44 protein-coding genes are annotated in these 44,419 nt (G+C 48.7%); 24 read left to right on the top strand and 20 right to left on the bottom strand.

The features are described 5' to 3' along the window. Positions 1 to 156: 156 nt before the first annotated feature. From greA to J3L11_RS14150, 6 genes are all read right to left on the bottom strand, one after another. Positions 157 to 633: a transcription elongation factor GreA gene (greA, locus tag J3L11_RS14175; RefSeq protein ID WP_133039741.1), complete on the bottom strand. Its 477-nt coding sequence runs from the start codon at positions 631 to 633 to the stop codon at positions 157 to 159. Between the two features lie 456 nt (positions 634 to 1,089). Continuing rightward, the gene (carB, locus tag J3L11_RS14170; RefSeq protein ID WP_207571416.1) at positions 1,090 to 4,314 is read right to left on the bottom strand and encodes a carbamoyl-phosphate synthase large subunit; all 3,225 of its coding nucleotides are present in this window, start codon (positions 4,312 to 4,314) and stop codon (positions 1,090 to 1,092) included. A 21-nt stretch (positions 4,315 to 4,335) separates the two neighbouring features. Further along, on the bottom strand, positions 4,336 to 5,508 hold the full coding sequence (carA, locus tag J3L11_RS14165; RefSeq protein ID WP_207571415.1) for a glutamine-hydrolyzing carbamoyl-phosphate synthase small subunit: 1,173 nt from the start codon (positions 5,506 to 5,508) through the stop codon (positions 4,336 to 4,338). Between the two features lie 154 nt (positions 5,509 to 5,662). Beyond that, positions 5,663 to 6,481 (bottom strand): 4-hydroxy-tetrahydrodipicolinate reductase, encoded by an 819-nt coding sequence (gene dapB / locus J3L11_RS14160; protein ID WP_189617179.1) that lies wholly within the window; start codon positions 6,479 to 6,481, stop codon positions 5,663 to 5,665. Positions 6,482 to 6,537: 56 nt separating this feature from the next. Then, positions 6,538 to 7,155, bottom strand: coding sequence for an FKBP-type peptidyl-prolyl cis-trans isomerase (locus J3L11_RS14155; RefSeq protein ID WP_189617180.1), 618 nt, complete (start codon positions 7,153 to 7,155; stop codon positions 6,538 to 6,540). Positions 7,156 to 7,257: 102 nt separating this feature from the next. Then, on the bottom strand, positions 7,258 to 7,401 hold the full coding sequence (locus J3L11_RS14150) for a hypothetical protein (protein ID WP_189617181.1): 144 nt from the start codon (positions 7,399 to 7,401) through the stop codon (positions 7,258 to 7,260). Between the two features lie 391 nt (positions 7,402 to 7,792). Between J3L11_RS14150 and J3L11_RS14145 the strand changes: the two genes are divergently transcribed. The 3 genes from J3L11_RS14145 to J3L11_RS14135 are packed head-to-tail and all read left to right on the top strand — an operon-like array spanning position 7,793 to position 10,932. Beyond that, on the top strand, positions 7,793 to 7,993 hold the full coding sequence (locus tag J3L11_RS14145; protein ID WP_133039735.1) for a DUF1656 domain-containing protein: 201 nt from the start codon (positions 7,793 to 7,795) through the stop codon (positions 7,991 to 7,993). An 8-nt stretch (positions 7,994 to 8,001) separates the two neighbouring features. Continuing rightward, entirely contained in the window at positions 8,002 to 8,862 is an 861-nt protein-coding gene (locus J3L11_RS14140; protein WP_189617182.1) for an HlyD family secretion protein, read from the top strand. A 3-nt stretch (positions 8,863 to 8,865) separates the two neighbouring features. Next, positions 8,866 to 10,932, top strand: a complete 2,067-nt coding sequence (locus tag J3L11_RS14135; protein WP_207571414.1) for an FUSC family protein — start codon at positions 8,866 to 8,868, stop codon at positions 10,930 to 10,932. On the opposite strand, the gene J3L11_RS14130 is transcribed toward J3L11_RS14135, so the two are convergent. Then, positions 10,919 to 11,113 carry a hypothetical protein gene (locus tag J3L11_RS14130; RefSeq protein WP_207571413.1) on the bottom strand — a complete coding sequence of 65 codons (195 nt, stop codon included), beginning with the start codon at positions 11,111 to 11,113 and terminating at the stop codon, positions 10,919 to 10,921. The two genes, J3L11_RS14135 and J3L11_RS14130, sit on opposite strands and share 14 nt — an antisense overlap. A gap of 15 nt (positions 11,114 to 11,128) precedes the next feature. On the opposite strand from J3L11_RS14130, the gene J3L11_RS14125 reads away from it, so the two are divergent. The 12 genes from J3L11_RS14125 (at position 11,129) to J3L11_RS14070 (ending at position 23,815) form a co-directional block, all read left to right on the top strand. Then, positions 11,129 to 11,476, top strand: a complete 348-nt coding sequence (locus J3L11_RS14125) for a YciI family protein (RefSeq protein WP_207571412.1) — start codon at positions 11,129 to 11,131, stop codon at positions 11,474 to 11,476. A 161-nt stretch (positions 11,477 to 11,637) separates the two neighbouring features. Continuing rightward, entirely contained in the window at positions 11,638 to 13,605 is a 1,968-nt protein-coding gene (locus J3L11_RS14120) for a M1 family metallopeptidase (RefSeq protein WP_207571411.1), read from the top strand. Positions 13,606 to 13,729: 124 nt separating this feature from the next. Next, positions 13,730 to 14,491 (top strand): hypothetical protein, encoded by a 762-nt coding sequence (locus J3L11_RS14115; protein ID WP_207571410.1) that lies wholly within the window; start codon positions 13,730 to 13,732, stop codon positions 14,489 to 14,491. 325 nt (positions 14,492 to 14,816) lie between these two features. Continuing rightward, a complete protein-coding gene (locus tag J3L11_RS14110; protein WP_207571409.1) occupies positions 14,817 to 14,954 on the top strand; it encodes a hypothetical protein in 138 nt (45 codons plus the stop codon). Between the two features lie 96 nt (positions 14,955 to 15,050). Continuing rightward, a complete protein-coding gene (locus J3L11_RS14105) occupies positions 15,051 to 15,401 on the top strand; it encodes a hypothetical protein (RefSeq protein WP_207571408.1) in 351 nt (116 codons plus the stop codon). An 89-nt stretch (positions 15,402 to 15,490) separates the two neighbouring features. After that, positions 15,491 to 16,921: an ATP-binding cassette domain-containing protein gene (locus tag J3L11_RS14100; protein ID WP_207571417.1), complete on the top strand. Its 1,431-nt coding sequence runs from the start codon at positions 15,491 to 15,493 to the stop codon at positions 16,919 to 16,921. A 14-nt stretch (positions 16,922 to 16,935) separates the two neighbouring features. Continuing rightward, a complete protein-coding gene (locus J3L11_RS14095) occupies positions 16,936 to 17,109 on the top strand; it encodes a hypothetical protein (protein WP_207571407.1) in 174 nt (57 codons plus the stop codon). A gap of 179 nt (positions 17,110 to 17,288) precedes the next feature. After that, positions 17,289 to 17,753: a DNA polymerase III subunit chi gene (locus J3L11_RS14090; RefSeq protein WP_207571406.1), complete on the top strand. Its 465-nt coding sequence runs from the start codon at positions 17,289 to 17,291 to the stop codon at positions 17,751 to 17,753. Between the two features lie 14 nt (positions 17,754 to 17,767). Next, positions 17,768 to 20,623 (top strand): valine--tRNA ligase, encoded by a 2,856-nt coding sequence (locus tag J3L11_RS14085; RefSeq protein ID WP_207571405.1) that lies wholly within the window; start codon positions 17,768 to 17,770, stop codon positions 20,621 to 20,623. Between the two features lie 309 nt (positions 20,624 to 20,932). Then, on the top strand, positions 20,933 to 21,781 hold the full coding sequence (locus tag J3L11_RS14080; protein WP_207571404.1) for an SAM-dependent methyltransferase: 849 nt from the start codon (positions 20,933 to 20,935) through the stop codon (positions 21,779 to 21,781). Then, entirely contained in the window at positions 21,778 to 22,035 is a 258-nt protein-coding gene (locus J3L11_RS14075; protein WP_189617193.1) for a hypothetical protein, read from the top strand. The genes J3L11_RS14080 and J3L11_RS14075 overlap by 4 nt, the downstream gene beginning before the upstream one ends. After that, positions 21,977 to 23,815, top strand: a complete 1,839-nt coding sequence (locus J3L11_RS14070; protein ID WP_207571403.1) for a GGDEF domain-containing protein — start codon at positions 21,977 to 21,979, stop codon at positions 23,813 to 23,815. Before J3L11_RS14075 ends, J3L11_RS14070 begins: the two co-directional genes overlap by 59 nt. Before the next feature lie 6 nt (positions 23,816 to 23,821). On the opposite strand, the gene J3L11_RS14065 is transcribed toward J3L11_RS14070, so the two are convergent. Next, positions 23,822 to 24,133 carry a DUF1289 domain-containing protein gene (locus J3L11_RS14065; protein WP_207571402.1) on the bottom strand — a complete coding sequence of 104 codons (312 nt, stop codon included), beginning with the start codon at positions 24,131 to 24,133 and terminating at the stop codon, positions 23,822 to 23,824. Positions 24,134 to 24,386: 253 nt separating this feature from the next. Here J3L11_RS14065 and purT point away from each other — a divergent pair, with 253 nt between their 5' ends. Further along, positions 24,387 to 25,565 (top strand): formate-dependent phosphoribosylglycinamide formyltransferase, encoded by a 1,179-nt coding sequence (gene purT, locus J3L11_RS14060; RefSeq protein WP_207571401.1) that lies wholly within the window; start codon positions 24,387 to 24,389, stop codon positions 25,563 to 25,565. A gap of 49 nt (positions 25,566 to 25,614) precedes the next feature. Here the strand turns inward: purT and J3L11_RS14055 are convergent, their stop codons facing one another. Genes J3L11_RS14055 through J3L11_RS14035 form a run of 5 tightly spaced genes read right to left on the bottom strand, consistent with a single transcriptional unit; the run spans position 25,615 to position 29,754 of the window. Then, positions 25,615 to 26,577 (bottom strand): D-2-hydroxyacid dehydrogenase, encoded by a 963-nt coding sequence (locus J3L11_RS14055; protein ID WP_207571400.1) that lies wholly within the window; start codon positions 26,575 to 26,577, stop codon positions 25,615 to 25,617. 18 nt (positions 26,578 to 26,595) lie between these two features. Beyond that, a complete protein-coding gene (locus tag J3L11_RS14050; protein WP_189617198.1) occupies positions 26,596 to 27,207 on the bottom strand; it encodes an outer membrane beta-barrel protein in 612 nt (203 codons plus the stop codon). A 49-nt stretch (positions 27,208 to 27,256) separates the two neighbouring features. Continuing rightward, positions 27,257 to 28,021, bottom strand: coding sequence for a co-chaperone DjlA (djlA, locus tag J3L11_RS14045; RefSeq protein ID WP_133040361.1), 765 nt, complete (start codon positions 28,019 to 28,021; stop codon positions 27,257 to 27,259). A gap of 57 nt (positions 28,022 to 28,078) precedes the next feature. Further along, the gene (murU, locus tag J3L11_RS14040) at positions 28,079 to 28,750 is read right to left on the bottom strand and encodes an N-acetylmuramate alpha-1-phosphate uridylyltransferase MurU (RefSeq protein WP_207571399.1); all 672 of its coding nucleotides are present in this window, start codon (positions 28,748 to 28,750) and stop codon (positions 28,079 to 28,081) included. After that, on the bottom strand, positions 28,750 to 29,754 hold the full coding sequence (locus J3L11_RS14035; RefSeq protein WP_207571398.1) for a phosphotransferase: 1,005 nt from the start codon (positions 29,752 to 29,754) through the stop codon (positions 28,750 to 28,752). Before J3L11_RS14035 ends, murU begins: the two co-directional genes overlap by 1 nt. A 162-nt stretch (positions 29,755 to 29,916) precedes the next feature. Between J3L11_RS14035 and lptD the strand changes: the two genes are divergently transcribed. From lptD to J3L11_RS14000, 7 genes are all read left to right on the top strand, one after another. After that, positions 29,917 to 32,211 (top strand): LPS assembly protein LptD, encoded by a 2,295-nt coding sequence (gene lptD, locus J3L11_RS14030; RefSeq protein ID WP_189617201.1) that lies wholly within the window; start codon positions 29,917 to 29,919, stop codon positions 32,209 to 32,211. Between the two features lie 112 nt (positions 32,212 to 32,323). Then, positions 32,324 to 33,628, top strand: coding sequence for a peptidylprolyl isomerase SurA (gene surA / locus J3L11_RS14025; protein WP_133040342.1), 1,305 nt, complete (start codon positions 32,324 to 32,326; stop codon positions 33,626 to 33,628). Between the two features lie 5 nt (positions 33,629 to 33,633). After that, positions 33,634 to 34,617: a 4-hydroxythreonine-4-phosphate dehydrogenase PdxA gene (gene pdxA, locus J3L11_RS14020; RefSeq protein ID WP_189617202.1), complete on the top strand. Its 984-nt coding sequence runs from the start codon at positions 33,634 to 33,636 to the stop codon at positions 34,615 to 34,617. A 16-nt stretch (positions 34,618 to 34,633) separates the two neighbouring features. Further along, positions 34,634 to 35,440: a 16S rRNA (adenine(1518)-N(6)/adenine(1519)-N(6))-dimethyltransferase RsmA gene (rsmA, locus tag J3L11_RS14015; protein WP_207571397.1), complete on the top strand. Its 807-nt coding sequence runs from the start codon at positions 34,634 to 34,636 to the stop codon at positions 35,438 to 35,440. 62 nt (positions 35,441 to 35,502) lie between these two features. Continuing rightward, complete coding sequence (gene apaG, locus J3L11_RS14010; RefSeq protein WP_133040345.1) at positions 35,503 to 35,880, top strand: Co2+/Mg2+ efflux protein ApaG; 378 nt, start codon at positions 35,503 to 35,505, stop codon at positions 35,878 to 35,880. A 13-nt stretch (positions 35,881 to 35,893) separates the two neighbouring features. Next, positions 35,894 to 36,715: a symmetrical bis(5'-nucleosyl)-tetraphosphatase gene (locus J3L11_RS14005; RefSeq protein ID WP_189617204.1), complete on the top strand. Its 822-nt coding sequence runs from the start codon at positions 35,894 to 35,896 to the stop codon at positions 36,713 to 36,715. A gap of 84 nt (positions 36,716 to 36,799) precedes the next feature. Next, positions 36,800 to 38,821 (top strand): methyl-accepting chemotaxis protein, encoded by a 2,022-nt coding sequence (locus J3L11_RS14000; RefSeq protein WP_207571396.1) that lies wholly within the window; start codon positions 36,800 to 36,802, stop codon positions 38,819 to 38,821. Positions 38,822 to 38,884: 63 nt separating this feature from the next. Here the strand turns inward: J3L11_RS14000 and J3L11_RS13995 are convergent, their stop codons facing one another. From J3L11_RS13995 to rplU, 7 genes are all read right to left on the bottom strand, one after another. Further along, on the bottom strand, positions 38,885 to 39,298 hold the full coding sequence (locus tag J3L11_RS13995) for a DUF3718 domain-containing protein (RefSeq protein ID WP_189617224.1): 414 nt from the start codon (positions 39,296 to 39,298) through the stop codon (positions 38,885 to 38,887). Positions 39,299 to 39,378: 80 nt separating this feature from the next. After that, the gene (locus J3L11_RS13990; protein WP_207571395.1) at positions 39,379 to 39,861 is read right to left on the bottom strand and encodes a dihydrofolate reductase; all 483 of its coding nucleotides are present in this window, start codon (positions 39,859 to 39,861) and stop codon (positions 39,379 to 39,381) included. A gap of 21 nt (positions 39,862 to 39,882) precedes the next feature. Further along, entirely contained in the window at positions 39,883 to 40,356 is a 474-nt protein-coding gene (locus tag J3L11_RS13985; RefSeq protein ID WP_189617207.1) for a threonine/serine exporter family protein, read from the bottom strand. Beyond that, positions 40,353 to 41,114 (bottom strand): threonine/serine exporter family protein, encoded by a 762-nt coding sequence (locus tag J3L11_RS13980; protein WP_207571394.1) that lies wholly within the window; start codon positions 41,112 to 41,114, stop codon positions 40,353 to 40,355. Before J3L11_RS13980 ends, J3L11_RS13985 begins: the two co-directional genes overlap by 4 nt. Positions 41,115 to 41,141: 27 nt before the next feature. Next, positions 41,142 to 42,308 (bottom strand): Obg family GTPase CgtA, encoded by a 1,167-nt coding sequence (gene cgtA / locus J3L11_RS13975; protein ID WP_133040351.1) that lies wholly within the window; start codon positions 42,306 to 42,308, stop codon positions 41,142 to 41,144. 121 nt (positions 42,309 to 42,429) lie between these two features. Further along, complete coding sequence (gene rpmA / locus J3L11_RS13970; RefSeq protein ID WP_133040352.1) at positions 42,430 to 42,684, bottom strand: 50S ribosomal protein L27; 255 nt, start codon at positions 42,682 to 42,684, stop codon at positions 42,430 to 42,432. Positions 42,685 to 42,699: 15 nt separating this feature from the next. After that, positions 42,700 to 43,011 carry a 50S ribosomal protein L21 gene (gene rplU, locus J3L11_RS13965; RefSeq protein ID WP_133040353.1) on the bottom strand — a complete coding sequence of 104 codons (312 nt, stop codon included), beginning with the start codon at positions 43,009 to 43,011 and terminating at the stop codon, positions 42,700 to 42,702. A 260-nt stretch (positions 43,012 to 43,271) separates the two neighbouring features. On the opposite strand from rplU, the gene ispB reads away from it, so the two are divergent. Further along, positions 43,272 to 44,243, top strand: a complete 972-nt coding sequence (gene ispB, locus J3L11_RS13960) for an octaprenyl diphosphate synthase (RefSeq protein WP_133040354.1) — start codon at positions 43,272 to 43,274, stop codon at positions 44,241 to 44,243. Positions 44,244 to 44,419 lie beyond the last annotated feature (176 nt).

Here is a 44,419-nt window from a genome sequence, read left to right as displayed (position 1 = left end):
ATAGCCATTAGCCAGTGCAAGCGCGGTAGTGAGTTGCATAAAAAAATCCGATGACGAGTGGTCATCGGATTTTGATCTTTTCAATGAGATCGTCAAGCGATCTGGCTTAACTGATCAGCATTAGCCATTTAGGCGGTTTTATTACTCACAGCTCACTCAAATGTAATCGACGGCAACAATTTCGACGTCAGTGCGACCACCTGGCGTTTGAATACCAACCTCATCACCTAAGTTTTTACCAATCAGGCCGCGGGCGATGGGAGAATTTACAGAAATCAGATTCTCTTTGATATTCGCCTCATCATCACCCACGATGCGATAAGTCATTTCAACATCGGTATCAAGATTTAAGATAGTCACAGTGGCACCAAATATTACCCGGCCGTTATTGGGCATTTTGGTGACATCGATGATCTGTGCATTCGAAAGCTTGCCTTCGATATCACGAATACGCGCTTCACAAATCCCCTGCTCTTCACGAGCAGCATGATATTCAGCGTTTTCTTTTAAATCGCCCAGTTCACGGGCGGTGGCAATGGCTTCACTCAGTGCTGGACGTCTTTCAAACTTTAGCATTTCCAGCTCTTTACGTAACTGTTCCGCGCCAGTCAGCGTCATAGGAACCTTATTCATGTCTCTGTCGTCTCCTGTAAAACAAAAGCGACCTATGCTGGCCCGAAAAGGGCCTGCACAGTCTCAATGGGGTGAACGGGCGCTCGTAACATCAGATACTGTCGGCGCCAAAGATGTTTTTTGCCAGACAACCACGGCGAACACCGGGTTGGTATCACTTCACCATAATGCAAGCTTACCTAAGCTGCGGCGGCCTTGCCAGTGATGCACCGAAAATTTATGAGTTGTAACAGTCTGGCTCGTAGATTTTTTAAGAATCCTTGCGGATATCAAAGGCCTTACAGTAGCGTGAAACGCGCATCCAACGACACTTGTCAACATGAGTGCTCACAACACATGATGCATATTTGGTCGGAAAACACCCGCAGGCACCTTAAAATACAAAACGCCCGATGAACTTCATCAGGCGTTTTAGGTGGAAATAAGTGTTAACTTATTCCCGAGCGAGACAACGACTTACTTGGTGACTCGCGCATGCAGTTCCTGCACTGAGGATACTTTATTGCGGTCATCAGCAGTGTTTGCCATACAGGTAGCAAAAGCCGCGTTCATGGTGGTGGTGTAATTCACTTTGTAGCGCAAAGCACCACGGCGCAGTTGCTTGGAGTCTTCAATAGCCTGACGCCCTTCGGTGGTGTTAACGATATAGGTGTACTCACCGTTTTTCATGCGGTCAAGAATGTGAGGCCGTCCTTCATGCACCTTGTTCACCAGCCGTGGGTTGATCCCCGCTTCACCCAATACCACAGCCGTGCCGTGGGTAGCATCAATTTCGTAGCCCAACTCAATCAGTTTGGCAGCCAAATCGGCAACCCGCTTCTTGTCGCTGTTACGCACAGACAACAAGGCGCGACCGGATTTTGGGATATCCTTGGAAGTAGTACCAAGTTGTGCTTTGGCATAGGCCTCAGCAAAGGTATCACCCACGCCCATCACTTCACCGGTTGAACGCATTTCAGGGCCAAGCAACGGGTCAACGCCAGGGAATTTGTTGAACGGCAACACCACTTCTTTCACTGAATAGTAAGGTGGAATAACTTCTTTGGTGAAGCCCTGCTCTTGCAGTGATTGACCCGCCATCACCCGCGCGGCAATCTTCGCCAGCGGCACGCCTGTCGCTTTTGAGACAAACGGCACGGTACGCGCCGCACGTGGGTTAACTTCAATCATGAAAATGGTGTTTTTCTGCACGGCAAACTGCACATTCATCAAGCCCACAACGCCTAATTCGAATGCCAGTTTCCGTACCTGTTCACGCATCTCATCCTGAATTGCCTGACTGAGTGTGTATGGCGGCAATGAACAACCTGAGTCACCGGAATGCACCCCGGCTTGTTCGATATGTTCCATAATGGCACCGACGACTACAGTCTTGCCATCACAAACCGCATCAATATCCACTTCAATAGCGTCATCAAGGAAGTGATCCAGCAACACCGGTGACGCGTTAGACACCTTAACCGCTTCTTTGAAGTAACGACGCAGATCCTGTTCTTCGTAAACGATTTCCATGGCGCGGCCACCCAAGACATAGGACGGACGAACCACCAGCGGATAACCGATTTTTTCTGCAGCCACTACTGCCGCTTCGACTGTAGTAACGGTATCATTTTCAGGCTGTTTCATCTCTAGGCGGCGAATCGCCTGCTGGAACCGTTCACGATCTTCGGCGCGATCAATGGCATCCGGGCTGGTACCAATAATCGGTACACCAGCGGCTTCGAGCGCGCGCGCCAGTTTCAATGGAGTCTGACCACCAAACTGTACAATCACGCCTTTCGGCTTTTCAATACGGGCGATTTCCAGTACGTCTTCCAGAGTTACGGGTTCGAAATACAGCCGGTCAGAGGTATCGTAATCAGTGGAAACCGTTTCTGGGTTACAGTTAACCATGATGGTTTCATAGCCATCAGCTTTTAGCGCCAGTGACGCATGCACACAGCAATAGTCGAACTCAATCCCCTGGCCGATACGGTTAGGGCCACCACCCAATACCATGATCTTGTCACGGTTGGACGGATTGGCTTCGCACTCTTCCTCATAGGTGGAGTACATGTAAGCCGTGTCAGTGGCAAATTCTGCGGCACAGGTATCGACACGTTTGTATACCGGGAAGATCTCTAGGCGATAACGCAGCTTACGCATTTCTGATTCACTGATCCCCAGCACATCGGCCAGACGAGCATCTGAGAAACCTTTGCGTTTTAACTGGTAGAGGAAATCGGCATCCATACCCGCCAGCCCAGTGGTTGCCACTTTGGCTTCCAACTGCACCAGCTCTTCAATCTGCACCAAAAACCAAGGGTCGATGTTGGTGAGTTTGTAGATTTCGTCCATGCTCATGCCAGCACGGAAAGCGTCAGCCACGTACCAGATACGCTCAGCACCCGGCTCTTTCAGCTCATGGCGCATGTGCTGCATGGCGTCAGGATCCTGCCAATCAACAATCGGATCAAAACCGTTTTTGCCGGTTTCCAAGCCACGCAGTGCTTTCTGTATAGATTCCTGGAAAGTGCGGCCAATCGCCATCACTTCCCCAACAGATTTCATCTGAGTGGTCAGTCGGTCATTGGCACCCGCAAACTTTTCGAAGTTGAAACGTGGCACTTTAGTGACGACATAGTCGATAGAGGGTTCGAACGAAGCGGGTGTGCGACCACCGGTGATATCGTTCATCAGCTCATCGAGAGTGAAACCGACGGCCAGTTTGGCGGCAACTTTGGCAATCGGGAAGCCGGTTGCTTTAGAGGCTAGCGCCGATGAACGGGATACACGTGGATTCATCTCGATGATAACCATACGGCCATCTTTGGGATTGATACCAAACTGGACGTTGGAACCGCCGGTTTCTACGCCGATTTCACGCAGCACCGCCATCGAGGCATTACGCATCAACTGGTATTCTTTGTCCGTCAACGTCTGCGCAGGGGCCACAGTGATAGAGTCACCAGTGTGTACGCCCATGGCATCAAAGTTTTCGATAGAGCAGACGATGATGCAGTTATCGTTGCGATCCCGCACCACTTCCATTTCGTACTCTTTCCAGCCGATCAAGCTTTCGTCAATCAGCAGCTCATTGGTAGGTGACAAGTCCAGACCACGGGTACAGATCTCTTCGAACTCTTCAACGTTATAAGCGATACCGCCACCGGAACCGCCCATAGTGAATGACGGACGAATAATGCAGGGGAAGCCCACTTGATCCAGCACCTTATAGGCGTCTTCCATGCTGTGTGCGATACCGGCACGAGGACACTCCAAACCGATTTTACGCATGGATTGATCGAAACGGGCGCGGTCTTCTGCTTTATCAATGGCATCGGCAGTGGCGCCAATCATTTCCACATTGAATTCTTGCAGCACGCCTTTGGCTTCCAGTTCCAGCGCACAGTTCAGCGCAGTCTGGCCGCCCATGGTAGGCAGAATAGCATCAGGGCGTTCTTTGGCGATGATGTTGCGCACCACTTCCCAATGAATCGGTTCAATGTAAGTGGCATCGGCCATTTCCGGGTCAGTCATGATGGTGGCGGGGTTAGAGTTCACCAGAATGACCCGGAAACCTTCTTCGCGCAGGGCTTTACACGCCTGGGCGCCGGAATAGTCAAACTCACAGGCCTGACCGATAACGATAGGACCGGCACCTAGGATAAGAATACTTTTTATATCAGTACGTTTTGGCATTGCTTGAATCTTCTCCCGGAGTTACTGCTTCGCTTGACGGTATTGCTCAATCAGTTCGATAAAATGGTCGAACAACGGCGCACAATCGTGCGGGCCTGGGCTGGCTTCTGGATGTCCCTGGAAGCTGAACGCAGGTTTGTCCGTCAGATGGATACCTTGCAGAGAACCATCGAACAGTGATTTATGAGTCACTTTGACATTTGCGGGTAGGCTGGCCTCATCAGCTGCAAAACCGTGGTTTTGACTGGTGATCATCACCGTGCCTTTCTGCAAATCTTTCACTGGATGGTTAGCACCATGGTGACCAAACTTCATCTTCATGGTTTTGGCGCCACTGGCTAAGGCCAGCAACTGATGCCCAAGGCAGATACCAAATACCGGGATATCAGTCTGCAGGAACGATTTAATCGCGCTGATAGCGTAATCACAAGGTTCTGGGTCACCAGGGCCATTTGACAGGAAAATACCGTCAGGTGCCATCGCCAACACGTCACTTGCTGGGGTTTTAGCAGGCACCACGGTTACATCACAACCACGGTCCACCAGCATCCGCAGAATATTGCGCTTAATCCCGAAGTCATAGGCGACGACTTTGAATTTGAATTCATCAGCAGCCTTGTCTTCTGGTAAGCCGCCTTCAAGTGTCCAAGTACCTTGGCGCCACTGATAAGCGCTGTCAGTGGTCACTTCTTTTGCCAGATCCATGCCTTTGAGGCCAGGGAAGGCTTTGGCAGCGGCTAACGCTTTGTCGGCATCCATTTCGCCAGCCATGATACAGCCAGACTGAGCGCCTTTTTCGCGCAGAATACGGGTGAGTTTACGGGTATCAATATCCGCAATACCCACCACATTATTAGCGCGGAGATAGTCACTGAGTGACCGCTGGGAACGGAAATTACTGGCGGTTAGTGGTAAGTCACGAATGATCAAACCACAAGCATGAATGGCACTGGATTCGGTATCTTCAGCATTAATGCCGGTGTTACCAATGTGCGGGTAGGTTAAGGTTACTATCTGACGGGAATAAGAAGGATCGGTGAGAATTTCTTGATATCCCGTCATTGAAGTGTTAAAAACCACTTCGCCAACAGCTATTCCATCGGCACCTATCGCTGTGCCGGTAAAGACGGTTCCATCTTCGAGTACGAGTAAGGCAGACTTAGTCAACGCGACCTCCGTAATGAGCCAAGCCATTAAAAATTATATATTTTTTATTAAATCAACCTGCAATTTCCGCTGCTTCACGAAATTTTGGCAAATTCTGAATATTTTATAGGTCATATCGACTTCCGTCTAGACCTACAGCGGTAATCCGCGAAAAAAAACCGCCAACGGCGGTTCTTTTCAACTACAAAGGCTTCAGCCCCAACACTTGCTGCATGTCATACAAACCGGCACTCTGTTCCGGTAACCACAGTGCGGCCCGCATGGCACCATTGGCAAATGTCATACGACTCGATGCCTTATGGGTGATCTCCAGCCGTTCACCAATATCAGCAAACATGGCGGTATGCTCGCCCACTAAATCACCTGCACGAATGGTCGCAAATCCTATAGTCTGCCGATCCCGTTCGCCGGTAATTCCTTCTCGGCCATATACGGCCACCTTTTCCAGATCCCGACCTAGGGTTGCGGCAATCACCTCCCCCATCTTTAACGCAGTACCGGACGGGGCATCTTTCTTAAAGCGATGGTGACCTTCAATGATCTCAATGTCACTGTAGTCACCCATTACCTTGGCCGTAACTTCCAGCAATTTCCACATCAGGTTAACGCCAACCGACATATTAGGCGCGAACACGACGGGTAGTTGTTCAGCAAACGCTTCTAACTGAGCTTTCTGTGCCGAATTAAAGCCGGTGGTACCAATCACCATCGGTTTTTCATGGCGCACGCACCAGTCGATATTAGCAAGTGTTCCTTCCGGGCTGGTAAAATCGATCAGTACATCGAAACTGTCGGCAACACCATCCAAATTATCGGTCACCACCACATCTAGTTTGCCAACCGCCGCCAGCTCACCAGCATCGACACCAACGAGGCTGGAACCTGCACGCTCGATTGCCGCACCCAGCACAATCAGCGGGTGCTGCGATGCGGCCTCAATAAGGGTACGGCCCATGCGTCCACCACTTCCGGCAATGGCAACTCTGACGCTTGCACTCATAATCCCTCCTTCCTGCACACAAAAAAATCGCCTGGGAGAACCCAAGCGATTAGCAATTACAAAATGTCGAGTAACTCGACTTCAAACACCAAGGTCGAGTACGGTGGAATCGCGGCGCCAGCACCTCGTTCGCCATAGGCCAAATGATGCGGCACATACAGTTTGTACTTAGAACCAACTGGCATCAGCTGCAATGCTTCGGTCCAACCGGCAATAACACCGGAAACCGGGAACTCAGCAGGCTGACCGCGGGTCACTGAACTGTCAAACACTTTACCATCGGTAAAGGTACCGTGGTAGTGCGTACGCACCGTAGACTCATAAGTAGGTCTAGCGCCCGTACCTTCGGTGATAACTTCATATTGCAGACCTGAGTCTGTCACTACCACACCTTCACGCTTGGCGTTTTCAGCGAGGAATGCCTGACCTTCAGCGGAAGCGGCTTCAGCAGCTTGTTCCTGCGCATGTTTGATGCGGGTGCTGATCTCGGTAAAGGCATTCTGCAGTTCCTGCATGCTGACAGCACTTTCTGTACCAACAAACGCATCTGCTAAGCCTGCCTGCACGGCGGGAATGTCCAAGCCATCAAAAGAGTTAGCGGCCAACTGTTCCCCTAACTGGCGGCCCACACCGTAGCTTGCTTGCTGTTCAACTGTCGTGAACTTCTCAGACATAATCGGTTTACTCTCGGTTATCGGTGAATTCAGCCGCGTAGTTTACCACATCCGAGCCATGAATGTTGCAGTAATTTGATCCAGAGCACTGAGGGTAAATACTCAATTGACATTGCTCAGTGCCTGCCGGATAACTTTGGCAAATACGACATATTTTGCCTTTTCTGCCGTTGTCACTGGTATAGCGATGAGATTAACAGCGCCTTTGGCACCCATCCGCGCAGGCTGACCACTACACACAACCAACTGTGGCTCCATTACCGATACAGCAACGATACGGACACGACGCCAAGCATTAAACTGCGATTCACCCTATTCGCCCATAACACAGTATGCCAAAAACCTGTCTTGGGGCAGCTTCCATTGTTTTGCTAACAACGTGGTGATCACATCACGGTGATTGGCGATATTAATCAACACCTCGTTAAACCCAACCCAGCTGTATGTATAATTTGCCGAGCTTCCTGAACGTTTTTCTGGCGTACCAAGCCACACTCAGGCTACCAGCCGCCAGAAAATCTATGTTAGGCTTTATGCCATCATATATTGCAGCAGACATACGCCAGTTGGGGTATTTGCCGCTATCTCTTATGCTTACCATCATTGCCAACGTTGTTTACGGGTTTGGACTATCGTCATGTTTGAAGAATTAGCGCTCGGGGGACTGCTTTTCAGCCCCTTGGTGGTGTTTGCACCGCTGGCGTTTGTCATATCGTTCGTCACCCGCCAGATACTGCACGTATCCGGGCTATACCAGCGGATCTGGAAAGTCGCCTGGTTCGAAGTGGCACTGTATATCTGTTATTTGGCGCTGGTTGTTTACTTATTCGGGAGATGAATTCAGTTATGGGAAAATTACTGCGTGTTGCCATCACGCTGGCGGTGGTAGTTGTCGCAATTATCGCCGGACGCTGGGTCTGGGATCATTACCTTTATTCTCCGTGGACTCGAGATGGTCGTATCCGCGCTAACATCATTACTATTGCGCCAGATGTTTCCGGTTGGGTTAATAGCGTTGATGTACAGGATAACCAGCAGGTACACAAAGGTGATTTACTGTTTTCTGTCGATGCTACTCGCTATCAAGCGGCACTGGTCGAGTTGCAGGCACAGTTGCAAAGCAAGCAATACGCTTGGGATCTTGCCAACCATAAATATGAACGCCGTAAGCAATTGACTGGACGGGAGGCTATCAGCGAAGAAGATCTGGAAACAGCCCGAATTAACACTGAACAAGCCAAGGCTGCCTTCCAACTGGCGCAAGCGGAACTCAATACTGCCCGCATCAATTTACAACGCACGGTCATTCATGCACCAGACGATGGCAGCATTATTAATCTGACCCTACGTCCTGGCAATTATGTACACCAAGGCACGGCAGTACTGTCACTGGTTCAGACAGGCTCTCTGTATGTCACTGGTTACTTTGAAGAAACTAAACTACCACTGATCCACGTGGGCCAAAAAGCTAAGGTAAGCCTAATGAGTGGCGGCAAACCGTTAATCGGTACTGTCACCAGTATCGGCAAAGCGATTGCTGACACCAATGTCAGCAGTAATGGACAACTGCTACCGCAAATCCAGCAGACATTCAATTGGGTGCGGTTGGCGCAGCGTATTCCGGTAGATATTCAGTTGGACAAAATACCGAATGACATCAATCTCAGTGCCGGCATGACGGTTTCTATTTTCCTGCAGGACAAATAACCCATGACACTGTCGCCGATACAGGCGGTGTTTTTGACGCCAGATAAACGCACGCTGATTTTCGCGACCAAAGGCGTTATCTCTATGACGCTGGCGTTGTTCGTTGCCATGTACCTGAACTTGGATCGCCCATATTGGGCACTGATCTCCGCCGTATTTTTGCAGATCCGTCCCGAGAGTGGTCTGGTGATTGAAAAAGGACTGATGCAGATAATCGGCACACTCATCGGCGGGGTGATGGGCATCGCCATACTGCAGGCGTTTGCCGGTTATCCAGAGCTGGCCATTCTGGCATTAGCGCTATGGCTCGGCGTCAATGCTGGCCTGTCGGCCATGGTGAGTTCCATCAATTTCATTTACGCCTTTGCCATGGCAGGGATTACGCCGTGCTTAATTGTCTTATTGGTGATGGTCAGCCCGGCGACGGCAACCTCAGAGGCAATCTTCCAGGTGGCACAATCGCGAGTCAGTGAAATTATTGTCGGCGCGCTCTGTGCGGTAATGGTCAGTTTACTGTTGTGGCCGCAATCAGTTGCCAGCGGCCTCCGGCAGCAATCGCGTAATGTGATTAATCAAATGCTAGATTATTTGGTGCAAGAACTGGCGCCTAACGGCTCCCATGAAAAGCGGCACCAATGCATTGATATCATTCTTGAGCAGTTGGCGGCACTCAATGATGACTCCAGCGCGGTGGTTTATGAAGGGCCGGAAGGGCCTGGACGCGGCAGAGCGGCCAATCTTTTGTGTAACAAGGTGATGTCATTGCTGGCGGTGATTCAGATTTTCGGTCGTCTGCAACGTAACCATCCAGAACAGCTGTCACAAACGTTACAGACGATGTTGCAACAGCTGCGCCAGAGCTTTATGCAGATGTCGGCTTCTCGCGACTATTCGGAATGTTACCAACTGGCGCAGCAACAGCGACACCAGCTCATCCACCTACGCAATCAGTTGCCCTGTGGACAACCACTGCAAAGCCGTTTGCTGAAAGTCGCCACTGAGTTTATTTCCGATCTAATTATGGTGCTGAAAGCCTACGATACACTGGAAAACAGTGACAATTCGCTGTTGAATGCGCCTGCTTTGCAGCCGCACCGAGATCCGCTCATCGGCCTGACTACGGGTTTTCGTACCGCTGTACTGTTTCTGATTGGTGCGGGTATCTGGATTGGCACTGCCTCTAGCGCTGCGCTGATGTTAATGATCCTACCGGTAATGTTCTCCATGATGATGGCGCGCTTGCCCTTGACCATGTTGATGGTGGTGCTGAGACGACTATTAGTAGGCGTGGCAATCTCCACCCCATTAGCCATCTTTTTTGCGCTCAACCTGTTAGCACAAAGTCCCGGTGATTTTGAAATGCTAATTCTGGTGCTCGCCGGGCCATTCTTCGTGGGCCTGATGGCGCTGGCGAACCGTCCAACGTTGCCTTATGGCCTAGGACTGTGTATTCCGTTTGTGATCCTTGTGCGCCCAGCCAACGATATGAGCTACGCCTTCTCTGTGGACTACACCCTCAGCAATGCACTAGCGATAGGTGTCGGCGTGACAATTCTGTATTGGCTGTTCAAGCTGATCACTGGCCCCGGCATCCCGCTTATGCAGCGCCGATTACTACAGGCAACAGCGGATGATCTGGTAAGCATTTCCGTACATCATGCCCCGGAAAACTGGTTCAATGCGCGTATGGGAGACCGCTTGTTGCGGCTGGCCAACTACGACAAGGCAGCAGCGGATAATGCTAGAGAAATGACCGATCTAGGATTAACCGGTCTAAACTTGGGACACGTTTCAACACGACTTAGGCGTTTGCTACAGAGTGTCAGTGACCAACGGTTAGAACCGCTGCTAGACCAATGGCAACATGCGTTGGCACAAGCATTTCTGGCCAGTAGCCGAGGGCAGCAATGGCCAGCGTTTAAAGACTGCAGTGCAGAATTGTTGCAAGCCATACATGACGATCAACTGCCACAGGAACAACTGGAAATGATTGAAGGGATGTTCACCCGCGTCTCACTCACCTTCGAACGAACCGCGAACACCATGGCACAAAAGCTCAACAATGCGTAACTGTGGCAACATTCAACTGCTGCGCCCGAGTGATACGCAGCAAACGTTCGCGAAAATGAGCAACCGCCATCGCTGGCAAGTACCCGCTCACCAGGCAACTACGAGCATAGCTGAGATAAACCGTCCGGCAAGGGTTATTGCCAGTTGCCGCTCGAAGCGTTAGCGTAAAGGTAAGAAACATTCCGCAGAGGCTTACATGAGCTGTTTTTTAGTGTTGTTATCAGATAAAAAAGCCAATGGACTGACCCCAGAGCTGTTGTTGGCGCATGTGCACCACTTGCAACAGTTGTCAGCTACCGGACAACTCCGATTTTGTGGTCCTTACGCTGACAACCAAGGTGCAATGCTGCTGTTGCAATGCACAGACAGGCAACAAGCAGAACAACTGTTACTGGCAGATCCATTTGTCCGTACCGGTTATTATAAGCAGTATCAGTTACAGGAAGTTCTTGAGGCTAACCCAGCAAATCATTGGCTTCTGCAGGAAGAGCAAACAATCAACAACCTTACTGCCAATAAAGCCGCTACCAACGCCGCAGAATAAGTTTTGTAACAATTACATCAACAAAGATCTGCAGCTGTTTCTCCTATGGCTCTCGTCTCCAACCAATCTGCTTGCTATGTTATGGGATCTGTTTAGCATCAGCCGGTTCGACTTTATTCACCGCTGAAACCATCTGCAAAAATAACAATAAAGGAATCATCATGCTCAATTGGCTCAGGGCAACCGCCTTCTGTATGGCGGGCTGTTCAGCATTAGCTATCGCTGCACCAGAGGCCCAGAATTCAAAACCATTTGACCCTCAAGCCCTATTTGCCCCCTTATCTTTACCAACCCCGGCGACCGCAATTCGCAGCGGTGCTGGCAAACCTGGCGCTATGTTCTGGCAAAACCGGGTTGACTATAAATTGCATGCGACTATCGATACTGACAGCGATACGCTGCATGGCGAAGAAGTGATCACTTACACCAATAACAGCCCGGATAGCCTGCCGACATTATGGGTTCAACTGGATCAAAACATCTATCGTAAAGATAGCCGCTCCAGCATGGCATCCGAATGGCGTCGCAGCCAGTTCACCGACGGCTACCGTTTTGACAAAGTCACAGTGCGGATTGATGGTGAGAGTTATGATGCCAAGTTTCTGATCAACGACACCCGTATGCGGGTGGACCTAGCGCAGCCACTGGCAGCTAAAGGCGGAAAACTGCAACTGGAAATTAACTACAGCTATCAGGTTCCTGGTACTTGGGGTGGCCGCACCGCTGTGACCCCTTCAGAAAAAGGCAAAATCTTTGAAATCGCCCAGTGGTTCCCACGAATGGCAGTCTACGATGACCTGCACGGTTGGAATAACAACCCGTATATCAGTTCTGAATTCTATCTGGAATACGGCACGATTGATTATACCGTTACCGTTCCTTGGAATTATTGGGTAGTGGGTTCCGGCAAGCTGATCAACCCCAAAGACGTGCTGACCAAAACTGAACAACAACGGCTGAAACAAGCACAACAGAGTGATAAGACAGTTTACATCCGTCGAGCAGATGAAGTGGGTAAAGCCGATAGTCGTCCGGTCAATAGCGGCACCCTCGACTGGCATTTCCGTATGGAACGCACCCGTGACGTGGCCTTTGCCGCTTCGCCTGCTTTCGTAATCGACGCCGCCCGTATCAATCTACCTAACGGTAAAACGTCACTGGCAATGTCCGCTTATCCACCTGAAGCTGCCGGGTCGACCAAGTGGGATCGCTCCACCGAGTATGTAAAAGGGACCATCGAACATTTCTCCCAATGGTATCCTTACCCGTGGCCAGCAGCGGTCAACCTTGGCGGTCACGGCGCTGGTATGGAATACCCAGGGATTGTGTTTGACGGTATGCGCGACCATGACGCACTGCTGTTTTGGATTAGCGCCCACGAGTTGGGACATAGCTGGTTTCCGATGATTGTTGGCTCAGACGAACGCCGTCACGCTTTCATGGATGAGGGATTCAACACCTTTATCGACGTTTATGCCTCAGATGCCTTTAACAAGGGTGAGTTTGCGCCCAAGCGCGACAGTGAATACGCCCCCAAAGGTGGCAACCCTGTGGATGAAATTCTATCGGTATTGGCCGACCCGGAAGCGCCAACGCTGATGGCTCCGGCTGAAGCCACCGCGGAAAAATACCGTCATTCCGTGACCTATTTTAAAGGTGCGCTGGGCTTAGTATTGCTGCGCGAGCAGATCCTCGGCCCAGACCGTTTTGACCCGGCATTTAAAGAATATATTGCCACTTGGGCCTATAAGCACCCGTCGCCATCTGACTTTTTCCGTTTCATGGAAAGTGCCGCCGGAGAAGATCTCGCCTGGTGGTGGCGCGGTTGGTACCTCAATAACTGGCAATTGGATATGGGGATCACCGCCGTCAAAGCGGTGGATGATAAAAAAGGCAAAGGTACCGCCGTTACGCTTGTCAGCAAGCAACCGCTAGTCATGCCCGCGACCTTGCGCTTGCAATACAGCGATGGCACGACTGAGGACTTCCGTATTCCGGTAGAAAGCTGGATGCGTACTGGCACGCCAACCGTAGTGTTACCTGTTACTAAAGCGGTGAAAAGTGCCACGCTGGATCCCGAGCACAAATTACCCGATGCCGACCGTAGCAATAATAGTCTGACCCTCTGAATCGGGCTGGCTAGAAAGGTGCCAATTGGCACCTTTTTTATTGGGAAAAAGCTGTTGTATATCATCGTTATCCCGCGGCATCATATACCCAGCAAAACAACATTAGGACAACAATATCACCAACATGGAACCTGATTACTCAAATTACAGCACCGCCGAACTAGAAGATGTACTTCGCCATATTGACCAAACACAATTTCCTGAAAGATACCAAGCCGTTGAACAACTACTAACACAACGCCGTATGCCAACAACGCAGGATTACTCGGGAGAAATGGTTATCGACACATCGCCATCTACTGCGGTTAGTGAACCAGCCACATTGGGAGTATTTCCTTATGTGATTGGTGCGCTGGCATTTATCCCGCTGTTAGGGATTATCTTTGGCGTCATCGCGCTGGTATGGGGCTTACTGACGTCGCGCCAAGGCGGAAAATTGCTGGCGAGTATTGGGATCTTAGCGATGCTCAGCGCTAACAGCTATTTTTACCTAATGATGCATAAAGCTGGACTGACGACATGGACCAATGATCCTAACCCAGTGCCAACTCAGTTATTGCAGGACAATCTTAATACCCTCTATTCACAAGTAGAACTCTATCGCTTTCGAAACGGCGAATATCCACAGTCACTGGCGCTACTGCAACAGGCTTTTCCGCTCAGTGGAGTACCGCTACAGGACACCTCCTTTAAGAACAGCCAAAGCGATTTCTTTTATCAACGACTGGATCAGGAACATTACCAATTACTGGCTCGGGGAACAGATGGTAAGCCGCTGACCGATGATGATATATGGCCTAATACGAGCCAAAGCATAAATGATGCGAGCGGGCTGACACACCGCCGCACTGCGGTTGCCAACGATGCTGCCATGCCAAACCAATAATACCTAGATAAGTTATCGTCTTTACACTTAACAACAAGAATAGTTCCATGATCTTTATGGTATTTTTTACTTTCTAGGGTGTTTTCACAAAATCCGGCAAGGGAACTTTACCACCGCAAGCCAATAGTAAAGTCTGGCAGACGCGATATTCATATCAAAGGAAGGATATTATGCGTTATTCACCAACCTTGGCGTTGCCGTGGCTATTATGCTGCGCCCCCAACGCCTTGGCCTGTAACCAGCTGTCACTGACGCAGTTCTTCAACATCAGATGGTGATGGTCGGTGAATATCATGGGACAAACGAAGCGCCACAGGCAATTACGGTGGCTTTAGAACTGAATGCCATCAAAGGCATCACCCTTACCGATAAAAATTCCCTACAACAGTGGCTCACTGCCGATAAAGAGTGGCTGGGGCCTCATGACGGTCGCAGCAACAAAGCCATGTATCAGTTACTATAAAAACTGGTAGAGGCTAGACAGACCTATCCGCAACTCTCCATATTGCTATTTAATAGTCATGCCGACGCCCGTGATGAGGCGATGGCGCAAAATATTATGGCTGACTATCATGGCCAAAAATTGCTGACTTATTCAGGTGATGCTCATGCAAAGCAGACGCCAGGCACCGCATGGTATGCCAATGCCACATTAATGGGACAAGTGCTTAAGCAGCACTATCCAGCGCAAATTTACAGTATCAAATTACGCTACGCAGGCGGTACTGCCTGGGCTTGGGAAGATACCATTGGGGTACAAAAAGTGAGCGTGACTCGTGGACCTGCGCCCTTTACCAGCCAAATATCAGCTAATGCCGACGTTAATCTGCTGTGGAATATTGGGCCAGTCACCGCCTCCTATCCTTATCTAGCAACGGCAGCAGAGCAGCAAAACTCCGTTAGCCACTGATAGCGTCAGCCATTTAACTACTGGCATTCGCGAAGCGATTATTGCAGTATGGAACCCCTGCTGTCGTCATCGCTTATATTCACAATCAAATGCTGATTCAGGATCTGAAATACCAAACGGCTTCCAGCACACTGTTTATCGAAAAGTGGCACATCGCACCGGGCGAACACTGGGGTGTATTTGCCGGGCAAGGCCAAGCCGCCGAGTTGCTTGTGGGGTTGTTGAGTGGTGAGTTAACACCCCATAAAGGGACTATCGAAGGGTTGCCGGCCAAAGTGGCCTGTGTATCGCTGCAACAGCAGCAAAAGCTGCTGGAACAACAGATTGCCGACGATGAAAGCGAGATGCAGAGCGGCGACACTGTATCGCAGATCTTGCTGGATAATGGTTGTGATCTGCAGACACTGCCGGAGCTATTGGCGATCACCGACCTAACCCACCTGCAAGATCGTGGTTTTCGGCTATTATCGACCGGTGAAACCCGCCGCTTAATGTTGGCCAAAGCCATTGCTGGGCAACCGCAATGGTTAATTCTGGACGAGCCTTATGCCGGGCTGGATGTGACCCATCGGGCGGCATTAAGCAAGCTGCTGCAAACACTTGCCAAACATACGCAGCTGTTGTTGCTCACCAGTCGCGAAGATGAACTACCCGCGTTTATCAGCCATATGGCACTGTTTGATGACCACCAACTAACACAAACCTTGAGTCGCGAAGCATGGCAACAGCATCCCTTACTGGCGCAGATGCAGGCGTTATCGGAAGCGAAAAGTGCGCGGATGCTGGCGCTGTTAAAGCAACAAGATGCGGCTAATTATCCCAACCCGCTGCTGCAGTTGACTGACGTAAAAGTGGCTTACACTGACACGCTGATTTTTGAACATGTCAACTGGACTATTAACCGCGGTGAACACTGGCAATTACGCGGTCCCAATGGCGCGGGTAAAAGTACACTGCTGGGGCTGATTTTGGGCGATCATCCGCAGTGTTACAGCAATAACATCACCATTCTTGGCGTTAAACGCGGCAGCGGCGAAAGCATCTGGGACATCAAAAAGCATATTGGCGTAGTGTCTTCGTCATTGCACTTGCAATATCGGGTAAATTGTAGCGCCCTGGAAGTGCTGCTCTCGGGTTATTTTGACTCCATTGGTCTCTATCAAAAACCCTCCGCGCTACAAATCAGTAATGCCCAGACCTGGCTAGAAATGCTGGAGATGAGTGAATTTGCCAAGACTGGCTTCCGCTCACTGGATTATGGCCAACAACGACTGTTGCTGATTGCCCGTGCGCTGATCAAACAGCCTGCGCTGTTAATTCTCGATGAACCCTATCAGGGGCTGGACTATCTCAACCGCAAGCTGGTGTTTCATGCACTCAATCGCATTGCTGCCAGTAATATCAGTCAGTTACTGTACGTTACTCATCATCATGAAGATACTCTCGATGCAATTCATCATTTTGCGGATTTTGTGCCTGTCGGTGATGGCAGCCATCGACTGGTGATAAGTCACAATTAAAGGATGATGAGCAGATGTGGCGTGAACTGGCAAAAGTCATAGTCGTGTTTGTAGCTTTAGCCGTCTTTTATGCATTAGCCTGCTGGCTCACCCTCAAACTAATACCGTGGCAACTGCACTGGCTCAAACTGATGATTCCTTCGCTTGCGCTCGCCACGCCCCATTTGGCTGATAGAATTGCTCATTAGCATCCAGCTCTTCAGCTATTTCGTTGGGCTAATTTTTCTCGGCATAAAATTGCTCACAAAAATCCATTGATTGACGCGATAACGGAATTAGCGTTAGCCGCGCACGTCACTTTAATCTAGCGCCTCCTTTGGTGTAGAATCCCCATTCCCGAATCGATCTCCAAAGGCATTGCTGATACATGAGCCAAGCACTGTTTTATCTGCTGCCCGCAAATCCGGCCGCCAATGTCAGCGAACAGGTGTCGCTACTGGCCTGCCGTTTAGCACAGCAGTATTTTCAACAGGGGCAATGGCTGTATCTACATTGTGAAGATCAAGCGCAGGCGTACCAGATAGATGAGTTGCTGTGGCAATTTGAACCCAGCGCCTTTGTGCCCCATAACCTCAAAGGTGAAGGGCCAAAAAACGGTGCGCCAGTTGAGATAGGTTTTGACCGGCTTGGCCCCAATGTGCGACGGCCAGTGCTGATTAATCTGGCCACAGCAGTGCCAACATTTGCTAACAACTTTAGCCAGATCCTTGATTTTGTTGCGGGTGATGATGTGCAAAAGCAACAGGCTCGGGAGCGTTACCGTCAGTATCGCGCTCAGGGCATAGCGCTCAACACTCAAGATTTAGCAACACAACCCATTAATTTTGTTTGAGAAAACTGGTTCCCATGGATAAAACATATAACCCCAAGTCGATTGAGCAGGCCCTTTACCAAATCTGGGAAGAGAAAGGCTATTTCAAACCCAGCGGCGACAGTAGCAAAGGCAATTACAGTATCATGATCCCGCCGCCAAACGTCACCGGCAGCCTGCACATGGGCCATGCGTTCCAAGACACCATCATGGACACGCTGATCCGTTATCAGCGCATGAAAGGCAAAAATACTCTGTGGCAAGTGGGAACTGACCACGCGGGTATCGCCACCCAGATGCTGGTTGAACGCAAGCTGGAAGCCGAACAAGGCAAAAACCGTCATGACTTGGGCCGTGATGCCTTCATCGACAAAGTGTGGGAATGGAAAGAACAATCCGGCGGTACCATCACCAAGCAGTTGCGCCGTATGGGCGCTTCAGTGGACTGGGACCGTGAACGTTTCACCATGGATGAAGGCCTCTCCAAAGCCGTACAAGAAGTGTTTGTCCGTCTCTACAAAGACAAGCTGATTTACCGTGGCAAACGCTTGGTGAACTGGGATCCGAAACTGCACACCGCGATTTCCGATCTGGAAGTGGAAAACAAGGAAAAACAGGGCCACATGTGGCACTTCCGTTATCCGCTAGCGGGCGATGCACTAACCGCCGATGGCAAAGATTATCTGATTGTTGCCACTACCCGCCCAGAAACTATGCTCGGTGATAGCGCCGTGGCGGTGCATCCACAAGATGAGCGTTATGCATCATTGATTGGCAAAGAGATCATCCTGCCTATCGTCAATCGCCGCATCCCGATCATTGCCGATGAATATGTCGATCGCGAGTTCGGTACTGGCTGCGTTAAGATCACCCCAGCCCACGATTTCAATGACTACGAAGTTGGCAAACGCCACAGTCTGCCGATGTTTAGCATTATGACCCTCAACGGCGATATCCGCAGTGTTGCAGAGGTGCTGAACAGCGATGGCAGCCAGAACACTACGCTGGATAACAGTTTGCCAGCACGTTACGCTGGCATGGAACGTTTCAAAGCCCGTGATGCTGTGGTGGCCGAGTTTGAAACCTTGGGCCTGCTGGAAAAAATCGAACCTCACGCCCTCAAGGTACCTTATGGTGATCGTTCCGGTGTGGTTATCGAACCACTGCTGACCGACCAATGGTATGTGTCGGTCAAGCCGCTGGCGAAAACCGCCATCGAAGCGGTCGAAAACGGCGATATCAAATTTGTGCCACAACAGTACGAAAACATGTACTTCTCTTGGATGCGCGACATTCAAGACTGGTGTATTTCCCGCCAATTGTGGTGGGGTCACCGTATTCCGGCCTGGTATGACGAAGCTGGTAAGGTTTATGTGGGCCGCAACGAAGCTGAAGTACGCGCCGAATACCAACTGGCTGACGGCATTGCCCTGCGCCAGGACGATGACGTATTAGATACCTGGTTCAGTTCGGCACTGTGGACCTTCTCTACCCTCGGCTGGCCAGAACAAACACCTGAACTGAAAACCTTCCATCCCTCAGATGTGTTGGTAACCGGCTTTGACATCATCTTCTTCTGGGTGGCGCGCATGATCATGATGACCATGTACTTCATCAAAGACGAAGATGGCAAGCCGCAGGTCCCGTTCAAAACCGTGTATGTCACCGGCCTTATTCGCGACGAACAAGGCAACAAGATGTCCAAATCCAAGGGCAACGTGCTGGATCCGTTGGATATGATTGACGGCATCGATTTGGAATCACTAGTCCAAAAACGTACTGGCAACATGATGCAGCCACAGCTAGCCGCTAAGATTGAAAAGAGTACCCGCAAAGAGTTTGCCGATGGCATTGAAGCCCACGGCACCGACGCGCTGCGCTTTACCTTGGCCGCCATGGCATCAACTGGCCGTGATATCAACTGGGACATGAAACGTCTCGATGGTTATCGCAGCTTCTGCAACAAGCTATGGAACGCATCGCGCTATGTGTTGATGAACACCGAAGAGCAAGATTGTGGTGAAAGCGGTGGTGAAATGACCTTGTCACTGGCCGATCGCTGGATCATCAGCCTGTTCAACGAAACCGTGAAAACTTTTGATGACCACATCAATGCCTTCCGTTTCGACTTGGCGGCCAACACCCTATATGAATTCACTTGGAATCAGTTCTGCGACTGGTATCTGGAACTGACCAAGCCGGTACTGCAAAGTGGCAGCGATGCTGAACTGCGCGGTACTCGCCACACGCTGGTCACCGTGCTGGAACAGCTACTGCGACTGATGCACCCGTTGACGCCATATATCACCGAAACCATCTGGCAACGGGTGAAACCACTGGCAGGTGTTACAGGTGAAACGCTGATGTTAATGCCATTCCCTGAATATCAGCCCGCGAAGGCCAATCCAAGCGCACAGGCGGATTTGGAATGGGTGAAACAGGTGATCACCGCCGTACGTAATATCCGCGCCGAGCTGAATATCGGCCCCGGCAAGCCACTGAATATGCTGCTGCGTGGCGTCAGCGTTGAAGATCAAGCGCGACTGGACGCTAATCAGTCATTCCTGATGGCACTGGCGAAACTTGAATCTATCCGCGTGCTGAGCGCCGATGAAACTGCACCGATGTCCACCACCCAACTGGTCGGGGAAATGGAGCTGTTGATCCCGATGGCAGGGCTTATCGACGTGGCCGCCGAAATGGCACGTATCGACAAACAGCTGGAAAAACTCACCCAAGAAATGGCACGAGTGGAAGGCAAACTCAATAACGAAGGTTTTGTTGCCAAAGCACCAGCTGCGGTGCTGGATAAAGAGCGCGCCAAACTGGCCGAGTTTAAACGCGATATGGACAAACTGGCCGAACAGAAAGTTGAGCTGGCCAAACTATAAAATTAACCATTTGATTTAAATGATAAAAAGCGACCTAATACGGGTCGCTTTTTATTTATATAAATAACCACATGAATTAACAATTCATCAATTGTTTTCACACACCGTCCTCTTTAGAATGCATTAACGACTGCTGAAAAGATAAGCTGCCAGCGGATTTTGTTAGCACTATCGGTAACATCAGCAACAACAATTACAAAACGGCGCCAGAGCAAACTTTTTAGCTGACAAATTGCCTGCTGTACTAAAAACAGCAACACAATTGCGCTTGAATACCAAACACATGGACAGACAGTTTCAGGACAAATAATGGCAGGCAGTCTTTATTGTGTAGGGGTGGGAATGACGCTTGGGGCGCATATCTGCCCGTTGAGCCGCAGTTACATCGAGAATGCTGATGTGGTTTTTTCAGGCGTTTCTGACGGATTTGTCGAACTCTGGCTGCATCAAATTCATCACGATGTCCGCAGCTTACAATCCCTCTATGGCAAAAATAAGTCCCGCCATATTACCTATCGCGAAATGGTCGACACCATGCTGGCTGAAGTCAAGCAAGGTAAGAATGTGGTCGGCGCCTTTTATGGTCATCCCGGCGTTTTTGCCAAAGCCCCTCATGATGCTATCGCCCGCGCCAGAGCAATGGGCTATGAAGCCAAAATGATCCCCGGTATTTCCGCCGAAGATTGCCTTTATGCTGATTTAGGCATGGATCCTGGCAAACAGGGTTGTCAGCATTACGAAGCCAGCCAATTTATGTTGTATAAACGCCGGATCGATCCAACCGCCATGCTGATCTTATGGCAGATAGGTCTTGCGGGTGATCTGACTATGGGGATTGACGCGACTGGTGCTGCCGAGCGCCGATTATTACTGGAGCTTCTCGCGCAAGATTACCCGCTCGATCATCCCTGTTGGTTATATGAAGCAGCAACCAGTCCGTTACAAACACCACGAATGGAACAGATGCCACTGAAGTCATTGGTGTTTGCCGATATTTATCTACACACCACATTGGTGATCCCACCTTTGGCGCCAATGATCCCGAATCCGTTGTTACGAGCTCGGCTCCAGCAACTCCAGCTGAAAGACAAACATAAGATGACAACACATAAAAACAACGTAATACCATTCGATACAAATAGGAAAAAACACTTATGATGGATGTGATCGCTTTATTGGAAAAACTTGGTAGTGACTGCACATCGTTGCAAGCAGAGCATTTGCAAACATTGCTGGAAGAGTCAAATCTCAATGAAGACGTGAAAAAATTAATACAACAACAAGACTTAAAGGGATTGGCGAATAAATTAGCAATTAATGAAAGCATTATTTGTTGTGCACAGGTTGCTCCCGATGAAGATGAACCTGATGAAGACAAACAGCCCAAAGATGATGAAGCAATCAATCGCTAATTCGTTATTCAGGCATATTATACTGTTGCTATTGCTGGCGACGGGGAGTGCGTTCGCCAGTGATTTTATGTCCCAACTTCAAGCTGCAGATATTGTTCGATCTAGTAACCCAAGTTTATTTAGTAGCAAGCTAACAGCGATAAGAAAGCATTTACCAGAGTTATCTACAAATGAATTGCTTTATTTACAATATCTTACCGGATATGAGTTAGCATTTAATGGCGAGATCCTCGCTGGAGTAGAAAAATACAAGCAGATACTCAATTCTAATGCGAGTAATAACTTAAAACTTAGGGCTGAACTTTCAATAGTAAATGAATATGCCATATTGAAAAATTGGGAAGGTGGTCTTAAGTACCTAAGTAGCGCATTAAAGCAACAAGGCTCGATAACAGATCAAAATCTGAAAGTGATGTCCTTTACCGTCGCAGCTTTGTTTTACAACGCATTAGGACAATACGAACTGGCTAAGGAGTATGCTGAACAACTCATCAATCAAACAGAACTCCCACGCCAAAAATGTTTGGCTTCTCAGCTTTTAGTGGAAAGTAAATCCAAGTTAGATGAATTATCTGCCACTTCTGATGAATTTTTAGCGTCAAAGACACAATGTAACGCTGCCAACGAAGTTGTCATGGCTAGTATTATTGTAGCTACACAAGCAGAATTGTTTTTAAAAGATAATCAACCAAAACAAGCAATTAAATTATTAGAAGCGCAGTTCCCTGAATTACAAAAAGTGGGTTACAAAACAACTATCGGGGTGTTTTATGCACTACTTAGTGAAGCCTACTGGACACTAGGACAAGAAAAAAACGCATACAACCACGCCCAAAAGGCGGTAGCAATACTAAAGATTCAAGCACCACTAAACGGCCCAAAAACTCGCGCTTACAAGGTGTTATATGAATATTACCGCAGCCACGGTGATGACACTGCTGCATTGGATGCCTACATCAATTACGCTGAAGCGGACAAAGCAAATCTTGATGAAATCAAAACCAAGACCATGGCTTATCAGTTGGTACAACATCAAAGTATTGAACAACAGAATCGTATTTTACTGCTCAATCAGCAAAACCGCTTACTGAAGCTACAACAAAAACTAGTAGAAAATGAAAGCCGCACGCAACGAGATTTGATTGTGGCACTGATGTGTGTGATTGCGTTATTGATATTCAGTGCAGTTCAGTCATGGCGCAATCAGCGTCATTTTCGAAAGTTGGCAGAATATGATGGTCTTACCAATATCTTCAGCCGGGCTCATTTCACGGCAATGGCACATCAACTGTTGCAACATAGCCAGCAACATCAAGAATCCGTCAGTTGCGTGATGTTTGATATCGATCATTTCAAGCAGATTAACGACAGCAAGGGGCATAAAACCGGTGATTGGGTATTACGCAATGCCGCCCAGAGCAGTCGCCAATTATGCCGACATAATGACCTGCTGGGTCGCGTAGGGGGGGAGGAATTCTGCATTTTGCTGCCACAGACCAATCTCAAACAGGCTAAAGAGATGGCCGAACTTTTACGGCAACGACTGAGCACACTCTACACCAGTGATAGTGGTTATGACTTCAGTCTGACCGCTAGTTTTGGTGTCTCAGACACCAGCACTTCCGGCTACAAATTAGAAGGATTGATGCATGATGCTGACCAAGCCATGTATCAGGCGAAGAGCAGTGGTCGTAATCGGGTTTGTTGTTTTGTCGTCAATGAATGTAACAGCCTAGAGAACGAGACACCATTGACACCGTCACAATCCAATCAGTTATAACGCCTTCTAATCAAGCGTGAAATTGCTGAAATCCAAGGTCTCAGCATCATTGGCTGTATCGTCAAAATTTAACTGTTGATTTAATGCCGCCGCTTGTTCCCGTTGTTGTAATTGTTGGTGTTTCATTATCGCTAGTTGGCGCCGCCGTTTGCGTGCTTTACAAAGGCGGATGATGTCAGTTTTTTGCGCATTAGAGAAATTTAACCAGCCAAAGCGCTCTTCACGGCTGCGCATACAACCTTTGCAATAGCCACGGTCATCGGACTGACAGATGCCAATGCAGGGACTGGGAATATCAAAAAACGCCAGCTGTTCCATATATTGCCGCTTGAGTGGCCCGAGAGCTCTGCAGTTTATACAAGCCCAAACAAAGTGATAATGTTATTTAGGTATATCATCTGTTGCTTAAAAAGGCGATGTTAGCCACCTCAATAAACGTTAAACAACAGGCTAATTTTATGTGAATTTCATCACATTTCAATCAGCATACTGCAAGCACTAGCAACAAATGGGTAAACTAGCGGGCAGTACGCCTAAAGGCGTTTCACTATAATCATAAAGGTACCCTCAAATGATAGGCACTCCCTTGAGTGAAGGCGCCAAGCGCGCCATGTTACTGGGCTGCGGCGAATTGGGCAAAGAAGTGGCCATTGAACTGCAACGCCTTGGCGTCGAAGTTATTGGTGTGGATCGCTACCCTAACGCTCCGGCTATGCAAGTAGCTCACCGTTTTCATGTCATCAACATGTTAGATGGTGCAGCGTTACGTAAAGTTATTGCCGAAGAACGGCCACATCTGGTGATCCCGGAAATCGAAGCCATTGCCACGCAAACCCTGGTTGAATTAGAGGCCGAAGGGCTACACGTGGTACCAACGGCGCGTGCGACTAGGTTGACTATGGATCGTGAAGGCATTCGCCGCCTCGCTGCCGAAACGCTCGGACTGCCAACCTCGCCTTATGTATTCTGTGACACTGAAACTGAATTTAATGCCGCAGTTGCACAAATTGGCATTCCATGCGTAGTGAAGCCGGTGATGAGTTCTTCCGGCAAAGGCCAAAGCGTGATCCGCGATGCCTCGCAAATCGCCAAAGCATGGCAGTACGCCCAAGAAGGTGGCCGTGCCGGTCAAGGCCGGGTCATTGTGGAAGGTTTTGTACCGTTTGATTATGAGATTACTTTGTTGACCATCAATGCCGTCAACGGTATTCACTTCTGTGCGCCGATAGGCCATCGTCAGGAAGACGGTGACTACCGTGAAAGCTGGCAGCCACAGACGATGACTGATGCCGCTTTAGCAAAAGCTAAAGAGATAGGTCGTAAAGTCGTTACCGAACTCGGCGGTTACGGTTTATTCGGTGTGGAGTTGTTTGTTAAAGGCGATGAGGTTTACTTCTCTGAAGTTTCCCCACGGCCACATGATACTGGCATGGTAACCTTGATCAGCCAGGATCTGTCGGAATTTGCGCTGCATGTGCGGGCGATTCTCGGTCTGCCAATTGCGAACATCCAGCAGCATGGCCCCAGTGCGTCTGCCGTGGTGTTACGGGAAGGCGATTCCTGCAATATCCGCTACGGTGGTATTGCTGCAGCGTTAGCAGAACCTGATACCCAACTGCGCCTGTTTGGTAAACCAGAAATTCATGGCCGCCGTCGGCTAGGGGTTGCATTGGCGCGTGATAACAATATACAGGCTGCTATCGATAAGGCACTACACTCAGCAGCCTGTGTGAAAGTCACCTTCTCGTGATCATCAAAACGCCCGCAATTGCGGGCGTTTGTTTACCGCCACTATCGCGTTAGTTAACCTGATTCTGAGTTTTACCCTGTAAATAGGCCACTACATTATAGATCGCGATATCCATCAGCTTTTGGCGAGCTTCAGTCGTTGCCCAGGCATTGTGCGGGGTAATGCTGATATTCGGCGCAGTGATCAACGGATTATCGGCTTTAGGTGGTTCGCTAGACAACACATCGACACCTGCACGAATCCGCCCCGCGTGCAGCGCTTCTGCCAACGCCGCCTCATCAATCAATCCACCACGGGCGGTATTGATCAAAATGGCACCGGGCTTCATCAATGCCAAACTGTCTTTATTGATCATTCCGGCGGTAGCATCGCTCAACGGACAATGCAGTGACATAACATCGGACTGACGATATAGCGTTGGCAAATCCACCTGTGTCACACCTTCTGGCAGACCTGTGCGTGGAGAACGGGTGTGCAACAACACTTTCATACCTAGCGCCAGCCCAATGCGCACCACCTGTGACCCAATATCACCGTAACCCACCACCCCCAACGTCTTGCCACTGAGCGACGTTAGTGGTGCTAGGGCGAAACAAAAATCAATACTATTGGTCCAATCACCGCGTGCAACTGCTGCATGATGGCTGGCAACCTGCTGGGTATGATGCAGAATGTGGGCAAACACCATCTGTGCTACGGCATCAGGGCCATAAGCAGGCACATTGGTGACCACAATCCCTTGTGCTGCAGCCGCATTTAGATCTACCACATTGTAACCTGTGGCCAGCACGCCGATATAGCGAGCATCTGGCAGTTGCTTTAACGTGGCGGCATCCAATGCGGTTTTGTTAGTCAGTAGAATTTGTGCGCCCTGAGCTCTAGCAACTGTATCTGCTGCAGTTGTTCGATCATAAACCTGCAATTGACCTAATTGTGCCAGCGATTCCCACGAAAGATCGCCGGGGTTGAGGGTGTAGCCATCAAGTACCACAATCTTGAGTGCCTCGGTCATAACAACTGTCTCCTTTGTCTAAAACTGTAACTTCAATCCTATATTGGCCTGCCCCTGCCATACGGTGTCGCCACTATAATACCAAGCACATTGCTGACTCTGATGGCAATCAAAACGCTCGTCATTACCCACAAACGTGGCAAACCCTCTGACTTCTGACAGTAAGACCAGATTATCGGTCAGCAACAATTGTGCTCCGAGGCCTACACTCATCGAAAAATAGCTGGATGCATCTAATGACTGCTCAGGTTGTAAACGCGTCAGACCAAAACTGCCTGTGATATAAGGGCGTAAATTATCACGAGAAAAGTACAGAGTACCACCGGTATGCCAGTAATCGACCGTCAGTTCATCAAGTCGTTGATCAATGCCATCAACGCGTTGGAGTAAGTCTGTCTGCTGGTGACTATAAAGAAAATAGCTATCGCTTAACGGCGACAGCGTAAAACCAAGCATCACTCCCAAATGGCTGGAGTCTTCCGCCTTGCCTGAACGATAATAATCAGCATCGCTGACATCAAGCCCCTGCCCACCAAAACTGTAGCCTACATAGGGAGTGACAAATACTTCGGTAGCACCTGCATTACAAGCCAAGAAACCAAACAACAGTAAACTGTATCGATTCATCATCCACCTCACTGGTTGGACTTTCCGTCAGCACTTGGGTCAGCGTCAGAGATCAACGCATGCCACGCGCTAGCTTTACTCTTTCATAAGCTGCTTGGATATCCTGCGCTTTGCGTTTGGCAATTTCCATCATCTCTTCTGGCAGCCCTTTAGCGACCAATTTATCCGGATGATATTCGTTCATCAGCTTACGATACGCACGCTTCACATCTTGGTCGCTGGCTGCAGGAGTCAGTCCCAGCAGATGGTAAGCATCATGTTCCGAAGTGGCATTATTACTGGGCTGCTGAAACCTGAACTCCGCTTGCCAGCGCTTCAGCAGCGCTTCTAACTGTTGCTGACTGAATCCCAGTTCCCGCGCAATCGTGTGTAAAATATCCAGCTCTTTAGGGTGCAGTTCACCATCAGACAACGCGGTTTGGATCTGGATTTCCAGAAACATCTGTTGCACTTCGCGACGGCCCAAGGTCAAGGCTCGAAAACGTCGTAAATGCTGCTCTAAGTCGAAATCAGTGGCCTTTCCATCACGGAATGCTTGTTGAGCCTCGCGGCGGGCATCGCTGTCCAGCCGCAGAGTATCCATGAGCATGGAGGCAATACGGATATCATTTTCAGTCACGCGGCCAGAAGCCTTGGCTATGTGCCCCATCACAGCAAAGGTGGTATTGAAGAATTGCATTTGACGCGCAGCAGCATCACCGGCACCAGACATCCGCTTATCGAATTGGTGCCCCAGCCAGATCCCCAGCAATGCGCCGAAAAAACGGCCGAACATAAAACCGATAACACCGCCGAAAAATTTACCCCAAATTTGCATCATTTATCCTGTCATTTCACACATCTGCTGCCGTAGCATATAGGATGAGTAGTGAATTTAAACGTTTACCGAATCGGTTAATCGCCGCTCCAGTGCCTGCAAACGCGTTACAGTGCCAACATCACACCAGTAAGCAGGCCAGTACTCCGCACTAACGAGTCCATCCACTATCTTCTGTCTAAGCAGCGGCCCCAATGAAAAACGGGTTTCGTCTATGCCAGCAAATAGTTGCGGATGATAAATACCCATGCCTGAGAAGGTCAGTTTTGCCCCCTCTTCCGCCACCAAAAAATCCTCTTTCAAGACAAAGTCTCCCTGAGGATGATGAAGCGGGTTATCCACCAACCACAAATGCGCGAGGCAATTATCCTTCAGCACAGGTAACTGTGGCAGCTTATCGACAAAAATATCGCCGTTGATCACCAAAAAAGGCTCGTTGCCCAACAGCGGCAATGCCTGCTTAATACCGCCACCAGTTTCTAGCGCTTGCGCTTCAACGCTATAGTGAATCTTTACCCCATAGCGCCCACCATCACCCAGCGTCTCCATCAGTAACGGCGCTAACCAAGCACAGTTAATCACCACCTCTTGGATACGTGACTCAGCCAGATGTTGCAGATGGTAACTAATCAAGGGGCGCCCCCCGACAGAGATCAAAGGCTTGGGTAATGTATCGGTGAGTGGGCGCAGGCGTTCCCCTCTTCCGGCCGCTAGAATCATTGCGCGCATCAACAGTGCTCTCCACACAAGGGGAATAATCGGTGCCGCACCCAATTGCCAAACGGCTGCAATTGAGGATAACGCTCACTGACATCGGCAATGTAGCCCAGTGTAAGCGGAATATCCTTTATATAACCTGACTTGCCATCACGATGCAGCAGTCTAGCAAAAATGCCTGCCGCCTTGATATGGCGCTGAAGTCCCATCAGATCGAACCAACGGCCAAATTGCTCAGCAGTGACTTGGCTATCCAGCAACTGCTGAGTCAAACACTGTTGATAAAAAGCATCACGGAGTTCATCAACGACGGAATCCGGCCAACGAATATAACAGTCACGCAGCAAAGATACCGCGTCATAGGTAATAGGCCCTTGAACAGCATCTTGAAAATCAATCACATACAACTGCTGATGGTATACCATCAGATTCCGGCTATGGAAATCCCGATGCATCCCTACCCTAGGTTGCGCCAACGCATTTTCGGTTAACACCTCAAAAATTCGCTGCAACAACTGTTGCTCGCTGCTATCCAGTGATAACTGCCAATGTTTCTCCAGTAACCATTCTGGAAATATAGTGAGTTCACGTTGTACAAAAGCAGCATCATATTGAGGTAAGGGCGCTAAACCGCTATGGGTGACCTTGGCTATTTTCGGTAACAGCGCCAACGCTTGCCGATACCAGTCGCTCACATTGTCAATGTTCAGCCGCGACAGTAACTGCTGGTCACCAAGATCTTGCTGCAAAATAAAACCCTCTGTTTCATTTACAGCAATAATCGTGGGCACTGGGATATTTGATTGATGGTACGCCTGAGCCAGCGCCAAAAAAGGCCTGTTATCCAGTTTTTCAGGAGGTGAATCGGCGACAATATAGCTTTTGACCCCAGTGACAACGCGAAAGTAACGGCGGAAACTGGCATCGCCGGAGATTAAGGTCATGTTCACTGGAACACCAAAATGACACGCTAACCATTGCTGTAATTGAAGAAATCTGGAGTCCGACAAGGTCACCTCGTGGCTCTTAGGATAAAATTGCTTTATTATAGCGGCGGAAAAAACAGGAAACAGCCTGTGGTGACAGAGTTTTTCCCTGGCTGGAGTTGCAACTTAACAGATGCAACTATACTCTCCGAAACACGATTCCAGACAAAGAAGAACCGATAAAGACCCAAGATGCGGAAGCGACTGATACTGGCTCTGAGCCTCGTCACCCCCGTGGCAATAGCAGCCACCGACCCACAGACGGATGAAACCTACGGCCAGTGTATCATTGTGCCTCCCGTTCCTTATAATCCTCCAACAACGGAAGACACTAACAAGAATAATCAGCAAATTGAAATTTCGTCAGATTATTCTGAAAGTAAGTTGGGACAGAGTGCGGTCTTTCAGGGCGATGTATCGTTATCACAGGCAGATAGACGGATCACCGCAGATAAGGCGTCGGTCGATCAACGGCTGCAACAATTGTCAGCAGATGGCAGTCTCGTATTTCAGGATTCGATGATAACGGTTACGGCTGAGTCAATGCAGGCGCAAATGCGATCTAACGTTGCGTCATTGACGGGTGCTCAATATTGGTTACATGGTCAGCAATTACATGGTAAAGCTAAAAACCTGCAAATCACTAAGAATAACAATCTGATCCTGCAGGATAGCAGTTTTACCACTTGTCCCCCAGAGAACGAATCCTGGGTACTAGAAGCTCGCCGCATCCGCATTGACTCCAAAGATGAATGGGGTGAAATCTGGGATGCTAAGTTACGCGTGGGCGGTGTTCCGGTGTTTTATATTCCGTATATGACCATACCGATTACCGATAAACGCAAAACAGGCTTTTTGTTTCCAACATTTAGTTCCAGCACCACTAACGGTATTGAAGTATCTACGCCTTATTACTGGAATATTTCGCCAGAATATGACCTTACCTTTACGCCCACATATATGAGTTCTCGCGGCCTGTTCACCAAAACAGAATTCCGCTATTTGGCCGGAGATGACCAGCAGGGACAAGTCAATTTGGAATATCTCGGTAGTGATGGCAAATTGGAAAACAGCCCGGATCGCTACATGTTTCACTGGCAACAGCAAGGGGCGCTGGATGAAAACTGGCGAGTACGCGCCAATTTCACGGATGTGTCTGATAATAACTATTTCAATGACCTGAAATCAGATGTGAACCGAGCCACCGATAATCAACTTAACCGCGTCGGCGACTTGGGTTACTACACTGATAATTGGGACTTTGGTGTGCGAGTGCAGGACATCAAAGTGTTGGGAGAAGACGAATCACCCTATCAGGTGATGCCCCAGCTAACATACAATTTCCGAGCGCCGCGCTTTTGGCAAGGACTGGATTTTAGCCTGTATTCTGAATTAACCAATTTTGAGCATCGAGGAGAAGACTGGAACTCCGCTGATCGCCTGCATTTTGAACCGACAATAACATTGCCTATTCAAGGGCCTGCCGGCTCACTTACCAGTGAACTAAAACTGTTACAGACTAACTACTGGCAACACAATATTAGCGACAATGAGTTACAGGAGACGGTTAACCGGACATTGCCGCAAGTAAGGGTTCACGGCCAAATCAATTTTGAACGTCAGACCAATTATTTCGACGAAAATTACCGCCAAACGCTTGAACCCCAATTCCAATATCTCTACGTGGGCTATAGAAACCAAGACGAAATTGGCATCTACGACAGCGCCGACCTGCAGCAAGATTATACCGGTCTGTTCCGCGACCGTCGTTATTCAGGTCTAGACCGAATCGCTGATGCCAACCAGCTGACATTAGGGTTAACCACCCGGCTATTTGATGAGCACAATCTGGAGCAACTGAAATTCAGTCTGGGGCAGATCCTGTATTTTGAAAACAGCAAGGTCAATCTCTATTCCGATGAGCTGCGACAGGAGAGTTCTACTTCAGTGTTGGCGGCGGAATTGGATGCCCATCTCTATAGCGACTGGTTTATTAGCGGCGCAATTCAATATGACACTCGCTATAAAGAAAACAAAAAGAGCGAGGTCACCCTGGACTATCGACCAGGCCCCAACAAGTTGGTACAGCTCAGTTACCGTTTTGTACCCGATCTGCTCAACCGAAACACCAATGATCGCGTAGACATTTCTCAAGCAGGCTTCAGGACCACATGGCCAGTCACTAACAGTCTGTACTTTGTCGGTAACTGGTATTACGACCTGAACGAAGACCGTTCTGTCGAAACCTATACCGGCTTCCAATATGAATCCTGTTGCTGGGCAGTGCGTTTAGCCTATCACTACCACATTAAGACCAACTATCAGGACAACTACAATCCGGCGATTGATAATCGTGAATTATTTGAAACAGGTTTTTATCTTAACTTTGTTATCAAAGGGTTGGGTGGCACAGGGCCACTCGGTGTCGATGACATGATGAATGACGGCTTGTTCAATTATCGAAAACCACTTTATCTGAGGAATTAGCACGGATTTGTGGTAGATTGCTGAACCTCAGACAAAACTGACAGTCAAAAACTGGACAACTGCGGTGGCGAAATGCTGCCGACCAAATAAAAATGTGGCAAGGATTTTGTTAATGACCCCCAGTAAAAGTTTAGTGTTTGCATTATGTGCGCTGGTAGTGAGCCATTTTGCCGTGGCGGAACCGCAACCGCTGGATCGCATTGCGGTACAGGTAAACAACGGTGTAGTGCTGGAAAGTGAAGTGCAGAATATGATGGCGGAAATTAAAGCCAGTGCACAAGAAAAAGGCCAAAAATTACCTTCGGATAATGCCTTGCGCACCCAGGTAATTGAACGTCTGATCCTCACTAAACTGCAGTTGCAAACCGCAGATCGAATCGGCTTACATATCGGTGACCTGCAACTAGACCAGACCATTGCCAATATCGCCAAACAGCAAAATATGACGGTGCCACAGCTACAGGCCAAAATTGAGGCCGATGGTCAGAGCTTCAGCCAGTATCGTGAGCAGCTGCGAGAAGATATCACCTTAGGTGAGATTCAACGTATCCAGGTACAACGTCGGATCCAGGTATCGCCTCAGGAAATCAATCACCTAGTGAAATTGATCCAAGAACAGGGGCTTAAGAACGTAGAATTTCAGATAGGCCATATCCTGATTGAAGTACCACAGAATCCAACACCAGAACAGCTGGAAAGTGCCCGCAAACGTGCTGAAAATGTGTTAAGCCGCCTTAAAGAGGGTGCTGATTTTCGTGAATTGGCAATCGCCTCTTCAGCGGGACCCAAAGCCTTGGAAGGCGGTATTTGGGATTACATGAATATTAACGAAATGCCCACACTGTTTGCCGAAGTGGTTAATAATGCCAAAAAAGGCGACATTATTGGCCCAATTAAGAGCAGTGCCGGCTTCCATATTATTAAGGTTATGGATACGCGGGGCATGGAAACTAAAGAGGTTCAAGAAGTCAATGCCCGTCATATTCTGTTGAAGCCATCACCGATCCTTTCAGAAGAACGCGCTAAAGCCACGTTAGAACAGTTCATTAAGGACATCAAAAGCGGTAAGGCCAAGTTTGCAGATTTGGCCAAACAGTACTCTGAAGATCCCGGTTCTGCCGCTAAAGGCGGTGAATTGGGTTGGGCTGAGCCTTCTATTTATGTTCCAGAATTTGCACAAACCTTGTCACATCTGAAAGATGGCGAAATCAGTGAACCGTTCCGTTCCTCTTTTGGCTGGCACATAGTACAGCTCGAAGGCCGCCGGACTACAGATGCCACAAAAGAATTCAACACCAACCGCGCTCATGAATTGATCTTCCGTCGGAAGTTCAATGAGGAATTGCAGAACTGGCTGGACGAAATGCGGGCAAGCGCATACATTGAAGTTTTCGATCCTCAACCTAACAGAGGTTAAGCAGTTTGGACACTAAACGTATTGCCATCACCGCCGGCGACCCTGCCGGAATCGGCCCGGAACTGGTAGTACAACTGGCTCAGCGCAGTTGGCCAGCAGAGCTGGTCGTGTGCGCTGATCCGTCATTGTTGCAGTCACGGGCAAAAATGCTTGGGTTGAGCTTGCAGCTACGGCCCTATCAGCCGTCACAGGCACCAAAGCCACAAGAAGCGGGGACACTGACTATCGTCCCATTTCAGATGGCGGCAGAGGCGCGTTGTGGCGTACTGGATGAACAAAATAGTGCCTACGTGGTTGAAACGTTAAGTTATGCTGGTGAGAAAAACATGAACGGCGAATTTGACGCTGTGGTTACCGGCCCCGTACACAAAGGCATCATTAATCAGGCCGGAATACCGTTCTCTGGGCATACAGAATTTTTTGCCCATCAAGCGGGTTGTAAGGATGTGGTCATGATGTTGGCCTGCCCAGGATTGCAGGTGGCGCTGGTCACCACCCATATCCCGCTCGCCTATGTTGCCAAAGCCATCACCCGCGATCGCTTGCACCAAGTGATCAATATTCTGCATCATGATCTGGTCAACCGCTTCGCGCTGGAAAACCCGAAAATTTATGTTTGTGGTCTCAACCCTCATGCCGGGGAAAACGGTCACCTAGGGCGCGAAGAACTAGATGTGATTATTCCGGCGCTTGATGAACTAAGGCAGCAGGGAATGCGGATTGTCGGCCCATTGCCGGCTGATACGCTGTTTCAACCTAAATATCTGCAAGATGCCGATGTGGTCTTATCCATGTACCATGATCAAGGGTTACCTGTGCTGAAGTCCATGGGATTTGGTAAATCGGTTAATATCACCCTAGGGCTGCCATATATCAGGACATCGGTTGATCACGGGACTGCGCTGGAACTTGCAGGTACCGGTAAAGCAGATCTTGGCAGCTTTGTCTGTGCCTTAAACAAAGCCATTGAACTGGCACATAAAAACTAATCCCAACTGAGCATTAATGAGTAATAAAGTACATTTAGGCCATACGGCCAGAAAACGCTTTGGTCAGAATTTTCTGACAGACAGTAATATTATCAATCGCATTGTTTCCGCGATTGCTCCTGACAATGACCATATCATGGTGGAGATTGGCCCTGGTTTAGCCGCATTGACCGAACCTGTAGCCGAAAGCATTGACAGTTTGACTGTTATTGAGCTGGACCGAGACCTAGTAGAGCGATTACAGCATCACCCGATGTTGAAAGATAAGCTAGAAATTCACCAGGGTGACGCGCTGCAGTTTGATTTCAAACAGCTGCTACGCGATGGCAAGAAGTTAAAAGTGTTCGGCAACCTGCCTTACAACATCTCCACGCCGCTGATGTTTCATCTGTTTAGTTTTGCTGAACATATCAGCAATATGCATTTTATGTTACAGAAGGAAGTGGTTCTAAGGTTATCGGCAGCGCCTGGCAGTAAAGCCTATGGACGCTTGACAGTGATGGCACAGTATTATTGTCAAGTAGTGCCCGTACTAGAAGTGCCGCCGGAGAGTTTCACCCCGCCACCCAAAGTTGATTCTGCCGTGGTCCGCCTAGTGCCTTATGAGCAGCGACCTTGGCCCTGCAAAGACATTAAATTGCTGGAGAGCATCACCGCTACTGCGTTTAATATGCGCCGCAAGACGTTAAGGAACAATCTGAAGCAGTTATTCAGCGATGAAGACTTTTCCTCACTGGGTATTGATGCGGGGCTGCGACCTGAGCAGATAAGTGTTAGTCAATATGTGGCAATGGCCAACTATCTGTACAATAAAAGAATCTAGACAGCGGGGACGCTTTTTTAGCGTCCCGCGTTTCCCCATCAAGTCACACAACAGGAAGGGAAATGGCACAGTACAATTCTGTCAGAGTTGAAGTAAAAACCGAGTACATCGCCCACCAGTCTGCGCCCAATGAGGACAGATATCTGTTCAGCTATACCATTACCATCATCAATTTGGGTGACGAAAGCGTCACCTTAAAGAGCCGCCACTGGATTATTACTGATGCTAACGGTAAAAAGACAGAAGTACAGGGGGCTGGTGTGGTTGGAGAAACCCCAAAAATTCAGCCAAACACTGCATACCAATACAGCAGTGGCACAGTGCTTGAAACCCCACTTGGTGTGATGGAAGGTCGTTATCTGATGGAAACGGATCAGGGCCGGAGCTTTTATGTTCCCATAAATGCATTTCGCCTGGCTGTACCCGGAATGATCCATTAGAAAGGAATGTACTGTGGCTAATTATTTTGTAGGTGACATTCACGGTTGTTTCAGCGAGTTAAAAAAGCTGCTGGAAACCGTGGATTTTAATCAATCAAGGGATGTGCTTTGGTCAGTGGGCGATCTGATCGCCAGAGGTTCAGAGTCACTGGCAACACTGCGTTTTTTCGAGCATTTGGACAACGCTGCCAGAATGGTGCTTGGCAACCACGAGCTTAATCTTTTTGGTATCAACGCTGGGATACGCACCCCCCGCCCGTCCTGTCAGCTTACTGAGCTTATTGCATCAGACGACTTCCCGCGGTTGCTGGAGTGGTTAAGGTTACAACCGCTGCTGCACGAAATGCCTGAACACCAACTACTGATGACTCATGCGGGCATACCACCGCAATGGGATGTAGACACACTACGTCAAGAAGCAACTCGTGTATCTGAGGCGTTAAAGCAACCAGATTATCTTGATGTGATCATCAGCCGTATGTATACCGATGCGCCAGAAGGTTGGAACCCAGACCTCGATCATTATGAACGGATCCGTTATTGCATAAATGCACTCACCAGAATCCGCTTTTTGTATAGTGATGGTCGTCTAGATTTTGCCTGCAAACTTCCACCAGAAGAATGTGTCGATTCTGACCTGAAGCCTTGGTTTCTATTCCCCTCTAAAACCGATAATTACATTAAAGTTTTTGGTCACTGGGCTGCGTTGATGGGTGAAACCGGTAATCCCAAGATACAAGCCCTAGATACTGGTTGCTGCTGGGATCAGTACCTGACATTATGGCATCTGGAGTCAAATCAAAAAATCACGCAAAAGCGGTTAAAAAAGAGTTAAACTAACGCCTTATTCGGCCGATGAACTTGCTATTGCGCCTGATTACCCTCATACAAAAAATAATAATTGTTCCGGAGTAACCCTATGAAGTTGAACATGGCCACCCGAGTAATTGCCGGGTTTACGGTAGTGACCCTGTTGCTGCTGATTCTTGGCACAGTTTCCTGGCTGACCAATAATGAGCTAAAGCAAGCGACGCAGATTACTCAGAAATTAAGTTTGCCAGCGCTAGACACCACCAATGCCTTATCCGAAATTCTCAGCGAACAACAACGACTGATCCTAGTCGCTTTTCATATTCAGCTCTCTTCAAAAATGCCTGAAGTCAATAACAAATTTGCACAACAAAACAGCACATTTGATGATAAATACAACACGCTGATATCCCTATTGCAGGGCAGAGAAGAGATCCAAAGCATCCTGCCAGAGGTTAACAGCAGTTACCAAGAATTCACTGGCCTTGGTAAGAGAATGATGGATAACAAACTGCAAGCACTGCAGTTGCAAGAAGGTTTGATAAAAACGCGCGATCAGTTGGATTCTGAGTCCGATGATGCCGGTTCATTATTGCTGGACCTGGTAGATATGGAAAACGCCAACGATGCAACCAAACGTGATATTGCCGCAGCCGCATCTTCTGTTGACAGCAGTATCACCAGCATCGTCAGCACGGTTTATGATCTGGTTGCCACCACGGAGCAGAGTAAGTATGAACTGATCAATAAAGAACTCGGCTACATTATTGGCGAAGCGCAAACTAAACTCGACTATATTGGTCGTCACGGTGATGGCGTAGTCAAACCAGAAGTCCTGAAAGCCATCAATCAACAAACAGCGAAAATCTTTAAGTTGTTGCAGGGCAGCGGCTCCATCCAAGAGAGAAAAGGTCAACAAGTACAACTGTTACTGAGTACTAGTAAAGATTTGGAGCAGTCCGAAGCATTAAAAGGTAATGCTGTTAATGCAATGAAACATCTCTCCACTGCAATTGAAAAGCTGTCGAATGATGTCAATGCCAATATCCTCAATAGCATTAACTCCGCCAGCATTAAAACGTTAATGGTGGTCATTATTGCGATTCTGGTTGCCATTGGTGTTAGCATCGCAGTCATCCGACCTTTAACAGCAGCACTTAAGCAGATTAACCATGCCCTAAGTGTGGTGGCATCAGGGGATCTGACTCATAAACTCGACGATTCAGGACATGATGAGTTTGCTGAATTGTCCCGCAACTGCAACCGACTCGTCGACAGTTTACGGCAGCTTATCACCGGTATTTTAGATCGGTCTAATCAACTGGCGGCGGCGGCAGAAGAAACCTCTGCTATTACATCTCAAACCACGGTGAGTATTCAGGAGCAAAAAGGCCAAGTGGTTCAGGCAGCTACTGCCACCACAGAGTTAAGTTCCAGTGCCCAACAGGTATCCTTGAGTGCTGACCATGCGTTGGCGCAAATCAAGAAGGCGGATGAGCAAGCGCAAAATATGCACGGCATTGCGGAAGAAAATCGCCATACAATTGAATCACTTGCCAACGAAGTCGCCAAAGCCGCCAAGGTGATCAATAAAGTTCACTCCGACAGTGGTGCGATTGGCTCTATCTTAGATGTTATCCGAGGTGTTGCTGAGCAAACAAATCTGCTGGCGTTGAATGCGGCCATTGAAGCAGCACGAGCAGGTGAACAAGGCCGTGGTTTTGCGGTAGTTGCCGATGAAGTCCGTAGCCTTGCATCCCGGACGCAGCAATCCACTGCAGAAATTCAACAGATGATTGAAGTACTGCAAAAAGGCACTAAAGAAGCAGTAAGCGTCATGGAATTTGGTCAATCACAGGCACAACTCTGCGTTGAGAAAAACGAACAGTCGAACAACGCGCTGCTGGCCATCAGCGATTCGGTTCGCCAAGCACATGATGCGGGAACTCAAATTGCTGGCGCCGCGCAAGAACAGAATCTGGTCAGTCAGCAAGTTTCAGAGAAACTGGAGCATATCGCCCAGATTTCCGAAGAGACCGCTACCGGAGCCGATCAGACTGCACAATCCAGTCATCAGGTTGCAAAACTAGCTGAAGAACTGCAGCTGTCTGTACGAGAATTCAACGTATAAAAATACGAAGCACAACTAAAAAGCCGCTCAAAAAGCGGCTTTTTATTTTTCTGAGGTCAGGGATTAATCTTCTTCCCCACCGCTACCGCCTAAACGATCTTTAATCGCCGCAGTAATTGCACCGCTGCTAAAGCCATTGGCCTCGGCCCAGGCCAGAATGGTTTTACCGTCAGACTCGGCCACTCCGAGTTCATTAGTTGACAATCGTTTAGCAACAAACTCACCCGTTTCCTCAGCTTTGGCCAAGTACGCAGTTCGTAATAAGCTATTGCCATCACACACAATGCCCTGATATACGTTACGTAGTTTTACACGATTTTCCTTAAGCTTTTTACGCAACCGATTCTTGTCATTTGATTTCACATAATCGCAAATACTGGCAATCAACGCGACATCGTCAGCAGCCTTTGCTGGCGCAGGTATTGAGATCGAGGATACAGCGACCAACGCAGCTATAGCCACAGGGAACAGACGCATCATTCACTCCTTAAGTTTTTATAGTTTTGTTTACCAGCTATTGCCGGCCTCATACAGGGTATTAAAAATACACGCCAAATTTAACACTTTTTAACGTATTTTAAAAAGTGAAATTCCAGTCCATTAGCGCTGATCCCTGAATCGTCGGAGGATTTGACCCACTGACCATCATCCCAGGAGGGGAAATAAGTATCGCCGTCCACATCCAATGAAATTTGCGTTAAATAAAGTATGTCTGCACAAGGCAGCGCTTCAGCGTATAATTGCCCACCGCCAATAATCATCAGTTCATCGCATACATTGGCTTGGTCAAATGCCTCAGATAGAGAGCTGACCATGGTCACTCCAGGAATTGTCATATCACTGTTGCGGGTGATAACGATATTCTGTCTGCCTGGGAGCGGTTTACCAATAGACTCATATGTCCTCCGCCCCATCACTACTGGCTTACCCATGGTCACTTGTTTAAAATGTCGCAGATCCTCCGGCAAATGCCAAGGCATCTGGTTATCCTTACCGATGACACGATTATTGGCCATTGCGGCTATCAAGGCGATTCGCATGAAGACTCCGTAGCTATCGAGTTAAATAATCGGACGAGTTCGATAATACACCAATGATGGCATCGCCAATCCAACCGACAATGCTCCCAGAATAAACACCGTTTTAACGCCATTAAGCACGACCTGATTCAAAACGTCTGGGCGAACTTCTGAATGAGCGGCCAACTCCACTAACGCGATAACAGTGTTATAAGCATATGAGCCGGGGATCATCGGAATAATGGCCGCAACGCCATACAACAGTGGAGGCGCCAGATGGCGCTTGGCAAACATGATAGTCATAATGCCAATCAGCGCCGCAGCCATAAAAGTGGCCCATTCAATAGGTACTGACAAAAACTGCATTAATAGAGTACGAAAACAGTGACCAACGGCACCAGCCAAAGCGCAATAAGGTAAAAAACGCCGTGGCACATTGAACAGCATGGCAAAGCCAACGGCAGGAAATGAGGAAAAAAAAGCATCATCAGCGAGTTTAAGCAATAGTTCCATCACTTCAACAATCCCCCTAATTGCATAGCGATGGTGATACCAATCACCGATGCAACCGTCATCAGCGTTGCCTGCCCCCAACGAGCAATACCTACATTCATATGGCCTTTAACCATATCCGATATGGCATTAATCATTGGAAACCCCGGCACTAACATCAATACCGAGGCAGCGACAGCAAGCCTAGGAGTAGCCGTTAATGGATACATAAAACCCACTTGAGCCAGCACACTAGTGACAAAGGCAGTCACGGCGAAATTTACCAGCACATTAAAGTGCTTTGCCGCCATCGCCAGACGTACATACATGCCGACAGCAGCGGCCAGGAAAGTGATAAAACATGCCGCAGCATCACCACCAGACAGATGGCAAAAACTACCACAGGATAGTGCTACCGATGGGATAAGGACCCAATTCGGATAGGTGCGAGGGTGAATATGCGCCAATCTTTTGCGCACGTCATTAGGACCAAACAGCCCCTTTTCCGTCAGCAGACAGATCCGCTGTAACTCACAAACCACCGCCATATTGATGCCATGTTGCCGGATACGTCTGGTCGTGGTGACACACCGCCCATGGACCAGACTGGTCAACACCAGAGAATTTGATGAGATAGATAGTTCGACACTAGCTAGCCCCAGTGCTTGTCCTAAGCGCTGACTCAGCTCTTCCACTAAGTCAGACTCGGCACCATAGGCCAGCAAAAGCTGCGCAGCCCGGACTACCTGCCGGGTGATATCATTTTGGGTATCAGCGTACACAGGAGTTCAGGCTCTCTTTATCAGCGATTAGCGTTGATATATAACCTCGACATCATAATCATCGTCATCGAAGTCATCGTCAAATTCATCATCATATTCTTCGTTGAGATCGTCAGCGTTTTCCAGATGATCACTACTCCATTTGAACTCGACCTCGTCATCCGGGTCATTATCTTGTTTTTCTACGGGCAGCTTACTGATGAAGTCATATAACTTTTCCGCCAGCGCTGCTGTCCCTTCTCGGGTGTAGGCAGACATGGTATATACCTCGCCTTCCCAGCCGATGTCTGCGACCACCTTGGCAACTTTTTCCTGAAGTTCCTCTTCAAGCAACAAATCAGCCTTATTAAACACCAACCAACGTGGTTTACCTGCCAGTTTAGGGGAGTATTTCTCCAATTCTGCCACAATTGCGCGAGCTGATTCTGCAGGGTCGCTACCATCCACAGGTTCAATATCGACGATATGAAGTAATACCCGGCAACGCTCCAGATGCTTCAGGAAACGAATACCAAGCCCGGCACCTTCTGCCGCACCTTCGATCAAACCAGGAATATCGGCAATAACAAAACTCTGCCCTGGACGTGGATTTACAACCCCCAGATTGGGCACTAGTGTGGTAAAGGGATAATCAGCCACTTTGGGTGTGGCTCGAGAAACCGCACGAATAAAAGTAGATTTACCGGCATTTGGCATCCCGAGCAACCCCACATCCGCCAACAGCAACAACTCCAATCTCAAACTACGGACTTCACCTTGAGTTCCCATAGTTTTCTGCCTAGGAGCGCGGTTAACACTGCTTTTAAAACGAGTATTGCCAAGCCCGTGGAATCCACCTTTAGCGACCAATAACTTTTGACCGTGCTGAGTCAAGTCACCCAAGACCTCGTCAGTATCTTCGTCAACTGCACGGGTACCGACAGGCACCCTCAGGATAAGGTCTTGACCGCCGTGACCAGTACAATCACGGCTACGGCCATTCTCACCCCGTTCTGCCGCATGGAAACGTTCAAAACGGTAATCAATCAGGGTGTTGAGGTTTTCATCTGCCTGCAGATATACACTGCCACCGTCACCACCGTCACCACCGTCGGGGCCACCATCAGGCAGATACTTCTCACGCCTGAAGCTGACGCAGCCGTTTCCGCCATCGCCAGCATCGACTCTAATTACTGCCTCATCAACAAACTTCATAAACTCTCCTGATACCACCGAATGCACGAATTATATCTGTTAAATCCGGTTGGCACCAAAAAACAAATTAACCAAAACAAAAGCCCCACCAATGGCGGGGCTTTGCAGCAAAGGTTGAAGATTACTCTTCGATACTGACGAACTTGCGGTTCTCAGGACCCTTTACTTCAAATTTCACTTTGCCGTCAGTCAGGGCAAACAGAGTATGGTCACGACCAATACCTACGTTTACACCGGCGTGGAACTTAGTACCACGTTGACGAACAATAATGTTGCCTGCCAGTACAGACTCACCGCCAAAGCGTTTTACGCCAAGACGTTTACTTTCTGAATCGCGGCCGTTACGAGTAGAACCGCCAGCTTTTTTGTGTGCCATGAGTCAGACTCCTAATTAAGCATTGATTGCAGTGATTTTAACTTCAGTGAACCACTGACGGTGGCCCATTTTCTTCTCGTGGTGTTTACGACGACGAAACTTCTGAATAGTTACTTTTTCGTCACGACCGTGGCTTACAACGGTAGCAAGCACTTTGCCACCAGCGACCAACGGAGTGCCAACTTTTACGTCTTCACCATTAGCAACCAACAATACCTGGTCAAATTCAATGGTTTCACCTGTAGCAACTTCAATTTTTTCCAAGCGTACAGTGTGACCTTCAGCAACACGGTGCTGCTTACCACCACTTTGAAAAACAGCGTACATAGCTATTTTACTCCGAAATTCCTAACACACCGGCCGTTTGCTGGTCCGGGTGCTACAAAAACTTTAATGACAATGGGCGCGGATTCTACGCGAAGAATTGCTAGCTGGCAAGTCCAAAATGGGCAAGATCAAAAAAAGCTAAGGTTATCGCCCACAAACGCTGCTTAACTACTGTCTTATACAATTATTTTAGGTAAACTTGCGTACATTATAACACTTTATCGGGGCTCTCATGCGGTCCCGCTCAATCAGAGTCTACTATGGATTTAACCATTATCCGTCAGCTGGCTGATGCGGATATGCAGGCAGTCAACCAACTGATATACAAGCAGCTGGAATCCGATGTTGCACTGATCAATCAATTAGGTTTTTACATTATTAACGGTGGTGGTAAAAGAATGCGCCCACTGTTATCGGTATTGGCCGCCAGAGCTATTGGTTATGAAGGTCAAGCTCATCTTAAGTTGGCCGCAATCGTCGAATTTATCCATACAGCTTCTTTATTGCACGATGATGTCGTCGATGAGTCTACATTGCGGCGTGGCAGAGAAACCGCTAACTCGTTATTTGGCAACAGTGCCAGCGTGCTGGTGGGCGATTTTCTTTATACCCGAGCGTTTCAAATGATGACCGAATTGGACTCGATGGTAGTACTTAAAGTACTGGCTGACACCACCAATGTACTCGCTGAAGGTGAAGTATTGCAGTTGATGAACTGTAACGATCCCGATACCACAGAAGCCAGCTACATGCGCGTCATCTATTGTAAAACAGCCAAGTTGTTTGAAGCCGCGACTCGTTTAGCCGGTGTATTGGCAAAGTGTCCCCAAGAATTAGAACAAGCACTTGCTGACTACGGGAAGTATCTCGGCACGGCTTTCCAGTTAACTGACGATCTGCTGGATTACACCGCGGAAACAGAAGAGTTAGGGAAGAATATCGGTGACGATTTAGCCGAAGGAAAACCCACATTACCACTAATATATGCGATGGCTCACGGTGATGAGCATGCCAAGCAGGTCATCCGCAAAGCCATTGAAGAAGGTAATGGCACTGAACACATCGAAACTATTGTTGAGACGCTAAATACCTGCGGTGCACTTGAATACACTTATCAGCGTGCATTACAGGAAGCCGATAATGCCATCAGTGCCATCGATATCTTACCGGATAGCGATTTTAAACAAGCGTTGATAAGTCTTGCTAAAATAGCAGTTTCACGCAGTCACTAACCAGTAATCGCTAAATTTATTGGTTATCTCATAAAAAAAGCGGCTAAAAGCCTAATGCTGATCAGTTAAGCCAGATCGCTTGACGATCTCATTGAAAAGATCAAAATCCGATGACCACTCGTCATCGGATTTTTTTATGCAACTCACTACCGCGCTTGCACTGGCTAATGGCTATG

The organism is Shewanella sp. 4t3-1-2LB (assembly GCF_017368415.1).
Lineage (GTDB): Bacteria > Pseudomonadota > Gammaproteobacteria > Enterobacterales > Shewanellaceae > Shewanella > Shewanella fodinae.
This window is presented reverse-complemented; position numbering and strand designations above follow the sequence as displayed.

Bases quoted from the DNA above. Each gene is read 5' to 3' on its own strand.
- greA (WP_133039741.1), bottom strand. From the start codon at position 633: ATGAATAAGGTTCCTATGACGCTGACTGGCGCGGAACAGTTACGTAAA.
- carB (WP_207571416.1), bottom strand. From the start codon at position 4,314: ATGCCAAAACGTACTGATATAAAAAGTATTCTTATCCTAGGTGCCGGT.
- carA (WP_207571415.1), bottom strand. From the start codon at position 5,508: ATGGCTTGGCTCATTACGGAGGTCGCGTTGACTAAGTCTGCCTTACTC.
- dapB (WP_189617179.1), bottom strand. From the start codon at position 6,481: ATGAGTGCAAGCGTCAGAGTTGCCATTGCCGGAAGTGGTGGACGCATG.
- J3L11_RS14155 (WP_189617180.1), bottom strand. From the start codon at position 7,155: ATGTCTGAGAAGTTCACGACAGTTGAACAGCAAGCAAGCTACGGTGTG.
- J3L11_RS14145 (WP_133039735.1), top strand. From the start codon at position 7,793: ATGTTTGAAGAATTAGCGCTCGGGGGACTGCTTTTCAGCCCCTTGGTG.
- J3L11_RS14140 (WP_189617182.1), top strand. From the start codon at position 8,002: ATGGGAAAATTACTGCGTGTTGCCATCACGCTGGCGGTGGTAGTTGTC.
- J3L11_RS14135 (WP_207571414.1), top strand. From the start codon at position 8,866: ATGACACTGTCGCCGATACAGGCGGTGTTTTTGACGCCAGATAAACGC.
- J3L11_RS14130 (WP_207571413.1), bottom strand. From the start codon at position 11,113: ATGTTTCTTACCTTTACGCTAACGCTTCGAGCGGCAACTGGCAATAAC.
- J3L11_RS14125 (WP_207571412.1), top strand. From the start codon at position 11,129: ATGAGCTGTTTTTTAGTGTTGTTATCAGATAAAAAAGCCAATGGACTG.
- J3L11_RS14120 (WP_207571411.1), top strand. From the start codon at position 11,638: ATGCTCAATTGGCTCAGGGCAACCGCCTTCTGTATGGCGGGCTGTTCA.
- J3L11_RS14115 (WP_207571410.1), top strand. From the start codon at position 13,730: ATGGAACCTGATTACTCAAATTACAGCACCGCCGAACTAGAAGATGTA.
- J3L11_RS14105 (WP_207571408.1), top strand. From the start codon at position 15,051: ATGGCTGACTATCATGGCCAAAAATTGCTGACTTATTCAGGTGATGCT.
- J3L11_RS14100 (WP_207571417.1), top strand. From the start codon at position 15,491: ATGCTGATTCAGGATCTGAAATACCAAACGGCTTCCAGCACACTGTTT.
- J3L11_RS14095 (WP_207571407.1), top strand. From the start codon at position 16,936: ATGTGGCGTGAACTGGCAAAAGTCATAGTCGTGTTTGTAGCTTTAGCC.
- J3L11_RS14090 (WP_207571406.1), top strand. From the start codon at position 17,289: ATGAGCCAAGCACTGTTTTATCTGCTGCCCGCAAATCCGGCCGCCAAT.
- J3L11_RS14085 (WP_207571405.1), top strand. From the start codon at position 17,768: ATGGATAAAACATATAACCCCAAGTCGATTGAGCAGGCCCTTTACCAA.
- J3L11_RS14080 (WP_207571404.1), top strand. From the start codon at position 20,933: ATGGCAGGCAGTCTTTATTGTGTAGGGGTGGGAATGACGCTTGGGGCG.
- J3L11_RS14075 (WP_189617193.1), top strand. From the start codon at position 21,778: ATGATGGATGTGATCGCTTTATTGGAAAAACTTGGTAGTGACTGCACA.
- J3L11_RS14070 (WP_207571403.1), top strand. From the start codon at position 21,977: ATGAAGATGAACCTGATGAAGACAAACAGCCCAAAGATGATGAAGCAA.
- J3L11_RS14065 (WP_207571402.1), bottom strand. From the start codon at position 24,133: ATGGAACAGCTGGCGTTTTTTGATATTCCCAGTCCCTGCATTGGCATC.
- purT (WP_207571401.1), top strand. From the start codon at position 24,387: ATGATAGGCACTCCCTTGAGTGAAGGCGCCAAGCGCGCCATGTTACTG.
- J3L11_RS14055 (WP_207571400.1), bottom strand. From the start codon at position 26,577: ATGACCGAGGCACTCAAGATTGTGGTACTTGATGGCTACACCCTCAAC.
- J3L11_RS14050 (WP_189617198.1), bottom strand. From the start codon at position 27,207: ATGATGAATCGATACAGTTTACTGTTGTTTGGTTTCTTGGCTTGTAAT.
- djlA (WP_133040361.1), bottom strand. From the start codon at position 28,021: ATGCAAATTTGGGGTAAATTTTTCGGCGGTGTTATCGGTTTTATGTTC.
- murU (WP_207571399.1), bottom strand. From the start codon at position 28,750: ATGCGCGCAATGATTCTAGCGGCCGGAAGAGGGGAACGCCTGCGCCCA.
- lptD (WP_189617201.1), top strand. From the start codon at position 29,917: ATGCGGAAGCGACTGATACTGGCTCTGAGCCTCGTCACCCCCGTGGCA.
- surA (WP_133040342.1), top strand. From the start codon at position 32,324: ATGACCCCCAGTAAAAGTTTAGTGTTTGCATTATGTGCGCTGGTAGTG.
- rsmA (WP_207571397.1), top strand. From the start codon at position 34,634: ATGAGTAATAAAGTACATTTAGGCCATACGGCCAGAAAACGCTTTGGT.
- apaG (WP_133040345.1), top strand. From the start codon at position 35,503: ATGGCACAGTACAATTCTGTCAGAGTTGAAGTAAAAACCGAGTACATC.
- J3L11_RS14000 (WP_207571396.1), top strand. From the start codon at position 36,800: ATGAAGTTGAACATGGCCACCCGAGTAATTGCCGGGTTTACGGTAGTG.
- J3L11_RS13995 (WP_189617224.1), bottom strand. From the start codon at position 39,298: ATGCGTCTGTTCCCTGTGGCTATAGCTGCGTTGGTCGCTGTATCCTCG.
- J3L11_RS13990 (WP_207571395.1), bottom strand. From the start codon at position 39,861: ATGCGAATCGCCTTGATAGCCGCAATGGCCAATAATCGTGTCATCGGT.
- cgtA (WP_133040351.1), bottom strand. From the start codon at position 42,308: ATGAAGTTTGTTGATGAGGCAGTAATTAGAGTCGATGCTGGCGATGGC.
- rpmA (WP_133040352.1), bottom strand. From the start codon at position 42,684: ATGGCACACAAAAAAGCTGGCGGTTCTACTCGTAACGGCCGCGATTCA.
- rplU (WP_133040353.1), bottom strand. From the start codon at position 43,011: ATGTACGCTGTTTTTCAAAGTGGTGGTAAGCAGCACCGTGTTGCTGAA.
- ispB (WP_133040354.1), top strand. From the start codon at position 43,272: ATGGATTTAACCATTATCCGTCAGCTGGCTGATGCGGATATGCAGGCA.